We start from the raw sequence: 57,671 nt of genomic DNA on the forward strand, positions 1-57,671 counted from the left end.
TGAGGTGATGATATCACCTCTAACTAAGTGACCAAATTCACTATGCCACTACATAAACCTAACCTGTACCACAAAGCAAAAAGAGAAGCTGATAAAAGCCAGATACAACGCAGAACACGACTGTTTAACGGAGCTTTATAATCGCCGTGGCATCACCAACCTTCTAGAAACCAGCATTGCCTATCGCTCACCGTTTGAATTGATGTTTGTCGACCTTGATGGCTTCAAATTAGTTAATGACACTTATGGGCACAGTGTTGGTGACCAACTACTCAAACAGGTTGGTGAGCGTCTAAAACAGTTGGTAGATGAGAAGTGTATGATTGGACGATTTGGTGGCGACGAATTCATTGTGATTGCCCACACCTGCCGAAATCAAAATATCCCACTACTCTGCTCTCGCATCATTGATGCCTTAAACCGAAGTTTCCATATCAGAGGCATCGGCAGTTTGTCTGTCGGTTGCAGCATAGGTACCGCACATTTCCCTGATAACGCGGTTGACCAAGAAACACTGCTAAAACAAGCAGGTATAGCGATGCATCTTGCAAAATCGAATGGTCGAAACCGCTTCCAAACGTTTACCCCAGACTTAGCACAAACCCTGCATCGCAAAGTAGAGATCCGCCATCGACTGGCACGCGCCATAGAAAACGACGATCTCAACCTTCACTACCAACCGATCATGAACACCAATAGCGACAAGGTAAAAGGGTTTGAAGCCTTGCTTCGATGGTCAGACAAAGAGCTAGGTAACATCGGTCCTGATGAGTTTATTAGCTTAGCGGAGGAGACAGGGCAGATTGTACCGCTCGGCAAATGGGTTCTTAACTCTGCACTCAAACAGCTATCGATATGGCAACGTGAGTTTGATAGTGAGTTGATGATGAGTATCAATATTTCGAGTATTCAGATGCACGCGACCTTTGCCGAGCAGTTATTAGCAATGTTGAACTTCTACAATATCCAACCTCAAAGCATCGCCCTTGAGATCACCGAATCTTCCATGATCTTCAAGCACGGTGAAGTCAGACAAGCGTTAAGCGATATTTCTAAATTGGGCGTAGAGCTTCACCTTGATGACTTTGGCACAGGCTACTCGTCACTGTCGATGTTGCATGACTTACCGATTAGCACCGTGAAACTCGATAAAAGCTTTGTCCACGGTTCACACAAAGGGAGCAAAGCAATAGTCCAAGCCACCCATGCTATCTGCGACAAACTGGGGCTAAAAGTAGTTGCTGAAGGTGTCGAAACCGAAACGCAAAAAGCGTTCTTAATCGATTGTGGATACCAGTATCTTCAGGGATTTTTATTTAGTAAGCCAATTCCCTCAAATGAAGTTGAAAGTCAGTTTTTGAGTGGTCGACAATTCTACAATTAAAGACTTATTTATCAATACATTAAGTAATTTGAATATTTCCTAAACAATCGACTGCTGTCCATGTGAACGCTTACGTATGCTTACATAGCGCCTAACAGGAAGAAATCAACATTAAGCTATTGTTTATAATGAAAATCACTTAGAAAATCACCCAGTAAAATACCAAACCATTATACCCACTAACTGTAATGACTTTGGTATTTAGATTACCCTCATTCCGTCCCTTTAGCAGATCAAATCATCGGTAAATATGAACAGACAAAACGGCTTCACTCTCTTAGAGCTCATCATCTCTGTATTAATTTTAGCGATCGTTTCGGCTACAGCTATGGTCAAGTTCTTAGACGTTCAAGGAAGTGCTCGGGCGAGTAAAATACACGATGTCGCAGGTAACCTTCGCACGGGTATCGATATGATCTACGCGAAGTCAGCGATTGCTGGCGTTGAGGATGAGTGCAACTATGTTGAAAAGACGGAGATTGAGACCTACTACGTCTGCCACGGCTATCCAATCGCCTATGTTGACTCACTAAGAAGACTGCTCAATATCGACGCAACAGAGCTTCATGTCATCAACAAAGAAGTAGACTCTGGCAGCAATGCAGAAAGAGTAGCCGCCATCTCTTTCGACACCGAAAACTACACCTATTCGCCAGAAGGAGACTTTTGTCAGGTGCTTTACCAGCCAGAAAAAGAACCACAAATCGTGGTGCTTGATGGTGCATGTTAAATACTCAACGATTGCACGCTTTCATAGTTATCACAAAGCCACCGCAACAGATCTTTGAATATCATGTGGTTACGCTAACATTTGCTCAAAAATAACACTAATTGATCTAACTTGTTACTGCTTACACTTTTAGGAAGTGCTCATGGTATAACACCAACTTCATTCGTATCTTATTTTCATCACTAGCCGATGAATATTTACATGGACACATATTTGATACATATGCCAATAATAATCCCATTAAAATCCTTTAATCAACACCTCATGATAAACATCATCCTTTCCCTATTTTAAATATCCCACCTTAAAGTTTCATTGTTTAAATTCCGTAACAGAATAAATTAAAGTCAATTATTAAACAAATATAATTAATTCTATCATTGATTACTTTAATTAAATCACCAAAACAATACGCCATATAAATTATATTAACATCACATAAACTGACATAATCTAATTTTATCCTGAAAAATTCTGATAAATCTGACACACCGATAAGTTGAATGAATACCACAAGAAGCTACATTAGAAACCTCTAAATCCAGTCACTAAACGCGCCGCGTAGAAGCTGTGAAATGGATAAATACCAAAACAAATGGATAAATCCCCTTTACCCCTTGTAAATCATTGGCTTTCATTTATAAATTAAACTTTTGGGTGAACATCTCCATAACCTTTCATTAAAGCCCAAATTCTGCGATTAGTATCAACATCTTAAGAGAAAATGGTGACATTTTGGTTATATTATTTAGATCGAACTCTTGTGTTGAATGACAATCCCAGCCATCACATATCCATCACGCAAATATAATAACTATCGCTTAGGAGTTGAGCTATGCACTGTTCTTTCAATATAAATAACAATAATGAGAGCTTGCAACTGATCTACAATGAAGAAAAAATATACATAAAAAGAGACAGTAATAAGATATCAGAGGAAACTCTTAATAGTAAAGAGAGTTTTGTTTTCAAATACCTTATTGAACACTCGTCAATATCACACCCTCAATCTGCACGAGATGTTGAAGAATCTTTTAAATTACACTTTGACGAAGAGTTTAGCTTATACGCGTTAAAAAACATTATTGCTTCTATAAGAAAGAAATATCGAAGCTTATGCAAAAAAGCCAAGGTTGATAATAATAGCGAACTTATCTCTAACCTTTATAAGGTAGGTTACTTTATCGATCTCGATAAAAGCTCAACCAACCGTATCGCACCTAAGTACGACATCAACCAGTTCAAGCCCAGCCAGTTCGAGATGTTGAAACTGATGTTCAACATCTATCATCGAGAGCTGATCAAGGCTCTGATAGCCGTGTTCACCGTCTCTTCCTTTTTCCTATTCGTTGTCTACTTTTTCCAAATCCTTTATACGACGAAGATTGCGAATGAATACAGTGAGAACACCAAACACATTGCAGCAGAAGTCATGGACTACGGTTGCGATAGCCACGGGGCTGTGCACTCGCTAAGGCACTCGCTCAACCTTGATTCTGTCGTCATGACCACACCTTATGGCTCCTGCTATATCTCTAAAACACGTTCTAAGATGATAGAGCTCGATCAAGTAGACGACTTCTACGATAGTGCTGACTTTGCCTATTCACGCTTCATAGATACCGAGCATGACATTGAAATAATTGTTCGAATATCTAAACGCTCTATCGAAGCTCGATACAAGAACTCACTATTGCCTCTGTTAGTCGATTCTATCTCCATCCAGAAGAATGGTTATTACATCCTAAACCTTGGCGAAGAGAGTAAATCTATCTATCAAACATCCCTGCCAACCGGTGCGACCATCACCTTCTACAGTGACGATATAGTTGCGTTGTGGATTGCACTTTCTCTGATACTCGCCACGCTGCTTTATCGATCCTATATTCTGGGCTTTGTGATCTACCTGTTTCGTTGGAAACACATCTCCTTTGAAGAAGAACCGATCATCAACACGGAAGATAACAGCGTTCTCTACTACGAGTTGTTATCTCGTGTGCGTAACGTCGGTGTCTTAAGCTTCATCAACACCATGAGACGCACCAATTTACTCACCTTTCATACTATCTTACTCATCGAGACAGTCAGAAAAGCGAAGTTAAATAACAGCCATGAGATCTATGGTGTCAACGTTTGCCCGAGCGCTTTGGTAGGGTCGAACTTCGCAAGGCTCAGAGAGCATTTAGCCGCGATGGAAGCGAATGAGTTTGTCGTAGAGATTACTGAATATTCGAACATTGGCTATGGGTGTGAGGTTATCGATAACATTAAGAATATCAAAAAGCTTGGTATCACCATCGCTCTAGATGACTTCGGTACGGGCAATAACAACATCGAAATCATCAATGTCATCTCTCCTACCTATCTAAAACTGGATCGCTGTTTTGTTAAAGATATCGAGTCAGGAGAACACCATCAGGGTGTATTACTTAATATCTCGGAGATTGGACGCCTATCAAATATCACAATGATTTATGAAGGTGTCGAAACGCGCAGGCAGCAATATATCTTGTGTCAGCTAGGCTACAACTTACATCAAGGTTACCTATATAGCAGGCCTCAAAGTACAACCGACGCATAGCCTAGCCATCACATCCTGTGGTTCAAGCAACAGCAGGTTCTGCTGAGTCTAGTGTGTGTGGTTTAGGGCGAATGGTCGCTCTCACACAAGCTTGAGGCTCTACAGGAAAGTAGGCGTCAATCAACCCTTGGGCAGAAAGCGGCTTATCAAAGTAATAACCTTGTAGTAAATCACAATGGTATTGCTGTAGCTTCGCCATCTGTTCTGGGGTTTCAACCCCTTCAGCCACAACCTTCATCTGGCAAGATGCACCAATATCAATAATGGCTTTCACCAAGGTTTCACTGTGTTGGCTGGAATTCAGTTTGCCAATGAAAGAGCGGTCTATCTTTATCTCGGTGATCGGCAAAGTATTTAGGTAATTCAGTGATGAAAAGCCAGTGCCAAAGTCATCAAGCGAGATGCCAAATCCATATTCTCTTAACCTTTTCAATATTGGCTCGACAATATGCAGGTCTTTGATGAGGATGTTTTCGGTCAGTTCTAGCGTCACTCGGCAAGGGTCGATCCCGACTTCTTCAATGAGGCGGATGACTTTATCGTCGAACCCTTGCTCAAACACTTGTTTAGGTGACACGTTCACGGAAACACAGACGGCTTCAGGACCGTTTGGCATCAAACGTAAGGTATCTTCACACGCTTTCCTTAATACAAACTCACCAATCTCATGAATCTTGCCGATTCGCTCTGCTGCGGGAATAAAATCCAACGGAGACACAAAGCCAAGCAAGCTATTATGCCAACGACACAGCGCTTCAACGCCTTTTAGCTGCTCGGTATGGGAATCCACTTGAGGTTGGTAAAGCACACTGAACTCGCCCTTCTCTAATGCAGTTTTGAGCTGTTCTTCGACTGAAAATCCGTACTTCACTTTCTGATTGATCACATCGTCATAGAAGATCGCATCGCCTTGATTCAGCTCCTTGGCCTTGTACAACACAATATCGGCTTTGGTTAGCAGTTCCTCTACCTCTGTTCCATCATAGGGGTACATCGACACGCCAGCCGAGCACTGTGTCGAGACCGAAGCACCATGAATATTAAATAAGGGTTTGAAGACATCTTGGATTTGTTGGACTTTCTGCTCCGCTTCCACAAGGTCGTGAATACCCGGTAGGCAGAAGACAAACTCATCGCCTCCGAAACGTGAAACAATATCGTTAGCCCCTAAAATTCGCTCAAATCGCAAACCTATCTGTTTAAGGAGCTCATCTCCGCTCGCATGGCCATATTGGTCATTGATACGTTTAAAGTTATCTAAGTCAACGAACACCAACGCCACCAATTTGCCTTCCAATTTCGAATGAGCGATAGCTCGACTCACTTGCAGTTCAAGCTCAGAGCGATTAGGGAGTGCGGTCAGTGAGTCGTGTCTTGCCATATGTTGTAGACGGCGACGGCTATTTTGGATTCGATTGAAGTCGTCAGAAATCCTCTGCTCCATTTGATCAAAGCGCAGCGATATCCTTCGACTAACCAGAGCACTGATAAAAATACAGAGTAAGGTCGCCAGCACACTTAATATAAGAATCAGTCCAAACTCATTACGTGAGTCCAAGAGTAGCTGGTTTTTCCGGTGTTCAATGGAAGCATTAATATTGTTCAAGTACACGCCTGTACCCACTATCCAATCCCAATCTCCGACCTTTTTTACGTAGCTACTCTTAGGACCAATGAAACCTTGTTTATCAACGGTGATGTAGTCAACAAACCCACCCGACTCAGCTTGCGCTAAAACGTCTTGCTTGAAGTTGTTTCCAAGGTCGTCGTAAACATTAAGATCTTGCCCTGTATGAATTTGGTGTGCATGAAGTAGGCTGTCACCATTCTGTTCAAAAACGAACAAGTATCCATTATCACCGACCGTTACCTTCGACAATATCTCAAGAATTCTTTGGTAACTGACTCGTTTAACATCATCGAGAGAAATGCCAGTACCGAAATACCAATCAAAGGGTTCGAACCGACGAATGTAGCTGAGTTTTTCGAAGTGCGTATTGTCGATGTGTGGCTTTTCAAAATCTTGCCCATCAAAGCCAGGGCGAGGCACAAAATAGCGGGAATAAACCCCATTATTCTGTTTAAGAAGCGCTATTTGTTGTTTGATAACCGCCACACCACGGCTATCCGTCGTTTCAAGTTGATTGGTATTTTCTAACTCAGGAGAGCGAGGATGAACCAGCACTGTGCCCTGCATATCGTAGGCATAAATGTAGTCTTTTTTGTCCGCGTAGCTCAGCTTTCTTATTTCGTTAAGAATGAGTAACTTAAGCTCTTCTTCCGGCAGGTGTTGATTCGAGGAGTAGATATTCTGTGCGGCAGTATAGGCTCTATCCAACCGACGAGTAATATGCTTTTTCACCTCGATTTCGACAAGACGTTGAGTGTGCTTTATCTGTTGCGACACTTGCAGAACTTGCGTCTCAATAGAGTCCTTTTGGGCGGAGATGTAGTCTGTTCTGATGAGGTCTACCAATGCCTTGACCTTCTGGTCTACGCTCGTAAACATCGCCACATTCAAGACGATTGCAGAAAAGATGATGATGGTGATCGGCAAATACTTAGTAAACCAGACCAGCTTTTTATCATTAATGTGCAACATACAAACTCAACACTACAGAACAGGATTCCATATAATCTCATTATTTTACTGAACATCCAACTATAAAAGTTAACATTCAGCTAATTTATAGAAAAAGCTTGTCTATCTCAGAAAAAAGGTTAGTGTTATACACATGTATATCACTATGCAGTTTTGATTATGACCGAATGGAAAGACGACCAACCGATCTTTAGGCAGCTTGCTACCAAGATCAGTGACCAAATTCTTCAAGGTGTTTGGTTAGAGCAACAAGCATTGCCCTCTGTGCGTGCCGTTGCTGCCGATCTCAAAATCAACCACCTTACTGTCATGAAAAGCTACCAGTTACTGGTGGATGAAGGCTTGGTAGAGAAAAAACGCGGGCAAGGCATGTATGTGGCCGAAGGCGCGCTTCAAAAGTTGAAAGAGTCTGCACACCAAACTTTCATTAACACACAGATCCCAGCCATCGCTGAGACGCTAGGCATCATTGATATGAGTGTCGAAGAACTCGTGAAACAGCTAGAACAACACATCAAGGACAAGTCATGAGTACTTTACTTTCCGTGAAAAACGTAACCAAAACCTATTCAAATCAAGTGGGTGTCGAGAACATCAGCTTTGAGTTAAAGCCGGGGCAAGTACTTGGTTTACTTGGCCACAATGGTGCGGGTAAATCGACACTGATCAAATCACTACTTGGTGGACACAACTATCAAGGTGAGATTGAGGTCAATGGATACCACCCTATCCACCAGCACGCAGAGCTCATGCAGCACCTATCTTACATTTCAGATGTGAACGTGTTGCCAGAGTGGATGACCGTGAAACAACTGCTTCGCTACACAGAAGGTGTACACCCAAGCTTCAATAGGCAAAAAGCCGAACAGACGCTAAGCAGCACCAACATTAAGATATCTTCAACGATCAAGCAGCTTTCTAAAGGGATGAAGGTTCAACTTCACCTTGCGATCATCATCGCAACCGATACTCAAGTATTGATCTTAGATGAGCCAACGTTGGGTTTAGATCTGCTCTACCGCGATACTTTTTATCGCCATCTACTTGAGTGGTTCCACGACGGCGAACGCGCCATGATCATTGCAAGCCATGAGGTTTCAGAGATTGAACACCTATTAACGGATGTGCTGATTTTAAAACAAGGCCATTGTGTGCTGCAAAAGAGCATGGAAGACATCGAAAACGACTATTTCATTATCGAAGTCGCAAATAACCATTCAAGCGAGATTCAGAAGCTCAACCCACTGACCTCACAACCAGGCCTTGGCACTACTAAGTGGTTATTGGAAGGTCAATACAAAGCGCAGGTTGAATCATTGGGTAACATCTACAACGTGGGTCTCGCAGACCTATTCCTTGCAACACAGACGGAGAAGGCATAATGCACCCAAGTTTTTACATGCTAGAAAAAGAACTTATCGAGCATAAAATTAACACTCGATTGCCTCTGTTTATCGGATTGTGCGGTTTCTTGCTTTTCGTTAGCTTGTTCTTTAGTGGTCAAGCACAACACGACTTTTTCTTCCAGATGGAAGTTAACGGTGACGTAAGTAGCATGCACAGAGACTTCTCACGAGATCTCAATTCAGTGATCTACTTTGGCGCAGGCCTAATTTCACTGTTGCTGTCGACGCTTTACATCCCTAAAACACTGCGTAAAGAACGCCAAGAAGGTAGTTCGATGTTTTGGAGAAGTATGCCTGTATCGAATGCCATGACTCATGCCGTGAAGTTAGGTTTCGGCTTAATGGTAATCCCAGCTATTTGTGCGCTATTGGTTCTATTTGCTGATGTTCTGTTCTGGATTCTAAACCTATCGAGTGAACAACCATTGGCGCTGTTAGTTGAGCAGCAGTCGTTATTCTACGTACTCAGCAACTGGGTGGTGTTCTTTGGTCGCATGCTGCTGGTTGCGTTAGTTCTATTGCCATTAGCAACGATGACTCTGGCGATTTCGCAACTGGTTAACTCTCCGCTGCTTGTCATCTTTGTCTCTAGCTTTGCAATAAAATGGTTGGCTATCGCGCTATTCGGTTTCTATGGCATCAATGACTTCTTTTCGGTCATCGCTTCACTGCCGATGAAAGTGCTGACGACAAGTAACCCATTCAGTGCACTTTCAGAAGTTTCGATTCTGTCTTTAACTATTTACGTACTACTCGGCATTGGTGGTTATCTACTTAGCCTTAAGTTAAACAGAACCGACGATGTGAGCTTGAAAACGCTGTTCCAACGCTAGAGTCATCTGGCTTGAGCCTCAAGGCTCACCAAAGTACAGCGCAGCACACACAAAATCTAAATCAAAGCTTCTGAGAAATCGGGAGCTTTTTTATTGACGGCGTTTTCTTTCAAGGGCAATACGTTTCAATGGTTTGAATAGCAAAAAAGATTTAGTCGAGGATGCGAGTTGATTTTGGTTCGTAAGAATTAGGTGAGTAGAGATAACAAGAGAGGGTATTAATGAGCTGACATTAAATTGCATTGTTGTTAATGCCTGCCAGCTCTTTGGGGATGATTTCTTTAGTCGCCGACCAGATGAAGGTCCTTGAGAGTGCTATTGAAATCGGGTTGTTGCGTTTTACATACCCAGTCGAGGGTTTTGTTTGAAAGCCTTTTCGCTTTCAGCTTTGTAACTTTATAGGTTTAGATATAAAGCTTATTTCTTTGAAGCTTCTTTTGACGTGTCTTTCCAGTATTGGATACGAACGCGATGAAGCTGTGCTCTTCTCATTTTTTTCATAAGGGATATTTCCTTTTCTTTAACTGCTCTTCTTGAGCTATTTTTTATTGCCAACCATTCGAATCTAACGGTGTTTGACGGCCAGATCAATGATACAAATCACAAAACATATAGGGTTTTAAGTACCATTTACATCAAAGTATGACCTAGATATCAACTATGGCTCAATTTAATCCGATGAGCCGTTGTTCGAAATTAAGATTAGTTATCTCAGATGACAAATTCATTTCAGTACCAATACAGTTCCATGATACCTGTTTAATAGACCGGACCAACGCAGATTAAGTTCCCAATAACTTACCTTTCCTATCTATTAACTTATCACCTTCAGCAAGTAAAGTTACGGCGTAACCTAAATTTCAATTGTATTGACCATTTTTTATTCACATTAGCCTATACGACACAAACTCAAAATGGGATTATGTTTGTAACGGACGATGCTTTTAATGGAAAAATCGAGTAATGGGCAAAATTAAATGGACGTAATAATGAGTAAAGTCATTCTACAAGGGCATATTCTTGTGCCCGACACCGACCTAGAAGCGGTCACACAAGCGTTGGTTGTTCATAAAGAACTTACACTGTCAGAACCCGGCTGTATTGTGTTTCGAGTCAGTCAAAGCACACTTCAACCTAATCGCTTTGAAGTTTACGAGGAATTCACGAGCCGTGATGCGTTCGAAGCCCACCAGCAACGCGTCAAAGCTTCTGAATGGGGTAAGATCTCAAAGAACGTGACTCGTCATTATCAAGTCACCGACGTGACCACACCACAATGACAGAGACCTTTGCCGATCGCATCATCACATTGATCAAACAAGATCCCTTGCGAATGCAGGTATTAGAGTGTGTCTCTCTACTAGGTTTACCGCAATGCTATGTTGCCGCTGGTTTTGTGAGGAATCGAGTCTGGGATCACCTACATGGTTTTGACTCCCCTACACCACTCAATGACATTGATGTGATCTACTTTGATCGCAATGACACCTCTTACGAATCCGCTATTCGATACGAAGCCCAGCTTCAAGAGAGGTTACCTGAACTCAACTGGCAAGTTCGTAATCAAGCCAACATGCACATCAGAAACAACGATAAGCCTTACCAAAGCTCATTAGATGCGATGAGTTACTGGCCTGAAAAAGAGACCGCCATCGCCGTAAAACAAAACCACGATGGAAACATCGAATGTATCTCGGCTTTTGGTTTAGAGAGCTTGTTTGATTTGAAAATCACACCGAACCCCAATCGCAGCAGAGACGTGTTTGACCAACGAGTTCAATCAAAAAACTGGTTAACCCACTGGCCTAAGTTAACGGTTGGAAACAGTTAACTGGCAGTCGAATTCAAAGCTAAAACCATTGACTCAAAGTCCAATCAGATCGAACATGCTCCACTTGTTAGCTTATTAACTTAGTAACTCATCAAACGCGCACGGCCACTAACTGCTGCGCCCTCTCGTCATACAGAGTAACGACCATGAACCAACAACACATGTTGCAAGCTCTTGAAGCTTCGCGCCAAGCCCTACCTGATTGCCAACCGAACCCGCCAGTAGGCTGTGTTTTGGTGAAAGACGATAAGGTGGTGTCGGTTGGGTACACGCAAAAAGTCGGTGGGAATCATGCCGAGGTCGAAGCACTGAATAAATATGAAGACGAAACGGATGGAACAATGGAAGGCGTTACCGCTTACGTAACTTTAGAGCCCTGCTCTTTTGTTGGCAGAACACCCGCTTGCGCCAATACATTGGTCAGAGCAGGTGTAAAACACGTCGTCGTTGCCATGCTAGACCCAGATCCGCGCAATAATGGTCGTGGTGTAGCGATACTCGAATCGCACGGGGTGAAAGTCAATATAGGGCAATGCCAAGCGCAAGTGAGCGCCTTTTTAACTCCTTATCTTGGTAAGTCTTAACTCTTAAACAGCCAATGTTATTTCAATTTCACTCGGTAAAGCGGGTTGACTGGCTTATCGACAAAGTATGACCAAATATGATCGTAGACGGCATGTTGGTTAGGGAACGGCGCTAACGCTTTCGCTTCCTCTAAATCGCACCAGCGGTACTCTGTGTGTTCGTCATTCAGTTCTATCGCTTGATTGGGCGGACATACAACCGCAAACACTGGGATTAGCTCAATCACATTCACGTGCGCCTCGTAAAACTGCTCCAGAAACTGTGCGTTATACAAGGCTTCCACTTGAATTTGTGTCTCTTCTTCAAACTCACGAACAATAGCCTGCCAGCCTGTTTCACCAGCTTCAATCGAGCCTGCGACATGGCACCAAAACTCGCCTTTCACACGCTTCATTAATAGCATTTTGGTTTGTCCGTCGATCTCAGAAATTGCGACACCGGATACAATCGAAGTATTGAGTGGAATCATAATGTTACCTTAGGTTGAACAAGAGGGCGGCAAGGCTACCACCCTTCGTTTGGGAAGTTGTCTTCTATGATTAAAAACGAGAGGCCACTCATCAATTTATGACTATCAAGCGCAACTGCTGAGGTTTTGTGCCAAAGAATAAGGCTTATATGTCCAAGAGCAAGGTTTGTATATCCGATAACAACCTTTGTACCCAGTCATTGAGCGATTCTTATTTGAGGCGCATTTCGATAAAGAGTAGAATCGCCGCCTTGTACTGTGTTTAAGCTCTCAAAGCATACACCATAGATCCACAGCCATTTATCACCATGAAGTAAGACGACAATATGCACTCATCAAAACCAACGCACGACTCAGAAAACAGCCACACACCTGAGCATTGCTTCACTCGCTTTCAACAGCCGATCGAGTCATATTCGTTGCCTGAGCGTTTCACCTTCCCGTTCTATTATGAACCGCACCCACTGTGTGAAATCGCCTCGCACCAGCTTCAACAATACCTAGAAACACAAACCGATTGGCAACATGACTTCGGACTCGATTCTGACGCAGGTCGCGGCAAGATGTTTGGTGTGTTGTTAGTAAGAAGCCCAGAAGGTGAGCTGGGTTACTTCTCTGCTTTCTCTGGGAAAATCGCCGACCAAAACCTGCTGCCCCATTTTGTGCCACCGGTATTTGATATGTTGAGCAGCGACAGCTTTTTCCATCAAGACACGGCTGACATGATGGCTGTGAATGCGAAATTTAAAGCGCTGCAAGTGAACGCTGAATACCTCGAATTGTGTGAGCAGTTAGCACAACAGAAAGCACAGGCGGAACAAGAGATCGAAGCACAACGCTTGTTGATTATTGAAGGCCGAAAAACACGTAAAGAACAACGTGAACAAGGCAAAGAAAACCTTGATAAGCAAGCTTTCGAACAGCTCAATAACGAGCTAAACAAAGCCAGTGTTGCCGACAAGAATCAGCAGAAGTACCTTAAGCTCAACTGGGAACAAACTCTGAATGAGCTTCAAGGCAAAGTTGACGTGTTTACGACTCAATTAGCTGAGCTCAAAGAGCAAAGAGCACACATCTCTCATCAGCTTCAACACAAGTTGTTTTCACAATACGCTTTCCAAAATGCGGAAGGCAACGTCGAAGACCTTAACCAGATATTTGAAAACACGCCAAACAAGATTCCACCAGCAGGTTCTGGCGAATGCGCTGCGCCAAAACTTCTGCAATATGCGTATCTGAATGGTTATACGCCACTGGCACTGGCTGAATTTTGGTGGGGCCGTTCACCGAAGTCTGAAATTCGCAAACACAAAAAATACTACGCCTCTTGCCAAAGCAAATGTGTACCGATTTTAGGCCACATGATGAAAGGTCTAGAAGTCGATCCCAACCCATTGCTAGAAAACCCTGCAGAAGGCAAAGACCTCGATATCTTGTTCCAAGACGATCACATCGTTGTGGTACACAAGCCAGCCGGTTTTCTATCCGTACCGGGTAAAACCATCAAAGATTCTGCCTACACTCGCGTTCAAGAAATGCACCCTGATGTTGAAGGGCCATTTGTGATTCACCGCTTAGACATGGCGACCTCTGGCATTCTGATATTTGCCCTCACACGACGTGCGAACAAGAGCTTGCAGAAGCAGTTCATTACTCGTGAAGTCGAGAAGCGATACGTAGCGATGATTGAAGGTGTTCTAACGGAAGATGAAGGTTATGTTCGCTTGCCATTGCGTGGCGATTTGTACGATCGTCCTCGTCAGATTGTCTGCTTCGAACACGGCAAACCTGCTGAAACCAAGTGGGAAGTGATTGAGCGAAACCAAGAAACAACCAAGGTTTATCTGCACCCGAAAACTGGTCGTACGCACCAATTGCGCGTTCACTGTTCACATGAAGAAGGGCTTAACATGCCTATCGTTGGTGACGGCTTGTATGGCAACAAAGCTGACCGATTGCACCTACACGCTGAAAGGCTTGCGCTGCATCACCCAGTCACCAAAGAGTGGATGGAGTTCCAGTTCGACGCAGAGTTCTAAGGGCTCTCGTTAATACCAAGCTTTAATTAGGGAAGCCACGCCGTTTGTGGCTCCCCTTTTCACGTTTCCCATCATTCTCACTCCCTTATTTCCCCTACCTCTTTCGGATATATCTCCACGCTTATTGCACTACATCAAGGTTCACTTTGTTGTGAAGAGTAGGATGCCCCTCTTCTTCTTTCCTTGAGGCCTTTGATATGTCATCAGCTGCTTTGAATTTACAATCCAATACGCAAGCTCCTTCAATGATCGCGCCTCAAGCACTAAGCTTGAAACCACTTACCAACAAGAAGCCAGACTTAAACTCGGCGATGTTGAATCTCATCGAAGAAGTGAAAAACGAACTCCCTCTTTACGAGTCAGAGACGTTTATCTGTGGCCCAAAGGGTAACTGTTCTGGTTGCTCTAAAAAATTGCTAGAGATGGTCGACAGTGAGTTAATGTACTGGGAACACAGTGTTTCAATCGGGCAAGGGCCAAACTTCGAAGAACTGCGTCGTTTTGGTAAACTGTGCAGCAGCGTAAGACGCGGCTTAGAGCGCAATGGCTTGGTAGAAAAGCGCCCAAGAAAAAGATAACAAACTGATTCACAACGACTACAATCTATCGCTCAACATTACAATCTCGCCGATTCACTAACTGGTTGAACTCATTAGCTATAAGAGCGATAATATTTTGTAATACAATTGAGCAGTCAGACAATATCCTAGAAGCTTTCGCCACCTTCTTTAGCGAATCTATCCTTCATGTCTGACGTGCCTTACACCTTCTGAAACACATCATCACATCCATTAGAATCCTTTTCTTGGATAACGGGGAGAGACCTTGAAGAAACCACAACCAGTACTGGGCAAAACCGGTATGCTATTTTTCCTCGTCATCATCAGTGCGTTTCCTCCATTGACCATCGACCTGTATTTGCCAGCACTTCCGCAAATGGTTGAGGTGTTCAATACCGATCAATCCATGGTTAACCTAACCCTAAGCAGCTACTTCGTGACTTATGCCGTCGGCCTGTTGTTCTGGGGACCGCTGAGTGAAAAATTTGGCCGTAAGCCTATCTTATTAATTGGCTTGGCGAGCTATATGGTCGCGAGCGTGATCTGCACAATGACCAACAGCATCGAACAATTGATTGGCGCTCGCGTCTTCCAAGCGTTTGCGGGCAGTGCCATCACGGTTATTGCCACAGCCATTGTGAAAGATCTTTATGAAGGTCGAGAACGCGAAAAGATCATGGCAACTATCATGTCACTGGTGATCATCGCGCCAATGGTCGCGCCTGTCTTTGGTGCCTTCCTACTGAAAATCGCGTCTTGGAGAATGATGTTCGTCACTCTCGCGATTTTTGGTGCGTTTGCCTCAGTATTAGCGTTCTGCTATCGAGAAACACTCGAAACCAAGTACCAAGGTTCTATGTTCCGTTCATGGGGAAGAATGGGCGTGGTCATGAGAAACCGTTCGTTCGTCAAGTTACTGGTTATTTTCTCTATCACACCGATGGCGCTGATGGGCTTTCTGGCTGCCGGATCTTATATCTATATCAATGACTTCGGACTCAGCGAACAACAGTTCAGCTACGCGTTCGCATTCAACGCAATGTGCGCCTCATTCGGGCCAACCATTTATATGAAGCTATCCTATCGAATGCCTGTTCAAAAGGTCATTACAGGATGTTTTGCTCTACTGGCGACCGCCGGAATCTTCACGCTAACTGTGGGTGGCTTGTCACCTTGGTTCTTTGCTTTCATCGCCGCCCCTGCCACTTTAATGGCCATCATAATGCGAGTACCCGGCACTAACTTAATGCTGAACCAACAAGACCACGACACAGGCTCCGCGGTTGCACTGATTCAATTCTTTAGCATGATCTGTGGCTCGCTAGGCATGATCTTAGTTTCAATCCGCCCAGACTCGCTGATCGAAAACCTAGGCTTCATCCAGTTATCCGTCGGCACCCTAGGCGGCTTGATGTGGCTAATGGTTAGAAACAAAGAGTATGTGACGACGAAGCTGAATTAAGGTTGTTAAAATATCTTCAGGCAAAACACGAAGCCGCCCACTTGGGCGGTTTTCTTTTAGATTTAGCCTCGAATAAGGTCACTCACTTTCAACAATCGGCTTTCAATAGTGTGTTCTGTTCAGGCTCATTTTCGTGGGCAGACAAATTCGGAATCAAGAATGCCGCGGACACAGCAGTGAACATTCCTGTCGCTAGTATCAAAAACATCGCTGTAAACCCTGTTGTTGCTGAGTAGACAGAAGAAATAAGCCAATAAGCAATTGGGGCGGTACTGAAGCTCAAAGTATATTTCAGAGCATAGATTCGAGAGCGCCACGCTGGTGCAGAGTAGTGCCCAATCAACCAGTCATTAACGGGGATTTGTGCATAGGTGCTCAGCACCAGCCCCATAAACACGGGAATAAGCCACCAACCTTGTACTGCTGTCGCTAACAGCAAAAACACCAACTGACAGCCCGTAATCACTACCAACAGCTTTTTGACCGACATACGCTCAATCAGTTCTCCAATCGACAACTGAATGAAAGCAGCACATACAAAAATGAACGTCGTAAGAGCTCCTGAGAAGCCAATTGATGAAGTTAGTTGAGTGTTCAACACCTTAGGCAGAGATGTCGTTGTGGTTTGAAAAACAAGGCCACCGACAAAAGCTATCAATCCAATACAGACGATTAGACGAGCAAGCTTATTTGCAGCTAATCCCTGCGCTTTGTCATTCTTGTTCACCTTGTGCTGACAAGCTTTAACGTCGCAAACATAGCTGTAAACCGTACCAACCAAAATACAGACCACGCCGGGGAGGATGAATGACAACCTCCAAGAAAATGCCTGTGATAAATACGCTGTCACTACCGCTGCTAACGCTAACCCCAGGTTGCCATACAAGCCATTAACGGCAATCGCTCTACCCGTTTTTTCGGAAGAACCAAAAACAAGTGCAGTGCCAACGGGATGGTAGATAGAGGCAAACAAACCGATAACACACAGGCCAACGCTAATTTGAAAAGCATCTTGGGCAAACCCAGTCGCAATAGCTGCTGTACCTGTCCCAAAAAAGAATGCCTTCATTAATCCTGTGCGGCTCCAATAGTCGGCAAGCCAGCCTATGGGTAAAGACATCACACCATAAACAATCATTGCAGCACTGCCAACGTTCAACAACTCGGCATAGCCCATCCCCCACTCTAAATGCAGAGTAAGCGCTTCATGATAGAACCTTATTAATCGGTGACATCAGAAGTTTAACTGTCTATGATTTGTCTCATAGACCACAATAAGACAACCTTTTACTCAAATGAGCCAAACACCCAAAGCCATCGGTTCAACGTCAAATGCCATTACCTTGGACATTCATCTGAGACCTGCTGTCGTGGTTCCCAAATCATATTCGAATAGGTTTGTTATCGATTGGCACTTCCACCGTTATCATCAATTAGTATGCGCACGCAGTGGTGTCATGGCGGTAGAAACAGAAAATGACTTGTGGTTGATTCCACCACAACGTGCGGTTTGGGTTCCCGCTTATCAAAAACATAAGGTTTACATGTATGGCGATGCCGAGATGAAGAACCTCTACCTGCATCAAGACATAGACCTCGACTTACCCAGTGAAAGTTGTGTACTCAACATATCAGCCATGCTGAAGGAGATCATCAATCACCTTTCTGAGTATGCCGAACAGGAAGATCAAGATCTCTTCAGCCAGCCTTATCGAAACTTGGTACAAGTGGTATTAGATCAACTGAAAGTCGCACCGCAAGCCTCTGTGAATATTCCGATCCCTTCCGATAAACGGTTAGTGCCGATCTGCGAGGCGATCTTAGAAGATCCGGCAAGCAATCAATCATTGAAGGAGTGGGCTGAGCGAGCCAACGTCAGCAGTCGAACACTGAGTCGTATGTTTAGAAGTGATTTAGGGATGTCATTTATCGATTATCGACAGCAAGCTAGATTGTTTAGCGCGTTGAAATTACTGGCAAATAATCAACCCGTTACGACCGTTGCTTTAAGCTGTGGTTTTTCCAGTTTAAGTGCGTTCAATCAGCTATTTAAACTCAACTTCGGGGTCACTCCGGGTAAGTTTTTCAGTGACCCTTTGTAGAGTACATAGTAATAACAGACACAAAAAAGACGCCGATTACGGCGCCTTCTTATAGATACGAGGTCTCGTTATGCAGTTGCAGTTTGACGAGCTGGATGTTTGATAAACACAGCAACCACAGCCACAATAGCCAGTGCAAAACAGTAGTACGAGTTAGAAACAATCTCTAGTGGCGATAGGTTGAATACCGAACCTAATAGCAACACCTGCGCACCGTAAGGCAACACACCTTGAATCACACAAGAGAAGATATCCAACAAGCTTGCTGAGCGACGCGGAGACACGTTGTTCTCTTCCGCTAGTTGGCGAGCCACACTACCAGATACAATGATCGCTACCGTGTTGTTTGCAGTACACATGTTAACCATAGACACCAAGCCAGCAATACCTAGCTCACTCGCACGACCATTCGCTTGCTTAGAGTGTGAAGAACCAAACGCACGAATCACACCGCTTACCAGGTTAGTCAGGAACGCAAGTCCGCCTTGGCGACGCATCAGCTCACTCAAACCACCAATCAGCATCGACAGTAGGAAGATTTCCTGCATATTTCCGAAGCCTGCATAGATATCTTGAGCGTAATCCGTCAAACCATAGTTCTCAACAGAACCTAGGCTCACACCACCCGCTAGCAGGATACCGATTGTTAGCACAACGAACACATTCATGCCCGAAACTGCAAGAATCAAAATAGTGATGTATGGCAGAACTTTCAGCCACTCAATTGGACCGGTTTCAGGAACCTGCGTTGCTGTGCTGTTGAAAGCAAAGATAACAATCGCAATCAATGCCGCAGGAAGTGCAATACGGATGTTCTCTTTAAATTTATCTCTCATCTCACAGCCTTGCGAACGTGTCGCGGCAATCGTGGTATCAGAGATGATAGAAAGGTTGTCACCAAACATCGCACCACTTAAAACAACACCGGCTGTTAGTGGAATGCTCATGCCTGCTGAATCTGCAATGCCTAATGCAACTGGCGCTACCGCGGCGATAGTACCCATAGAAGTACCCATTGCTGTCGCGATGAAAGCTGAAATCAGAAAGATACCCGGTAGAATCATGCTTGTCGGAATCGCAGATAGACCAAGATTTACTGTCGCATCAACGCCGCCAGAGGCTTTAGCCACGGCCGCAAAAGCACCCGCCAATAGGTAGATCATACACATTGCGATAATGTCTTTGTGACCGACTCCACCCAAGAATTGTTCGATAGCACGGTTCAATTTATCTTTGCTTAGCAACAACGCCAGCATCACAGCAGGCAAAGCCGCAATCGGAGCTGGAAGCTGATAGAACGCAAAATCGACACCTTGCAGTGACAAGTACGTACCTACGCCAATAAACAGCGCAAGGAACACGATCAGAGGGATAAGCGCCACTGCCGAAGGGGCAATTACCGCATTAGAATTTTTCGAATTGGACATGGAACGACAACACAATAGAACAGGAAGGTGAGCAGACTAATGTCACACTTAAGGCTTGTCAACGTCTAGACGTCTAAACGCCCAATTTAATGCAAAGTAATAAGCACACCATTGAACATCACATTATAGAAAAGGCTATTTACTCACCAGTAAATAGCCTTTTGAGAACAGATTGCTTCTCGAGAACCGATAGCTTTCCGAGAACAGATAGCGTTTATGCAGAAGCTAGCTTTGCTTGCTTAGTGCTTTTGCTAATTTAGCTTTTTTCTTGCTTAGTTTTTTTGTTGGAACGTCACTTGGTATTCACCAATGCCTTCGTAGTGGAAGGTCGTTGGCTTATCGAAGCCCATTTCCACGATACCGCAGTATGAACCCGTGATGATTGCTTCACCCGCTTGGAAATCAACGCCACGACGAGTCATGTAGTTGATCAGCCAGTAGATAGGGCTTGGTGGTAATGTATTTGGGTGCTTACCTGCGAATGCTTGAACTTGTTCGCCTTGGGTCACTTCGATATTGATCTCAGCAGAAGTGAACGCTTTTTCACGGTCAATCTCTGGGCCAATGAACAAACCTTGGTTTACTAGGCCGTCAGCAAGCTTTTCGTAGAACTCTGCACCGCTGTCATCAGCAAAACGAGACTGCATCAACTCAAGTGCCATGTGGCAAGAACCGATAGCATCGTTGATTTGCTCTTCGCTGTAACCTTCTTGGTTTGCAGGCAGGCTCTTAGCAAGTGTAAATGCAATTTCAGGCTCAACACGAACTACGTCGTTGTCAGCAAACAGTTCGCAAACTTCACCTTGTTGAACGCTACCTGAAAAGATAGGTGCAACAACAAACTTGTCTTCAGCCAGAGGAAGTAAACACTTCCAACCACCGACTTTGTCGCTCTTGAGATCGATCATTGATGATTGGATCTTTAGCGCATCTTCCAAGTTGTTCGGACGGTATTGTTCGTTCAATCTTGGTGCTTTGGTTCCCGCAACGCGGCGACTCAGCAGTTCTTCAGCCGCTTGCTTAAATACATTTGTCATATAATACCACCTTTAGTTTTATGACCCGTATAATATCGGATTTATTAAAGCTTGAATAGACAATTCAACAACGATGAAGCACCGAAAATTCAGACATCAATTTTCGCATATTCTAGAAGCAAACAACTGAAACTATTTTGATTTATACCAATCACAGTAAGTAAGTGTTCAGAAATAGCGCCGGAAAAAGGTTTGAGAACAAGGCATCATTTTTTGATAAGTAGTTATTCTACAATCAAAAATTATAACGCAGTTATCGAGCGTTTTAACCAGCTAGGCTGACCAGTTATTTACTACGATTGGTATTAGATATAAAAAAAGCCAGTAAGTTCGTTACTGGCTTTTCGATGTATCACTGATGTTCAGGCTTTACTGCCCTTTCAACGTCTTCTTCAAATTCTGCATGAAGTTTCTGAAATGAGGCATGAAATCAACAAACAGAGGGTGTTTTCTATCTTGCATCATCAATGGACCTAGCAAGCGAATACTCACCCCTAGTCGTGCTGCTGATTGCTCGTCTAAGCCGCTGTCTTGTTTGATCTTCTCAACAATCGCGAACATATTTTCTCTGTCTTCAATTTCAAACTGCATGGTTTGAAGTTCACGATCTTCTTTGATGTTCACTTCTTCGATAGTGATACGGTAGTTATTGTGTTTGCCTGTGAATGCTTTCATGTGGATCTCCTAAAATGCTTAAAAAGTGTTTTGGTTAGCTCTTCATGAATCGTTCGAGCTTAGGTTTAACCGTCATCGACATCACGACCATGATCGCAAGGCCAATGGGAAGTGCGGCAATAAATCCATTAAACCATCCACTGGTAAACGCCGATGTATCCGAAAATCCGATGTTATTTGCCGCTGTTACAAACGCCATGATCGACTCCATGATAAAAGCCATAATCAATCCCACGATTAGGTTGCGAGCTTTCTCGCCGTAATTAGGTAATACCTTGGCGACCAACTTAGTCACCAAAGTCATCATTACCATGCCAATTGGCATCATAATCACGACAACTAGAGCTAACGAAGAGAGCCAGTTGCCGATGAATGCCTCACCAAATCCGACATTCATGTAGGTCATCACGGCCGTTAAGCTGCCGCCGATGGTTAGCATTAAGCTCATCATGACCATAATTTTGTATAAAACGGGTGTGCCTTTTTGCTCAGGAAGAGTTGGCGTTAGTGCTGCTTGAATCGTCATATCTATTTCCTGCCTTGAATTTACGAACAATTAAGTTGATAATGTCAACTATAAATATAGTAGTTGATGTTGTCAACTACTTTTCTGAGGATCGTTTATGTCTGATAACACATCGCTAGAATCCATCTTTCGCTTAGTGCACTCTTTGAAACGTCAAATGAGCGAACAGATTGAGAGCTTGGATTCTGAGATCGCCCCCATGAACATTCGTGTCATGAAGATCATCACTAAGAAGTCTCCATGTACGGCTATCGATATCGCGCACTTCTTAAATCGCGATAAAGCGCAGGTCACGAGATTAGTTAACGCATTGATCAATCAAGAGCTTGTGAAGAAGTCTCCAAATCCAGAAGACAAGCGTAGCCAGCTTTTGGTTCTGACCGATAAGGGTGAAGAGATCATGGGCAAAGTCTCGAATATTGATCGAGAGATGCTGCAAAGAATGACCAAAGGCATGGCCGAAGATGAACTAGAACAGTTCCGAAAAGTCGCCAACAAAATGGCTAAGAATCTGGAAAGTTGCTCTAAGTAGAAGAATCCCTTTCGAACAAGCCACTCGTTTAAAAAAGCAAAAACGCCACCGAATCCTACGATCAGTGGCGTTTTGTATATAAGCAGGTTTGATACAGATTAGCAGTATGGCGGCATCAGATTAGATAGCAGTTCGAATTAGGTAACAGCTCTAATTCGATGCCAGTTTCCACCAGGCTTGAACAGGTACTGGTTCTGAAATAACGAGTCTCTCACCCATCACAGGGCTTACCATCTGTACATCTCGTTTTTTACTTATCGCTAAAGCTTGTTCCATTGGGTCTTGCCAGTCGTGCATAGAAAGATCGAACGTACTGTTGTGGATTGGCATCATCACCTTGCCTTGAAGGTCGATGTGCGCTTGAACGCTCTGCTCTGGGAACATATGAATATCTGCCCAAAGCGAGTTGTACGCGCCCGTTTCTACCATGGTTAAATCAAACGGCCCGAAACGCTCACCAATCTCTTTAAAGCCATTGAAGTAACCAGAGTCACCACTAAAGAATACTTTCTTATCTGAAGCGTTAATCACCCAGCTACCCCATAGGGTTTGGTCACGGTCAAGTAAGCCACGGCCAGAGAAGTGCTGTGTCGGCGTCAAAGTAAACTCGATATCTGAGGCTGTTGCTGATTCCCACCAGTTCAACTCAATGATCTTTTCTTTATCCACGCCCCACTTTTCAAGTAGTGATCCAACTCTGAGTGGTACCAAGAATGTCCCCACTTTGTCGGCTAATACTTTAACCGCACCCTTATCTAAATGGTCGTAATGGTCATGACTAATCACCACCACATCAATATCAGGTAATTCTTGTAGTGAGATTGGCGTTGGGTGGAAGCGCTTTGGCCCCATCCATTGCACTGGCGATGCGCGATCACTGAACACAGGGTCGGTCATCACTAGCTTGCCATCCAGCTTCATCATAACGCTTGAGTGACCTAAGCGGTACGCAACGTCTTCTGTCTCTTCGATCAATTGCTCCGCTGTCATCGGCATTAAAGGCAATGCAGCACGTGGCACTGGCTCATTTCTTTCCACAGTTACATACGCTTTCAAGATTGAAAAAATATCAGACATGCCCGATTTGTACTCTAACTCACTGTTAGCAAACTTCTTTGGAAGCTTATCTAGATTGTCATTTGATTGTGAACCTGTGCTTACGATAGCGACCACGGCAAGTACTCCTAAAATCGGTAATAGATATTTTTTCATTGGTATCTCTTCAACCGTTGGGAAAGACCCAACCCAAAAACTACACTGACTAGTTTACATACCAAAAAACAAAAGTAAACCAGAGAGTGTAATTTTTTTATTCATCGAATTCAGAAGTGAAACGCTCCGTATTCCGAACACAGGTCAATGTGACCACCTCAAATCTGCACAAATATCACACAGCACTCATTTCTAAGATTCATTTATTGACCAAAAAGTCAGGTTTTAATTAACATTGTATTTACAAATGAAATTGAATGTTTTTAGAAGGGAATCTAAATTGCAATTGACTATACGAACCAAAGCGATACTGGCGACGATCGTCGCTGCTCTTGCCATTATTAGCGTGATGGGAGTGTATTCATTTCAATCGAGCCGGGCTATTTTGATTGATAGAACCTTCGAGAGAGAACTACCAGCTTCACTCGGCGAGGTGAGTAATGAAGTCAACCTCAAGTTGGAAACTCCTATTCTTGCCTCAAAGATGATGACGCTTTCGCCTTTAATGCAGCAAACCAGACTTTCGGAAGAAGAGCTTCGAACCTATCTCCAATCTGTTAAAAGCGAATTCAACGCAATCAGTGCCTATTACGTTTCCAATGAAGCGAGCACTTACTTTACCCATAATGGCGTACTAAAAACGATCTCTACCAATGAACAAAGCGACCAATGGTTCTACCGATTCATCGAATCCAATCAGCCATTTGAGCTCTCTTTGGATATTGATGCAGCCACCGGAATACCAGCACTGTTTGTTAACTATGTGGTCACACGCAATGGTGAACGTATTGGCGTGACAGGTATTGGCTTAACTCTGGAAAGTATTACCCAACTGATCAGCAACTACAGCGTCGGTGAAAGCGGTATTGTTTTTCTTGTCGATCAACAAGGAATCATCAAGGTTCACCCAGATAAAAACCTAATTGGTCAGTCACTGGACACAGTAGGAATAAAAGCTAGCCAATTAATCGGCAGCAAACAAACCGTCGTTCATGAGGCTATCGTCGAAGGCCAGCCGCAGATCCTTGGCTCAAAAGCGATGCCGGGAATTGGTTGGACTCTGATTACTCAGATTCCCAAACAAGATGTACTAAGTGAATTAAATGGCTTCAGCCAAACCATCATCTTTATGGCCCTACTCATTGCTGCCATCTATACGCCAATCGCAGCATGGGCGACTAATAAGCTATTACTGCCGTTTGTAGAAGTGGCCGAACGACTGCAACAGATAGGAAAAGGTGGTGGTGACCTCACCTTTCGCTTAGATGATTCTCGACATGACGAAATTGGACAAATCGCGAAAGGCTACAATCAATTCGTGCAATATCTAAGTGACTTACTCAAAGATGTCTCAAACACAGGAGTCCAAATCTCTGAATCTATCCAAGGTGTCGATCATATGGCGCAGTCGATGGAGCAAGACATCAAACAGCAAACCAGCCAGATAGAGCAAGTTGCAACAGCCATTCATGAAATGGGTGCCAGTTCTGACGAAATCGCACAAAATGCCAATGGTGCCGCCGACAGTGCACAACATGCAGCGAGTGCGATTAGCATTGGTCAAAAGTCCGTTTCTGTCACTTCAGAAAGCATCGAGCATATGAACAAGCAGCTTGATGACACTACGGAAATTATCAATCAACTCGCTCAAGATGCGAACTCCATCGATACCGTGTTAGATGTCATCAACAGTGTTTCTGAACAAACCAACTTATTAGCTCTTAATGCGGCGATAGAGGCAGCTCGAGCAGGCGAACAAGGCAGAGGTTTTGCGGTGGTAGCAGATGAAGTAAGAACCCTCGCCTCGCGGAGCCAAGCGTCGACCGAAGAGATTCGAGGTATTATTGAAAAGCTTCAGCAACGCACTCAACAAGCCGTGACAGCCATCGAGACCAGCACCACTCTTGGCAGTAATTGTCAGATCGAAGCCTCAAACTCAGAGCAACAACTTTCAAGTATTTCTAATAGTGTCGACGAGATGAATGCCATGAACATGCAGATCGCCTCTGCGACAGGGCAACAATCCAATGTCATCAACGAGATCTCACCGCACATCTCTGGAATTTCTGAAATAGCCAGAGAGAGCGATAACATGATTGAGAAAACGGCTCAGGAGTGCCAACACTTACGCGCCAAAGCAATGCATTTGACGAGTTTGGTTTCTCAATTCAAATGCTAGCTTCAATGAAACACGAAATACGCTGACCACTCCCATTCAAGGTTAGTCAGCCGACCATACATTCTTGAAGTCGGGCCATCCCCAGTTGGTGATGGCGACGTTTTTCAAAATACCTTGGAAACGCACGGTTTGTAGGTGGTGAAACATCGGGACTAACCAATAATCAGAGATCAATGTCGATGCGATAGGCTCTAACTCGGCTAGGTAATTGGGCAGTTCTACCGACGCTTTGTGATGGTCTAAACGCTGCTTGAGCCAGTCGCTGTTCATGCCTCCCAATGCAGAGTGCAAAACAGGATCGTTCATCAACCACGAGAACAGTGAAGATGGCGCATTGTCGTCTAGGTTTAAGTTACACAGCACCAAGTCTTCTTTTAAATCGCCACTCTGCGAGAGCTGCGCCAGCTCGCGAAAGCTGTAGGTATTCACCTCAACTTCCACCCCATATCGTTTAAGGATGTCTGATACACAGATGGCACAACGATAGAGCGCGTAGTAGTTATAAACGGCAATGCTCATCTTCTTGGGCAGTTGCGCCTCTTTCGAAGGGGTTCGATACAATTTCTGCCAACTTGGCAGTATGTTCTGAGCCAGAGACACACTGAACAAGCCTTGATTTTGTTCCAATTGAGACAAGATAGCTTGTGGATTGGCAAGCCCAGAAACGTACTTACGTTGCTCGTCGCTTAACGGGTTCGCCGCTGAGTTTTGATTGAACAAGATAAACAAACAACCATCTTCAACTCGGCTACGAAGACCATCGGTTTCCGCAGACACAAGTTCTACGTCACTTTTCCCTAACTGGTGAAAACAAGACGAGTCTTCATAAGGTGACACCTGCATTTGGCTGTCGTCGAAGCGAGCACTGCCCGTCATAGACTCTTCAAACTGCCAAATAGTCACTTCATCGGTTAGAGAGCGACAACCATAATAGTGTTCAAATGCGGCAAGCTTGATGCGTTCATTATTGGTTTCGACCACTTTGAAGGGGCCAGTCCCCACCACCGCATGAGACACAGAGCTTAATGGTGATGGCTCACGGGTCACTTGCGCTGCAGGTTGAATCGAATACTTAACGCCAGCCAACAAGCCTGCGAAGCCGGTGTCAGCTTTGGTGAGTTGGAAGCTGATCCTTAACGGCTGCTCACTGTAGACCGAAGCAACATGAGCTAACTCTGTTTGATAGAAAGGTAAGGTTTGCAACGCAGAAAACATCGAAACTAATTGCTTAGCATCCACAGGCTGTCCGTCATGGAAAGTAAGTCCTGGGCGTAGATAGAAAGTCCAAACGAGCTTTTCAGCATCATATTGCCAATGATGCGCCAGTTCAGGCTTCAACTCGCCTTTGCCATTACAAGTCACTAAACAACTGAACACTTGCCTGATCAAAAATCGCTCACTACTACGATGAATATGATGCGGGAACAGGTCTTCGAACTTACGTTTGTAGGTTAATTGGACGTGCAGTAACCCTTCGCGCATCGTCGCACCGGATGTTTCTTGGAGAAGAGAGCCAAACACCGCACGGTCATTATCCAAAATAGAGAGCGCTTTTTCGTACTTACCCTGCTCTATCAGCTTGCTGGCAACATGTTGAGTCAGTTGTTGATTGCTAAAGCGCAATGTCAGGTTAGAACGTTGATTCCTGCCAACTTTTGGCTCCCACACCACCCATTCAGCCTGATGCATCTTGCCGAGTAAGGTTCGTGCATGGCGCAAACTGGTAAACAGCTTGTCTGCTACCTCAGTCAAAGTCACCGAATGTGAGATGTTAGGCTCAAACGAATCCAGCCTAGTGTAGTAACGCATCATGTTTAGATCAGACAAATAATGAACCTTTTAGAAACAACCCTTCCTCATAAAGCCGATTATAAAACACATTTGTCTTAAAGTGACGATAAAAGACAAAAACAGGAACAACCCACTAAAAATTCATCTGTTTATTACTTCCTATTAAATAACCATAATTAATGGGTCAGCAAGGAACTTTGAGTTCCCACCAAAGCCTAATACAAGAGAAGTAATCATCATGAGAAAATACTATCTTAATAAGCTAAAAAGCACCTGTAGCAAGCTCGAAAGAGAAGCACTACGAACACTTATAGAGCTATGTAACTGGCGTTATTAGTACACTTTTAAGCACCGAGTTAACGCGAGTTGAGTACATCCTAATATGCTCCTACCCCCAATATGAGTTAGGTCTCAACTCGCTTTTCCATTCCAAATCCCCTCTCAACCCAGTTGTACCAATCGCTCGCGTATTCGATAAATTTCTGTTGTCGACTCGACAAATTTAATTCGTTTTCTTAGTTAAACGAAAAGCCTTAAGGTTCGCCCCGAAGCAAGCAAGGAGCCTCAGAAAAACTGAAAGCTCAGCTAACAACTCATTTATTTGCAGTTACCAATCAGGTATTAACTAAGGAAACGCCATGCGTATCGCAATTCTTTCTCGCAACGAAAACCTATACTCTACTTCTCGCTTAAAAGCGGCTGGAGAAGCACGTGGTCACCAGGTCGATGTTATCGACACGCTGCACTGTGATATAGATATCGCGAGTAACAATCCGAAGATTCGCTACATGGGTGAAGAGCTACCTCAATACGATGCTGTTATTCCACGTATTGGCGCTTCCATTACCTTTTACGGAACTGCGGTTGTTCGCCAATTCGAAATGATGGGCACTTTTTGTATCAATGAGTCAGTAGCAATCAGTCGTTCTCGCGACAAACTGCGCTCACTACAATTGTTGTCTCGTAAAGGTATTGGCTTACCAAAAACAGGTTTCGCTAGTCGCCCAGACAAAATTCAAGACTTGATCAAAAACGTAGGTGGTGCGCCACTGGTTATCAAGCTTCTCGAAGGTACTCAAGGTATCGGTGTGGTTCTGGCTGAAACAAACAAAGCAGCTGAAAGCGTTATCGAAGCATTCATGGGCCTAAAAGCGAACATCTTGGTTCAAGAGTTCATTGAAGAAGCTAATGGCGCAGACATCCGTTGTTTTGTTGTGGGTAACAAGGTTATTGCAGCAATGAAGCGCCAAGCTGGTGAGGGTGAATTCCGCTCTAACCTGCACCGTGGCGGTACAGCTCAACTGGTTAAACTAACCAAAGAAGAGCGCGCTACAGCAATCAATGCTGCGAAAATCATGGGTTTAAACCTATGTGGTGTTGATATTCTACAATCTAAGAATGGCCCTGTTGTAATGGAAGTGAACTCTTCTCCTGGCCTAGAAGGCATCGAGAAAGCGACGGGTAAAGATGTAGCAGACATGATTTTCGAATTCATCGAAAAAAATGCAAAACCAAACGCTAACCGTACTCGTGGCAAAGGCTGATTTAACGCCGTTAACTCATGATTGGAAATGACATGAACAATAAAATGATCATAGGGAATACAGAAGCACTTTGCTTACCAGAGTTAGGGATAACTGGACTACATACACGTGTTGATACAGGGGCTAAAACCTCTTCTCTACACGTAGACAATCTACTATGTGTAAAAACAGACGGTGAGAACTTCGTGGAATTCGATCTTCACCCAGATGTGTACCACCTAGAAGAGACTGTGCGCTGCAAGGCGAAGCTGAAAACAAGCAAGAAAATCAAATCATCTAACGGCGAAGTTGAACACCGTTGTGTGATTGAAACCATGCTAAAAATCGGCGGTCAGGAATGGCCTATCGATATCACGCTAAGCAACCGTCAAGATATGACTTATATGATGTTGCTTGGTCGTCAAGGCATGAGTGACAAAGTGATTGTTGATCCAGCAGGTGAGTTTCTAATTTCTCACTAATTGAACTGCTCCACAGCTCAAATAGTGAGTCAACAACACACACTAATAAAGGCCAGTCTTTGAGACTGGCCTTTATTATTTATGCCTGTTTTTTTTATCTTTAAAACCAAATCGCCAAACAGATTTAACCAAACCTTTGAGTTTGATTTTAGTCACTCGCCAATGTGTCACTGGCCTTCTTGGTGCACTCATCAACAGATGTTCAAACGCTTGCTCATTCAAATTCACTTGTCCCCCATGGGCCACCAGCAAGGTATCGAGCTTCATGTCATAAATGCGCGATACTGACGCTCGATACTTATTAGGGTGAAAGATAGGAAACGGCGGAATCAGCTTCTTCTTAACCTCGACCATTAGGTCTGCCACATAGGCAACGCTGTGAGATGGGCAATAAACCGAAAGATCTCTGTCGGTATGGCCTGGCGTTTCTAGAACTAGCCAGTCATCAAACCCCGGAATGCTATCCCCATCAGACAGCTTATAGTCCGGCTTCAACTTTCTTGAATACCATAGGTTTGCTTTGGGCTTACCCAATCGGTTTGCCATCCACAGTGCCAATGCCAGATCGGTCAAATGCATCAATATGCCATCGATGCCGTGGTACCAATCTTTATCTCGATTTGCTGCAACCAAATTACAATTCGTGAGTTTTCTGAGCTTATGTGCTGCCCCCGCGTGGTCTGGATGCATGTGCGTAACCACAACCGTATGTAGATCAGCAAAATCACGCATAAGCTCTGTTTCGATGAAAGCCTTCAAATGCGGGATGTCAGCTCGACATGCACCATCAAGCAGCAGCAACCTGTCAGGGTACTCTACGAGATACATGTCTTGGATATAACCTTTAATGGTATGCAGTTGCAAACCCACTCCTTGTGATAAAACAACTGGTCAGACCTACACCATAGCAAACTCACCATCAATTGTGATCATTTTGTTAAAAATAACCTAAACCGAATAGAAAGCTCGAATCAAGATTTCCATTGGTATCCACTAAATTACTTAAATCCAACTCAACTCAGTGCAACGGGAAAAAATTCCAAAGATGATCATCAATTTAATCCGATCATGTGAGCATTATCGAATGCTCACATGATCGAAAACCTTGCTTAATAAGCCTTACACTTTAAGCGCTTAGCACCATTTATCGTAACGACAAAATACGTGATTTGTTGACCTGAGTTATTCGGACTATATATGCGCCTCTAATTTATTGTCTGAGTGCTATACATGAACCAACTAATCGATGCTCTTTCTACCCAAGGCTATTTCGTTTGGGATGACTTCTTAACTCGCGAAGAAGTAGTGGCATTGAGGGATTGCATTCCAGAGAACTGGAAAAAGGCTAGGATCGGCCGTAACGATGACGTAGCACGAGAAGCAACGATTCGTAGTGACAAAATTCAGTGGGTACGCCGTGATATGGGCGAACCAGCATCTCTGTTCCTCGACAAAATGGAACAAATTCGTTTAGAAGCAAACCAAGCATTCTTTTTAGGTCTGTTCGAGTACGAAGCGCACTTTGCTAAATACGAAAAAGGCGACTTCTACCAGAAGCACTTAGACTGTTTCAAAGGTAATGAGAACCGCCGCCTGACTACAGTGTTCTACATGAACGACGAGTGGACAGAGGAAGACGCAGGTGAGCTTGTGGTTTACGATCTAAAAGACAACCACATCGCGACCATTCCACCAAAGTCAGGCCGCTTATTTGTGTTCTTGTCTGAACAGTTCCCACACGAGGTACTGCCGACAAACACAGAGCGATTCAGTATTGCTGGTTGGTTCCGTATTAACGGCGTGAAAGACAACCAACTCGATATCGCACACTAGAACTGAGCCTATTTATACAAGATCTATCTTATTCAGAGCCTCTCTTTTGAGAGGCTTTTTTATTGAACAAATATTGAGCGAGCATTGAACAACAAACCTCTTAAAAACTGCACACAATAAATATCAAAACCATCAATAACTTTTCTCTTAAATAAAATCGAAACGAATCTTTCATATCACTGAAATGGTTTAGCCACGTAAGTGAAATACAGCCTGTTCAAGATAGCTTCAAACGACACCCCACCGTCTCGTTAATACTCAAATTCAATACCTCTACATCGATTTCATCCAAAAGGAAAAGAAGATGAATAAGCTAATTTTGGCAGGCGTTCTTTCGGCAACAGCAGCAATGCCAGCGCTCGCAACGACTCAAGTCACTTGGTGGCACGCAATGGGCGGTCAGCTTGGAGAAACAGTCAATAAAATTGCGACGGACTTTAACGCATCACAAGACGATTACGAGATCACGCCAATCTATAAAGGTTCATACACTGAAACCTTAACCGCAGGTATTGCGGCATATAGAGCCGGAGAGGCGCCAAATATTTTACAAGTCTTCGATGCTGGGGCAGCAACCATCATGAACGCCAATAACGTTGCAAAACCAGTACAAGACATTCTCGTAGAGTCGGGTTACAACTTTGACTCGAACGATTATCTTGCGGGCGTTCGTAACTTCTATGCAGACAATCAAGGCAAGATGGTTGGTATGCCTTTCAACAGTTCGACACCAGTTCTCTACTACAACAAAGATCTTCTCGCGGAAGTAGGTGCCGACGCGCCCAAGACTTATGAAGAGTTAGAAGTTGTCGCTAAGAAGCTGAAAGCGGAAGGACACATTGCGTTTTCTCAATCTCTAACGCCATGGATCATGTTCGAGAATTTTAAGTCTCGTCATAACCTACCGCTCTCTGACCAGAACAACGGTTACGACGGTTTACCGACTAAGATCATGTTCAACACCAAAGACATGATGATGCACGTTAGTAAGATGAAAGAGTGGTCAGATCTAGGTTACTACAAGTATTACGGCAGCGCCTGGGATGCAAACCAAACGCCTTTCGAGCGCCAAGAAGTAGCAATGTGGATGGGATCTTCAGGCTCATTCGGTGGCTTACGTAACCGCGTACCTTTCGAACTCGGCACTACATACCTACCATATTGGAAATCCGTCAACCCTGATGCAGGATTAACCTTCATTGGTGGTGCAGCTCTGTTTGCACTTAATGGTCATGACAAACAACAAGACAAGGGTGTCGCCGCTTTCTTCGATTACCTGACAAAGCCTGAAACTCAGGTTTACTGGCACAAAACGACAGGCTACGTACCAGTAACAACAGCCGCTTATGATTTAGCGAAAGAATCAGGCTACTACAAAGAACAACCGGATGCGGAAGTTGGCGTTAAGCAGCTAAGCCTAAAATCGGGCGAATGGACTAAGGGCTACCGCTTAGGTTACTACCCTCAAATTCGTGAAGTGATGCATCGTGAGTTCGACAATATCTTCGCTGACCGCTCTAGCGTTGAGAACAGCCTAGACAAAGTCGAAGATGAAAGCAGCAAGCTACTAAAACGCTTCGCTCGCACAATGAATTAGGTCGGCTCGTTAGCTAAAGCTGCTTTATTAACTCAGAAGTTTCTGTTTAGAAGCTTAACTAACCAAAGCAGTAAATTACTCCTCACGTCTTGTCAGTACCCTCGAACAAATAGAGTCATGACGAGGCGCGAGGAGATTATTCACTAGCGCCATTTCTTGCTCCCAAAACGACAACTCAACCGGATGCACGCCTTGATATTGCACTAGTGATAACTGTCACTAGCTAGTGGTCAACTTTTAATAACTTTTTGGGATTACCCTGTGGAACGACGTCAACAATTCTTTCACTCTCCGCTGCCTTACCTATTTTTGGCACCTCAGATACTCATCATTGCGGTTTTCTTTATCTATCCAGCGGCAAAGGCAGTTTATCTCTCCTTTATGCTGGAAGACCCTTGGGGCACCTCTTCGCTCTTCGTGTGGTTCGAAAACTATCAAATGCTATTCGAATCGAGCGAGTATCTAAGCTCGATTGGTTTCACCTTAATGTTCGCAATCGTGGTCTCTTTTTTATCGCTTGCCTTAGCGCTGCTGCTCGCCGTAAAAGCCGACAACATCATTCATGGACAAGGGGCTTACAAAGTCACCCTCACTTGGGTATATGCCGTTGCTCCCGCGATTGCAGGCGTTATCGGAGCTTTCCTGTTTAACCCGCACATTGGCGTGTTCACGGAGATATTTGCAGTGGTGGGTTGGGATTTCAGCTTCCAGACCGATCCTGTGGATGCCACGTTGGCTCTGATATTGGTGTCGGTGTGGAAACAAGTTTCGGTGAATTTCATCTACTTTCTGGCTGGGCTTCAATCGATCTCTTACGCCGTAAAAGAAGCGGCGACGCTGGATTGCGTCAGCGACTCAAAACGTTTCTGGACCATTACTTTCCCGCTACTCGCGCCAACTGGATTTTTCCTACTGGTCATCAACCTCACCTACTCGTTCTTTGAAACCTTTGGCGTAATCGACACCATGACCAATGGCGGCCCGGGTGGCGGCACTACGTCGTTAGTGTACAAGGTGTATCGAGATGGATTTGTTGGCGCAGATTTGGGCGGCAGCTCTGCGCAATCAGTTGTGTTGTTGCTACTGGTGCTCACTCTTACATTTATCCAGTTTCGCGTTGTAGAAAAGCGTGTTCATTACTAGCCGACTACAGCTAGGTTTTAACGCGACAGGAGTTATTTATGAAAAGTAATAAGGTCTCTGACCACCTAATTTTAATTGCTGGGATGCTGTTTATGTTGGTCCCTATCTGGCTAATCTTCGCCAGCTCAACGCATAACCCGAACACCATTGTCAGCGAAGGCCTGCAATGGCTTCCAGGCGATAACTTTACGGCCATTTATAGCGAAGCTTGGAACAAAAGCATGGGCTTCAGTGGCGAAGTCACCGCCAGCAAAATGATCGCCAACTCAATGATCATGGGGCTAGGTTTTGCGATCGGTAAGATCATCATTTCGATGATGGCGGCGTATGCTTTGGTCTATTTTAGACTGCCTTATGCGACAGCTTGGTTCTGGTTGATCTTCGTAACCCTGCTGCTGCCATTAGAAGTGCGCATTATCCCCTCCTATGAAGTTGTCGCAGGGCTTGGGCTGCTTAATAGCTATACAGGGTTGATTCTACCTCTGATCGCATCCGCCACCGCGACGTTCTTTTTTAGGCAGTTCTTCAAAACCATTCCCGATGAATTGTTAGAAGCCGCACAATTAGACAACGCAGGCCCGTTTCGATTCTTTGTCGACATCTTACTGCCACTGTCTAAAACCATGATCGCCGCTATCTTCATCATCATGTTTGTAGTGGGTTGGAACCAATATCTTTGGCCAATCATGATGACCACGGACGAAGGCTACAACACCATCGTGATGGGCATCAAACAAGTACTCAACAACATCAATGAAACCAGTTTACCGCGCTACGACTATGTTTTTGCCATGGTGATTTTAGCCATGTTGCCACCCGTTTTAGTGGTGGTTGTATTTCAGCGTTGGTTTGTAAAAGGGCTAGTAGAAAGTGAAAAATAATAACGACACAAATCAAATGAACGATACCGCATTCAATCACTCGATGAGTACAAGATGTCTCACCCAGCTTCTCCGCAAAAATCAGAGGACACCCCGATGCCAAAGTTAAAACAAACGTTAGGGCACACCCAAGCCACTCACAACCATACGCACAAAGCAGCTACCATGTTAGGCATCAAAAACTTGGTAAAGACTTATGAGAACGGTCATCGTGCAGTGAAAGATGTCTCGCTTGATATCAAAAAAGGTGAGTTCCTTGTATTGGTTGGTCCTTCGGGCTGCGGCAAGTCTTCAATTCTGCGTTCTATCGCAGGCTTGGAAAGTATCTCTGGCGGTGAGATTCACTTGGGTGGTCGTCGTGTTGATAACGAAAAACCGGCACTGCGTGATATCGCCATGGTCTTTCAGAATTACGCGCTCTACCCTCACATGACGGTGTATAAAAACTTGGCTTATGGTTTAAAAAACCGAGGTGTCAGCCAACATGTGATTGAAGAGAAGATTGAGAAAGTCGCCAAGACACTCAAAATCGAAGAGTACCTAGACCGCAAACCAGCAAAACTTTCTGGCGGCCAACGCCAGCGTGTTGCCATGGGACGTGCGATCGTACGCGACCCTCAACTGTTCCTGTTTGATGAGCCTTTATCTAACCTCGATGCCTCGCTGCGCGCTCACATGAGATTAGAAATCAAAAAGCTACAACGCGAGCTAGGCGTGACCAGTGTTTACGTGACTCACGACCAAGTCGAAGCCATGACACTAGCCGATCGAATCGTGGTTCTCAACAAAGGTCAGATAGAACAAGTTGGCACACCAAGAGAAGTCTACCACCAGCCTGCCAGTACCTTTGTGGCAAGCTTCATTGGCAGCCCCGCGATGAACTTCTTAACTGCCACGCTCGATGATGGCTATCTTGAAATCGGCGATCAACAAATGTATCTGCCAGAGTACGCTCACGTTAAAGATGCGACTATCACGCTTGGCATTCGCCCTGAACACTCTGAGGTTTATTCCGAATTGAAGATGAACACCTTGCCTCTCGAACTGCGTATCAGTGTGGTTGAGCCGTTGGGGCCGAATCAATTAGTTCATGGCGTTGTTAACGACCAACCCTTTATCGCCGTCACGCCAGAAACGACACTATGCCAAGTACTGCCGCTCGGATTAAGCATCGATAAATCCAACCTGCATATTTTTGACAGTCGTGGGAAGCGTATTCAGCCGAATAACGTGACTTCACAAGAGTCACGCGAAGAGACGACAAGCTTAACGACGGCTCTCGCTTAATCGAGTACACTGATATTTAATGCGTTTTTACGGTGCGTCTTTAAGAAGGATTAATTATGTCGTCTATCATCGTAGGTCATCGGGGTGTAGCAGGTACTCACCCAGAAAATACCAAAGCAAGCATTGAACAAGCCGCTAAACTTGGCTTGAAATGGATCGAAGTAGATATTCAGCCAACTCAGGATGATCAACTTGTGGTTTGTCACGACCACACCCTTGAGCGCTGCAGCGATGGCAAAGGACGTGTCGACGAACACACCCTTGCAGAACTGCGTCAACTTGATTTTGGCAGTTGGAAATCTCAGCAGTTCGCTGGTGAAAGAATATTGACGTTGGAAGAGTTACTCGCGCTTGTTGAGCAGCATGATCTCAGCGTGAACTTAGAGGTCAAAGTCGACAGTCGACATCAAGCGCCTCATGTCGTTGATTTGCTGCATACCGAGTTGATTCGTTCAAATCTAGACACCGACAGAGTGCTGCTTTCAAGTTTCAGCCACCAAGTGGTTTCTGAAATGGCTCGTCATCTGCAGAGATACCGCGTAGGTGTGATCACAGAGCAACTGACTCAAGCTGACTTGATGTTGATTGACGAGGTTAAAGCGTTCAGCTGTCACATGAACTACGAGCATGTAAATCAGAGCGATCTTGATACACTCGGTGAAGCAAACATTCAAACATGGTGCTACACCGTAAACGATCCCTCTCACTTCAAATTCATCTCAAAAGTAGATGCCATATTCACTGATTTTCCGAATCAATTCACCCTTATAAATTGACCAGGAAAATACTGCAAAAACAACCCCGAGAAACTTTAAAATTAACTCTCGGGAAACCTTAAAATTAGGTAGCAAACACAAGTGAGTAGGAGTACATTCCGCTACTCACTTGGTTTCATTAGCTCGCTCTATTTAGACAGCTTCATTGGTTACTTAATTTATGGATCTCATTTTTAGTCCAACCTTCCCAATTTTGGGTGCAATCTTCATTTTCGCCGCTATTGTTCGTGGCTTCTCAGGTTTCGGTTTCACCTTAGTGGCATTGCCATTAAGCGCGCTATTCGAGCCTGTTATCGAACTGGTTCCTGTCTTCATGTTGATCGATCTCCTTGGCAATGTTCAATTACTGCCTAAAGTTCGAAAACACGTTAACTGGCGCTGGGTTTTAAAGGTATTTATCCCTTGTTTTGCCTTCACACCAGTCGGCTTACTTCTGCTTAAATCCGTTAGCCAAGACACGATCATCTTGATCATCAGTGCCTTCATTTTTTCGTCCGCACTAATGATATACAAAGGCTTTCAATACAAAAGTGAACCTAAATTTGCTCCCTATATTCTAGGTAGCTTTGCGGGAGTAATGAACGGCGCGGCATCAATGTCTGGGCCTCCAATTGGCACTCATGCATTAGCAAGCCCAGTCGCTCCGCACATCGCCAGAGCAGGCCTGATTGCATTTTTTGTATTGGCGGATTCCACTGCGTTTGTTTCCGCATCCATCGCAGGATTGGTCGACCGTGATGTAGTGTGGTTGACTCTAATACTCTTACCAAGCAGCATGTTTGGCGGCTACGTCGGTTCTAAACTATTCGAAAAGTTTGGCGGAGAGAAATTCAAGCCGGTGACCATTGGTTTGCTTATAGTGATTGCCATATTCAGTGCAGGGCGAGTCTTACTGTAACGAGCTTGAGAAGGTTTGAAGTCACTCTATAAAAAGAGTTCTAGAAATGGGTGCCAATATCTACCATTCGATATGGATAGGGGTACCCATTTTTACGAGTTGAATAAACTCATCCATGTCTTGATTAGTTAGTGCAATACAGCCATCTGTCCAATCAAAGCTTTGAATGAAGCTCGGTGAACGATGCTCACCATTCTTAATACCGTGGATTTTGATATTCCCTCCAGGATCTACATCATTTTGCTCTGCCCACTGCCTATCCGAAGGTTGCGGATAGCTAATATGTACTGAGCGATAAAAGTCCGACTCTTCCATCACATAATCGAGTTGGTATTCACCTTCAGGCGTTCGGTTGTCCCCTTCAAAGCGTTTATGCCCTTTCGGTTGTTTGCCTAGCGCAATACGAAACTCCTCAACCACCTCTTCACCTTTTAGCAGATACATTCTACGTTTCGATTTATCGACTTTGACTAAAGTGACTACTTGCGACAGCGAATCTATCTCAGAAGCGCTATCCGGTACGTTGTAAAACTGTCTAGAGGAGCTTTGAGGTGGACGTTTCAATGACCCTTGAGAAAGCTGAGCAACCTTTTCATCAGACCCACTTTCCAGAACATCATCCACAATAATCACATTCTTAGAGTTTGAGCTCCTGGAAGAGGTTGAGTTAGAAGAAGACGTTGAGACACGTTGAGAATAAGCCGGTGCCGACTCAAATATGATGGTTTCAATCGCGGTCTCGTCAGAGATTATTTTCTCGACCACGACCTGCTCAGCATTCGCGTTTGAAGCCATAAACAGTAAACACAGTGATAAAGGCAAAAACAGATGCACCTTTAGATCTCCTCAAAACGCATGGACATAGTTCGCGACTGAGTTTCCATTCCTAACGACTCATAAAAACCTTGAGCTTGTTGGTTAAACTCCATCACCTCTAACCTAAGTTCTATCGCCCCTCTCGCCTGAGCCCATTGATTAAACGACTTCATTAACGCTCGACCAGCACCTTTGCTCTGAACCTGATCGTTCACCACAATCGTATTCACCCTTGCCACTTTGTGCGGCTGAATAAAACTGACACCTTTGTTCTGCGTTACCTTACCCGCTAAAAAGCCAACCACTTGCCCCTCATCCACCGAAACAAAGAAAGCGCCAGTCGGGTCAATCATTAAGCCTAGCCAATACTCTTCACTGTCGGCCAAACCTTGTGACGCTGGCGCAAATACCATAGGAGCACCAAGATGATGTTGACGGTTTATCTGCTCAGAGAGCGCTAAGATCGCGTTAATATCAGTTACCTTGGCCGTCCGGATTTGCATATCATCACCTTATTTGAATTCAATAACACCTTAGCAAAAATGGCTTAGTTGTGCACCGTAACACTGGTCAACCCAGACGTTCTGTGAAGGCTGATGATTAATATTAGGCACTAAGTTTAGGGAGATTGTTCCGTAAATCTCGGACACATTGCCAACCGTTGAGTGCTACTATCTCTGCAGAATCAGTACACTAACGACGAATAACGACTGGATACCTATATGATTAAATTCGCTGTAATTGGAACCAATTGGATTACACAAAAGTTTGTTCAAGCTGCTCACGAATCTCAATCGATGCAACTTGCTGCGGTTTATTCTCGAAATCTAGATAGCGCGGCACAGTTCGCCCAAGAATTTGACGTTGAAACGACGTATGACTCACTCGACGCATTGGCCAATGACAACACTGTTGAAGCCGTGTACATCGCTTCACCGAACTCACTACATTGCGAGCAATCTATCTTGATGATGGAACACGGCAAGCATGTCATTTGTGAAAAGCCTGTCGCGTCAAATATTGATGAAGCCACTCGAATGTTTGAAGTCGCAGATCAAAACGGCGTGGTGTTGTTTGAAGCGTACAAATCTCAGTTTCTACCGAACTTTAAGCAAGTTCAACTTGGGTTAGAAAAGATTGGCAAAGTACATAAGGCACACATCAACTATTGCCAGTATTCATCGCGCTACCAAAAATACCTAAACGGCGAGAACCCAAACACCTTCAACCCAGCTTTTTCTAACGGCTCATTGGTCGATATTGGCTTCTACTGTGTTGCCGCGACAGTCGCGCTATTTGGCAAACCTGAAAATGTCCAAGCTTCAGCAAAGCTGCTCGATTCAGGTGTGGATGCGCATGGCTGTGCGATCTTCCAGTACCCTGAGTTTGACGTAACGCTTGCTCACTCCAAAGTCAGTGACTCTTATGCGCCAAGCGAGATCCAAGGTGAGTTAGGGGCGATCATCATCGATCACATCGCTGAATGTACTGACGTTCAGATTCGCTTTCGTGATGGCACGGTAGAAAACCTCACTCAAGCACAAAGCGAAAACTCCATGAGTTACGAAGCGCAGGCCTTTGCTAGTTGCATTGCTGGCGACAACACAACAAAAGCGCAAGCCCAACAGCGCGCTTTAACGGTTGCCAAGTTAATTACAGAGATGCGCCAACAAGTTGGTGTCGTTTATCCAGCGGATAAATAACGTCACAGCATAAGTTAACAACCTGATTTTTAAGACATACTGATTTATACATAACTAATTTTAATCTTTACGACAAATAACCGGATTAGTTGATTGGGGTGCCATCTGTTTAAATCCGCGTTCGATATCTATCGTATTAATTTAATTTATTGAAGGTGTGTAAAGTGTTTTCAGTTGATGATCGCGTTGTAGCAACAAAAGGTGTTGAACTAGGTGAAATGGTAGTAACTGGCCTAAGTGCTGGTGGCGGCTACGTTCACGTTACAACGGTAGAAGGCGCAATGACGCTTACTTACCCAGCACAAGATCTTAAAAAAGCATAGTTTAACCACTCTGCCCTTTTAGTAGTCACTCTACTAAAGGTAACAAAATTGAGGCTTTGGCTGACTTCACTCTTCTGCATTAGAGTGAGCAGCCAGAGCCTTTTTTATGCTTGCGATTTCTGAATAGCCTTCCCATTGGTTTACTCGTTGAAGTAAAACCGAATCCAACAGACAATAGAACGAATCAAAGAGTATTTACACCAGGTACTTATTGCCCGTTGATGCCTACGGTTGATAGATGCTTAATGTTTATTGGTGCTAGTATTCGCAAGACTTTCTGATACATTAGCATTATCTTATACTAATAATGACCATGAATGAGGGAAGCTATGAAGCTTTACATTTACGACCACTGCCCTTTTTGCGCAAGAGTAGCCTACATTGCTCAATCTCTAGGCTTGGACATAGAGCTTGTCTCTGTCGATTATGATGACGCCCAAACGCTTATCGATCTTATCGGTAAAAAGATGGTGCCTGTTTTACAAAAAGACGACGGTTCTACCATGGCTGAGAGCCTAGATATCATCGCATACTTCATGGACTTAAAATCAAGTGACGAACAACGTGTACCATCAGAGCAAGTCACTGTGTTCCAAACTCGCGCATTCCCGCTAAGCCAGCGCATCGGTTTACCACGTTGGTGGAAACTGGACCTTGCTGAATACCAATCACCAGCAAGCAAAGAAGCGTGGCGTGCAGCCAAAGAAACCGAAGAACTCAACTTCGATAAGCTGATTGAGCAAACACCGCAGTTTGTTGAGCAGATAAACCCATTACTGAAAGATGCCGAACTCTTACTGGATCTAGAGAGTGGTGAGTCATCGCTGCCTCTAATCGATCAAGCGGTGTATTTCTCTATGTTGCGCGGTTTCTGTGTAGAGCCAAGCATCATATGGCCACCAGCGCTAGAACGTTGGTTAGAGAAGCAAAGTGAAACCCTAAAACTGTCTCTGCTTCGCTAATTCGCTAATTCGCTAATTCGCTAATTCGCTAAAAATAGCATGTAACAAATAAAAACGAGAATCTCACCGAATGAGATTCTCGTTTCTTTATACACTCAATTCTCTTTATCAGAGCAAGCGTCTTCTCAAGCCTGTTCGCTCCAAGATTCGTGTCGAGATCTCTTCAACCGACAATGAAGACGTGTTGATGTAAGGTATCGCTTCTCGGCGGAACATCGCCTCTACTGTTTGTAGCTCATACAAACATTGCGAATCACTCGCGTATTCACTGCCCGCTAAACGGTTCTCACGGATCTCTGTCAGCCTTTCTGCATCAATAGTTAAACCAAACAGCTTGTGTCGGTAGATCTCAAACTCAGGCAGCAGCTTCAAGCGTGCTAAATCATCATGGATGAATGGGTAGTTCGCTACGCGTAAGCCAAATTGCATTGCCATATACAAGCTTGTTGGCGTCTTACCGCTTCGAGATACACCTAACAAGATTATGTCGGCTTCTTCCAGCCCTTTGAGCGTGATGCCATCATCGTGCGCGAGTGTGTATTCAATCGCAGCAATACGGTCGAAATACTTAACCGAATCTTTGTTCACACTGCGTGAGCGTTGCAGTTTAGGTACAGGTGCCATCTGAATATCATCCTGAACCTTCTGAACGATACTTTCCAACACGTCATAGCAGTGCGCTGGTGCTTCAAGCAGCTTAGCCTTGATATCTGGAATCACGATTGAAAAGAACACCAATGGTTCGACTCCATTATCACGATACGAAATTTCGATCTCTTTTAATAAATCAGAAAGTTTGTCCTCACTTTCCACAAACGGAAAGGTTTTTTCATTGGCTTTGAAAGGGAATTGACCTAGAACAACATGCCCTAAAGTCTCACATGTTATGGCCGTTCCATCAGAAACATAGAATACATCACGACTTTGAATATCAATTTCCATTTTTTATTTAATGTTTAAAATTATTTTGAGTAGGATGGGAACCATAATATATATAACAAAACCCTGCTGACTATTACGTCCCCCGCAGTTTAAAAAAATAATTTACATTTTTTTAAACTGATACGTAATCGTTTGCCTTTAAATCCCTACAATGCTTGCTATGTTTCTGGAGAAATAAATGCAAAATAATACCCTATGGTTCAATGGCCTATCCATGGAAGATGTCGACAAAGTCGGCGGTAAGAACGCCTCACTGGGCGAGATGGTTTCTAACCTATCCAATGCTGGTGTTTCTGTACCTAATGGTTTTGCTACCACTTCGTATGCGTTTAACGACTTTCTTGACTATAAAGGTCTTGATGAGCGCATCCACCAACTACTTGATGAACTTGATGTTGAAGACGTTGACGCACTGCGTAAGACAGGTGCAACGATTCGACAGTGGGTTCTAGACGCCCCCTTCCCAGAATCACTAGAGCAAGACATCCGTGATAACTACCGTGAGCTAATCGAAGACAACGAAGAATTGTCTGTAGCTGTGCGTTCATCTGCAACTGCAGAAGACCTTCCAGATGCTTCTTTCGCAGGCCAGCAAGAGACCTTCCTTAACGTGAAAGGCATCGACGCTGTACTAGAAGCAACCAAGCACGTTTACGCTTCTCTGTTTAACGACCGCGCTATCTCTTACCGTGTACACCAAGGCTTTGACCACCGCGGCATTTCATTGTCTGCGGGTATTCAACGCATGGTTCGTTCAGACAAAGCCTCTTCAGGTGTGATGTTCACGCTTGATACGGAATCAGGCTTCGACCAAGTGGTGTTCATCACTTCTTCTTGGGGTCTAGGCGAAATGGTTGTACAGGGCGCTGTGAACCCAGATGAGTTCTACGTTCACAAGCCAATGCTAGAAGCGGGTCACTACCCAATCGTTAAGAAGACGTTTGGTTCTAAGCTGATCAAGATGATCTACTCAACCAACCAAGAGATTGGCAAGCAAGTTGATATCATCGACACCGATACGCAAGAGCGTAACGAGTTCTCACTGAACGATGAAGAGATCAAAGAACTAGCAAAACAAGCGATGATCATCGAGAAGCACTACCAACGTCCGATGGATATTGAGTGGGCTAAAGATGGTATCGACGGCAAACTATACATTGTTCAAGCTCGCCCAGAGACAGTATGTTCTCAAAGCGACCAAAACGTTATCGAGCGTTACGAGCTAAACAACAAGGCCGATGTCTTGGTTGAAGGCCGTGCTATCGGTCAACGTATCGGCTCTGGCCCAGTTCGTCTGGTTGATTCTCTAGACCAAATGTCACTGGTTCAAGAAGGCGACGTATTGGTAACAGACATGACAGACCCAGACTGGGAACCTGTGATGAAGAAAGCCTCTGCGATTGTCACTAACCGTGGCGGCCGTACTTGTCACGCAGCAATCATCGCTCGTGAACTAGGCATTCCTGCAATCGTTGGCTGTGGTATAGCGACAAGCAACCTGAATGACGGTGACACCGTGACAGTGTCATGTTCTGAAGGTGAAACTGGCTACGTTTACCAAGGCGAACTCGACTTCGAGATCAAACGTTCTGAGGTTGATGAGTTACCAATGCTACCAACCAAAGTGATGATGAACGTGGGTAACCCAGATCGCGCATTCGACTTCGCACAGATTCCAAACGAAGGTGTTGGCCTTGCTCGTTTAGAGTTCATCATCAACAAGATGATCGGTATTCACCCGAAAGCCCTATTGAACTTCGATGCACAAACTGACGAGCTAAAAGCAGAAATCAGCGAACGCATTCGTGGCTACAAAGATCCAATCGATTTCTACGTAAGCAAGCTGACAGAAGGCATCGCGACTATCGCATCTGCATTCTGGCCTAAGCGTGTAATCGTACGTATGTCTGACTTTAAGTCGAACGAATACAGCAACCTAGTCGGTGGAAAAACGTTTGAACCGCATGAAGAGAACCCAATGCTGGGCTTTCGTGGCGCATCTCGTTACATCTCACCAGTATTCGAAGACTGTTTCGAGCTAGAGACTCAAGCGATCAAGCGTGTTCGCAACAAAATGGGTCTTAAGAACGTTGAAATCATGATCCCATTCGTTCGTACTCCAAGCGAAGCAGCATCGGTTATCGACATTCTGGCAAAATTCGACCTTCGCCGTGGCGACCAAGGTCTGAAAGTCATCATGATGTGTGAACTACCATCGAATGCAATTTTGGCTGAAGAGTTCTTGAAGTACTTCGATGGCTTCTCTATCGGTTCGAACGACATGACACAGCTGACACTTGGCCTAGACCGAGATTCAGGTGACGTGGCACACCTATTCGATGAGCGTAACCCTGCTGTGAAAGCGATGCTGAAAATGGCTATCGATGCGGCAACCAAAGCGGGTAAATACGTAGGCATTTGTGGTCAAGGCCCATCTGACCACGATGACTTAGCGGAATGGCTAATGGAACAAGGCATCAGCTCTGTATCCCTAAACCCAGATACGGTTATCGATACATGGTTGAAGTTAGGCAACGTTGCTAGTAAGTAACCTTATCTAATCGAGATGCGAACAAAGCCAGTCATTGCGACTGGCTTTTTTATTTACTGTATTTCAATACAAGATATTGAGCACTTTAGAAGTAGTATCTAACGCCTACCCAAGCTTCCGTCTGCCACTCACTTGCCATAGACACACCGTTCACATCGATATCGCCTTTGGTGATGTCATAACGAGTATTCAACCACCAAGTACGAGCACTGTTCATTGGTACATTCAGTGACGTTTTCAACGAGAAGTTTTGCATGTTGATATCGCTGCCCGATAGGTCTTGCCACTCTGGCACCAAAGAAACATAAGCACCAGAATCACCTAAGTGCTTCGCCGTGATCAGTCCAAGTGAATAACCCGTTAAGTCATCTTTAGACGAGTTCATAGCGGGAATTTCCATGCTGCCCGTCATCAAACCAGCTCTTGGAAAAACCAAGAAACCACCGGTATAAGCCGGATTGATCGCCACAACACCGCCGACCGACAACAAGTCATTTTTAATGCTTGTGCGTGTATTAATGTAGTCTAACGACAGACCCACTTTAGGCGCGGCTTTAGTTCCAGTCTCGAAAACATGGAAATACTGGATTCGCGAGTTGCTGTATTCCGAACCAAAGTCGTTCGGATCGCGTTGTGATTCGTTATTATCATCAACAAAGGTCGCTTCTGCGAGTAACGCAAACTGCTGACCGTTGTCCATACCACCAGAAACCTGTCCCTGAAATTGAATATCAGAACTACCGCTCACCATCAGCGCAGTCTGTGTATAAACCTTAGTCACGTCTGCAGGGTCGATAACTCGCTCTGATTCGGCATAGACCGGAATCGATAAACCTAAGCTCAATGGAATAATAAGGGCAAACTTTTTCATTATATCTCTCGAAAGTCGTTTGCTTCTTCCTTGAAGCTTGAAAGTCCTTCTCTCTCAAATGGGTTGTTATTTATCAGCAAGTAGTTTTGCAGCGGAGCGCATCAACGCAGGGCCTTTGTTCTCACCAAAGCCAGAGTGGTAAGGGTTGTTCGAGAACATCACGCCAACAAAATCACGCTCTGGGTCGATGTAAATGAACTGACCAAGGTTGCCACTTTTCGACATTGCACCGTCATTGAAGATGAAGTCGAATTGGTAAGCGTTGTAGTCCGCTTTTTCGTTGTAGGCATGCAGTGAGCTGCTCTCTTTGCTGGTACCGACAAAGGCTTTTGGATCGCCGCCGTTGCGAATACGATCAATCACCGCTTGCGAGATAACCGGCTCGTCCGCTACCGCTGTCCAGCTTGGTGTAAACAGAGTGCCCCAGCGCGCCATGTCTTCGACTGTGGTCGACACCAAACCAACGGCGATCGCCATGCCATCAGGCGTTAGGTTAAATTCCATCGATTGGCGAGCATGTACTTTCGACCAAACACGATCTTCGAACACTTGAGTCCATGTTTTGTTTTCGATGTTCTCCACCATTTTGGTCAGTACCATGGTGTTGATAGAGGCATAACGGAAATGGTCGCCCGCTTTCTCGCCTTCGATCTTCTGAGCGCCTTTAGCCACATTCATCCATGTTTCCACTTCACCTGTTTTGGCTCTTGGCGAGTTGAATGAAGCAGCAAAGAAACGTACAACGTCAGAATCTGGGTTTAAGATCGATTCAAGCGTCTCTTCGTTATCAAGCGCGGTAGACATATTGAGCACCTGATGTACCGTGATATCTTCCCAGTTCGTGCCTTTCAGTTCTGGAACATAGTGAGTGATGCTTTTCTCTGGGTCGACTTTGCCCTCTTCCACCAGCATCGCGACGACCGTACCAACCGTAGTTTTAGCCGTTGAAGCCCAAACGTGACTGTCTGTCGGACTCATACCCGGATACGCTTCGTAAACAATCTCACCTTTGTGAATTAGCATGAAACCTTGGGTTCTGAACTGTTCGTCAGCAAGGTATTCCGCCATTGTCAGCTCACCTTTGGTGTCTGTTTCAACCTTTAGCTTGGCAAGGCGTGGATCAATGTTTTTAACCAGTGGCTTGTAATTCTCGCTCGGTGCAGCAAACGCCGTTGGCATGAACTCACTCATGTGCAAGTTGTAGTAAACACTGTGGTCACCACCCATTTGCCAATGGAAGTTATTGAAGTTTTCTCGTGCTGAAGCAACAAAAGCGGGGGTAAAAGATTGTTGAGCATCTTTCACCGTAAGGGTCACCGCAGCGCCTTCGACTTTCAGTGCTGCTTCAACTGGGTTCTCTGCAAAAGCCATGTCTGCAAAGGCAAGTGATGACACAGCAAGCGATGAAATCGTCAGCGACGAGATAATTAGGGCAAGGGGCTTAAGTTTCATATTCTTCTCCTCATTTGGGTTGGAAGAAGTATATGGAGTTGCGCTATACTTAATTAGGTCATTTGGTGACATTTAGAGGCAAACTCAGAAAGCTATGAAAACTAAGAAAGCATCATCGAACACCACCAACATTTTGCTGAGCTCTACCAGTAACATCGCGCCCTATATTCAATACTGTGAAAAACGGTCACTAGACTGGAGCTCGGTTGCTATCGAATGTGGACTGCCCATTGAGCTAACACACTCCAACCAGTGGCTACCGACTCAAGACTTGATTCGCTTTATTCATGGCTTGGAGAGTAAGTTTGGTTATTCGATTGGGATTGAGGTTGGTCGTAAAGCGTCTCTAGAACAATTGTCGCCAGAGTTAAGCCGAAAGATTGACCAATGCACATCACTTGAGCAGGCAATACGTTGTTTGATTACTGAGATCTCTACCTTGAGTAATCACGTCACCATGTGGACAGAGAAACGAGATGGGATGTGGTGGCTATGTCATCGCAGTTGCTATCACCCTTCTACCGCGGGTTTTGAACAATCTGAATGGTTTCGCACGCTAACTGTAATTAGCTTGTGTCGTAAATTCATCGAGAGCATATGGCAGCCATCACACGCGAAGCTCATCTCGACAAACAACCGTGAGCGCAAGTTACCCAAACATTTCTTTAATTCGGATATTCAGTTTGAACAGCAATATGGCGCGATCACCATTCCCTTACCCGATGGGTATCGTGCTATCTCTGAGCAAGACACGAGTCAAGATTGGCATCAAGCCGTCCAAGCCTTGATTAACACGTATGCGACCTTGCCGTGGTTCAACATTGAGTGGTTTGCGACCATGCTCGGTATGACCAAGCGGACACTGCAACGCAACCTTAAGAGTAAGAACATCTTGTTTAAAGATGCTAAAGAACAAGTGCGGGAGATTAAAGCGAAGCAACTTCTAGAAGAAACCGATCTCTCTGTACAAGAGATAAGCTGGCAGCTGGGTTACAGTGATTTGAGTAACTTTAACCGCGCCTTTAAAGGCTGGACTGGCATCACGGCACCAAGTTACCGGAGTCGAAATAAAAAAGTCCGGTCAAATAACCGGACTTAATCGCAGATCTCAATATCGCTTCATCACTCTAATAGAGCTCTCGCGTTATCGCCCTGCTCGTAGATATAGAGGCTGACGCGAGACAGTATGGTTATCTCTTCCATGCTGACTTGAAGTGAGTTCTGCCCTCTTCCTAGATTCGCTCTTAGGCGGTTAACGAGTTGTTGAACTGCCTGCAAATCATCTCTCGCTTTTGGCACGCGAGTATTCATAAAGGTGAACCACTTTTCACTCATGTTACGACTTATCTTGGCGAGCACTTCGCTGTTAGTAATGGTAAATGCTTTATCAAGGTTGCCTCCGTCGCGAAGGATGTCATAGATGATGTGGCCGTTCTTCTTCGCCACCATCATGTTCTTGGTATTGAGTTGCAGCTCGCCAATGTGTCCATTGGCCATCTTTAAGAAGAACTTAATGTCTTTGTAGCCAGCGTCAGTTGCACCACAGTTAAATTTAGCGTTGTCGCCTTGGCTAGTACCATAACGATCTTTCATCGCAGATTGGTGATGTTTCAGTTCAACAAACTCTTTGGTCAGAATGATCATCGCTTTGGCAATGATCATATCTTCCATCGTCTCAAATACGATAGTCATACGGGCTGCATCTTTCAGATCACCAATATCGTAATGACGTTTACGATTGGTTATCTTGTCTAGCGCACCATGGAAGTCTTTTACACCTAAATAAGCACCGGGTGGTTGTTTGAGTGTTCCGTTACACACCGAAGCCACCTTAACAGCAAACTCTCTGAGCGCCTCTTGCGCTTCAACCGTTTCCATAAACATCATGAAGAGCTGCTTCTTCTTGAGCGTGGCGTTGGCGACCTGATTTCGAGAGCCAAAATCGAGATTCCCGTTTGCTAGCTTCTGACTCGATGTTTCATCCAGATAGTTATGGATCTTCTCTTTCTGAGTCATTATGTCGAGAATCACCTGATCTTGCTTTTTATTGGCGTCATTCAGGTAATCGAAGTTTTCGACCTTCTGTTTTAGAGCTTGTAACTTCTGTTGGTAATCTTTGACGTTAACTAAGCGAAAGCCCTGCGACATGATGCCTGCTGGTTTATTTTAGCGAGTACCTTCGCTTTGTTCTTCCTAACTTGCTCTTGGCTGATCTGAATTTCTTCTGTTGTCGGCATATTTAGGTTCCCTCTCTAATATGCAGTTAAATTTGTGCTTGCTGACTCGCAATTCTTTTCCCTACAACGATATTAGTTTATGGATTTGATAATTACATTAAGCAACAACGATAACCCTATAAAATAAATAAGGTTTGAGAGGTAGTTCCATAAAGTCAAAGCAAAGAATGCTCTAACTCAACTGAACTCTGAGTTAAGGAATATACCGAGATCCGGTAACAATTATTGGTATCGAGCTGACCTTACGTTATCCTTTACGCAATTCTTCACAGACAGGCTTTCCCTACAGTGAACCTATCTTCAAGACCAATAAGACAGATATGAATTCTACTACTGCAACTCCCTCGCCTTCCCTTGGCCGACAACTCTATACCATGACATGGCCAATGCTGTTTGGGGTGCTTTCCCTGATGAGCTTCCAACTTGTAGACAGTGCCTTCATTGGTCAGCTCGGCGTTCTGCCGCTTGCTGTTCAAGGTTTCACGCTTCCAATACAGATGATCATCATTGGTATTCAGGTTGGGTTAGGCATTGCAACCACGGCTGTCATTGCGAGAGCCATTGGTGCCAATGAGAAACGTTACGCTAAACAACTGGGCGGGTTAGTGATTGCGATGGGCAGTGTGAGTGTCGCGCTTTTCTCGGTCATCATCTATCTGCTTCGTGGACCTATTTTACAGCTGCTCGATGCGCCGCCGACTGTATTGCCGATAATTGATTCTTACTGGATCTATTGGCTAGTCAGCTCTTGGACGGGTGCTCTGCTCTACTTCTTTTACAGCGTGTGTCGTGCCAACGGTAATACCATGCTACCCGGTTCAATGATGATCGCGACTAGCATCATCAACTTGATATTGGACCCAATCTTCATCTTTACGCTCGACATGGGTATCAACGGCGCAGCGATTGCGACTATCTTGGCGTTCGGTGCAGGCATCTTTATCGTGGCTCCCAAAGTGACCAAGAAGCATTGGATGACATTCGATTGGAACGACCTTGATATTGGCAAGAGCATTCGCTCTATCGGCAATATCATGGGCCCAGCGATGATCAGTCAACTTCTGCCGCCAGTCTCTTCTATGTTAGCGACTAAGCTGCTTGCGAGTTATGGCACTGCAGCCGTTGCAGCTTGGGCTTTAGGGTCTCGTTTTGAATTCTTCTCCATTGTGGCTGTGCTAGCGCTAACGATGTCGATGCCACCTATGATTGGTCGCATGTTGGGTGAAAAGAATCTTGGAAACATACGCAGTCTTGTGAAGATTGCCGTTACCTTCGTGTTAGGTTTCCAACTGGTCATCGCATTAGTGACTTGGTCATTCTCTGGCGGGTTAGCGAATCTCATGACCAGTGACAACGAAGTATCAACGATTCTGAACTATCACCTACTGATCGTACCAATCAGCTTAGGGCCTTTGGGTATCTGTATGCTGATGGTTTCGATTTCTAACGCTTTGGGCAAGTCTTACACCGCATTAACGATCTCTGCACTGCGCCTGTTCGCTTTCTTCTTGCCTTGCTTGTGGGTTGGCTCTCAACTTGCAGGAATTGAAGGCCTGTTCTGGGGTGCGATGGTAGGTAATGTACTTGCCGGTACCTGTGCATGGTTTATGTACCGACGCGCGCTTGGACAAGTAGAGGCTAAGCTAGCCAGCTAATCCGTTATTAAATTAGAAAGAACAAAAAAGCAGCCACTTAGGCTGCTTTTTTAGTTATCTAAGTTCTGATTTACGATCCTTCCGCTGACTATCCTCTGTTAATGAAGTCCCTTCGATTAAGCCTTCCTTACCACCAAAAAAAGAATACCGACTGGTCATCATTTTAGTCTCAGAATTGCTAGCTAGATTTCCTTACATAAGAAACATCAATTGAGCCGATTTTTATGCCTTCTTAGAACTTGTCCTAGATCATTAAAGTATTCGAAAACGTAGCCTGTGGTTTTAAATATGTAAACTTTGATGGAGTTTAAGAAATTAAACCATATCGAAGATGGTTTGGTGATCCTGTTCAAATTACGCTCTTAATTTAAGTTAAATTTTCGTTATTTGTTGATGTTTTGAACGTTATTTACGGTTTACAGAAGTTTACTGCATCTTGTTCAAATACCACCAAAGGAGTAGATTTCAGTCATTGAGTTCAAAAATGTAAACCGAAATCATGAATGTAAAACAAGTTCGATTCACCGATGAAGACAGAGAATGTTTAAGCAATTACTTTCGCTTAGCGGACACAATTGCTGACTTGATTGGCCCTTACTGTGAGGTGGTCATTCACTCCTTTGAAAGCTTAGAAAACTCTGTCGTGAAGATCGTCAATGGCCATCATACCGGTCGTGAAATCGGCTCACCTATCACCGATTTAGGTTTACGCATGTGGAGTACATTCGAGAAAACTGGCGAAGTTTCTCCAAAGAGCTATTTCACCAACGCAGCAGACGGTTCCCTACTGAAATCGACCACCTGCGTGCTGGCAGGTCCACAACAAAAGCCGATTGGCATGCTGTGTATCAACATGAACTTATCTTTCCCATTCCCAGAAATCGTCAAGACGCTGATGCCGCAGTGCAATGTACCTCAAACCATTGTCAGCGAGACCTTCAGCAACAATGCGAATGACGTCATTCAGCAAGCATTGAGTTCAGCCATTAAAGAAGTTGACCAAGACGAGACGATTTCTTCTAAAGGTCGCAATAAAGCCATCATCCGTTGCTTATTTGATAACGGAGTATTTGAGCTAAAAGAGACGACTACACAAGTATCAGAGCAGCTTGGGATCAGCCGTCAGGCGGTTTACAAGTTTATCCGTGAATTTAAATCAGAATAAAACCAATAATTTAGGAGTTACATCGTGAAACAGATCATTGCCACTGAACAAGCACCTGCAGCTATCGGCCCTTACTCACAAGGTACGTCTTACGGCGACATGGTTTATACATCAGGCCAATTACCTCTCGTTCCAGAAACCATGCAGTTTGTTGATGGCGGCATCAAAGAGCAGGCACGTCAGTCTCTAGAAAACTTAAAAGCTGTATTAGAAGCGAGTAATGCGGGACTGGACACAGTGCTTAAGACAACCTGCTTCCTATCAGACATGGAGAACTTCGTAGCCTTTAACGAAGTGTACACAGAAGTGTTTGGTACAGAGAACGCACCTGCTCGTTCTTGTGTTGAAGCAGCAAGATTACCAAAAGACGCATTGGTTGAAGTTGAAGCCATCGCATACAAAAAATAACCGACTTAGTTATTAATGGGTATCACAGGAGATTCTCATGAGCGTTTCATTTATTGGATTAAGCATACTGTTCTTTGGGTTCTACGCACTGCTGTCGAACTTCAAAAAGCAAAAGAAAAGTTTTAACTTCCGCGTACTGAGTGCGCTTGCTGCTGGCTTACTGTTCGGTGGCGCGATTCAACTTGTTTTCGGTGTCGGTAACGTTGCAACATCTGGCTTCGCTGAACTGATTTCAGTGTTCGGTAAAGGCTACATCAAACTTCTACAAATGATCGTTATCCCGCTCGTATTCGTGGCGATGATCTCTTCGATCATGAACGTTGAAGGCGGCGGCGCGTTATCTCGTATCGCACCAAAAATCATCGGTATTCTACTTTTCACTTGTGCAATCTCGGCGGCCGTTGGTATCGCAAGTATTTACCTATTTGGTATCGATGCGAACGCTCTAGTAAGCACAATCGGCACAAACAGTGCAATTGAAGCTCGCGGTGATTCACTGGTAGCAACACAAGATGCAATGGCGAGCAGCGGTCTATCTGGTATGGCTCTGTCTATCATTCCAACCAATATCTTTGACATGCTAACGGGCTCTCAACGTACTTCTACGCTATCAACTGTACTGTTCGGTATGTTCCTTGGTTACTGTATCCTTCAAGTGAAGAATCGTAAGCCTGAGAAAGTGCAAAACTTCGTTGATTTCATCAACTCTGCAAAAGAAGTTGTGCTGTCAATGGTTCGTGAAATCCTGAAGCTAACGCCTTACGGTGTATTCGCTCTGATGACCACGTTCATGATGACGAACGACCTGTTCGCACTGGCAGAAATGGGCCGCTTCCTTCTAGCAAGCTACGTAGCAATTGGCGTGATGTTCGGCATCCACTTCGTGATGGTGTCAATGTTCGGCCTGTCTCCTGCTAAGTTCATGAAGAAAATCTGGCCAGTATTGGTATTCGGTTTCGGTTCTCGCTCAAGCATGGCGGCTATCCCACTAAACGTTGAAACACAAACTCAACGCCTAGGTGTCGACGAAGAAACAGCAAACATGTCAGCGACATTCGGTACCAGTATCGGTCAGAACGGTTGTGCGGGTATCTACCCTGCAATGCTAGCAATCATGGCGGCACAAGTGATGGGCATGCCAGTTGACCTAGGCTTCATCCTACAACTGATTGCAGTTATCGCGATTGCTTCATTCGGTATCGCTGGTGTGGGTGGCGGTGCAACGTTCGCAGCAGTAGCAGTACTGACCATCATGGGCCTAGACATCACAGTAGTAGCGATTCTGGTGTCTATCGAAGCTCTGATTGACATGGCTCGTACAGCGCTAAACATTTCAGGCTCTATGTTGTCTGGTGTTCTAACCGCTAAGAAAAACGGCTCGCTAAACACAGAACAATACGACGCTGACGTTACAGCGACAGTATCAAAAGAAGCAGCAGTATAATTCTCAAACTTAATTAAGAGCACTCCACGTGGGTGCTCTTCTGTTTTTCCTGAGTTCAGGTTATTTAGGTAGTAAATATGAAAGTTGTTGTTATAGGCGGTAGTGCCGCGGGTATGAGTTTCGCAGCAAAATACAAACGTAATCAGCCATCAGACGAAGTCATCGTTCTAGATAAGCGTAGTTACATCTCTTTTGGAGCATGTGGTTTACCCTATTTCGCAGGTGGCATGTTTGATGACACAGAACGAATGATCTCTCGAACACCAGATCAAGCGATTAAGTCAGGCTTAGATGTACGTGTAGAAACCGAAATGGTGTCGTTCGACCGCAATGAAAAGCAAATTACGGTACGTCACCAAAATGAAGAAAGCGTCATCGATTACGATATGTTGGTCATTGCAACAGGTGCGCGACCAATCGTTCCATCATTCGGTGAATTCAATCCAGAACACGTATACACACTAACCACCATGGAAGAAGGCTTGGCGGTTAAAGAAGCGCTAAAGGATAGTAACAAGAAGCGTGTGTGTGTTATTGGGGCAGGCTTTATCGGTCTGGAAGTCTTCGACGCTGCACACGGCTTAGACAAACACGTGACGATCATCGAACGTGAACAGCACATCATGAGCCGTCAGTTCAGCCCAGAGATCATTGAAGTCGTTGAAGGTGCGATTCGAGAATCCGGTGCTGAGCTAAAAACAGGCTGTAGTGTATCTGCGATTCGCGATGCCGAGCAAGGTGGTTACATTGTAGCAACCGATAACGGCAACGTAGAAGCCGATGTCGTGATCCTGTCACTCGGTTTCAAACCAAATACAGAAGCATTCGAACTGCCAAAAACTGCAAACGGCTCTTTGCTGGTAAATGAACATGGTGCTACTGAAGACGCTTACATCCACGCAGTCGGTGACTGTGCCGTTGTCCATCATATGGCACTAGGTAAGCCTGTTTATGTTCCTCTAGCAACCACAGCCAACAAACAGGCGCGTATGATGGCGGACAAGCTAGCAGGTAAAGATACCTACATGTCAGGCTTCTTAGGTTCATCTTGTTTGAAAGTGCTCGACTACGAACTAGCCTGCACTGGCGTGAATGAACTACTGGCGAAAGAACACAACTTAGATGTGAAAGTATCAACGATTTCCGATAAGAACCAAACGGATTACTACCCTGGCCAAGAAGACATCAAGGTTAAACTGGTTTATCACCCAGAGACTAACGTTCTTCTAGGTGGTGAAATCGTAGGCAAGAAAGGAGCAGTTGGTCGAATCAACGCACTAGCTGTTGCCATCACCGCGAAAATGACAACTCAACAACTTGGTTATATGGACTTCTGCTATGCGCCACCATTTTCCCGCACATGGGATGCACTGAACGTGGCAGGTAACGTCGCCAAATAGGCTTTACTAGTCGCAAAGACATAAAGCTAAAACATCAAAGCAGAGCCTGAGCGCTCTGCTTTTTTAATGTCTAGACTCTATGAAACCCATAACTCAATAAGATAACGAATTACTAGTGTTTTTGAGCTTTCTTTTACCAAATTCAAGACAAAAAACCGCTGATTTATCAGCGGGCTTTCCAATGACTGATGTTCTAAATTGACATCCCCCAGCGAAAAAGCGCAACGAAGACGGTACGACTACGCTTACCTTACGCCAAAACCTTGCCGAACATAACTTGAAAAGTTGCACACCAGCCATTACAAGCTACCCTTCCTACAGTAGGTCGGATCACATAGGACGAGCCTCTGCGCATGGCTTGTTATTGGAACATGGAATATGAGTTAATACTTTCAACGAAGAGTTAACAGAAAATTTCCCAAAATTGACCAACCTTAGGTAAATGAAAATGAATAATCTCACCATACTAAGCGCACTGATTGGCAGCTGTCTTTCATTTGGTGCACTAGCTGATTCTGTACTGATCACTAATGTCGATGTCTTTGACGGCGTCAATGAAGAACTGACTGAAGACGCAAATGTGTTGATCGTAGACAATCTAATTAAAACAATCTCAACAGATGACATCATTCATGAAGGTGTTAAGGTCATTGATGGCAACGGTAGAACGATGATACCGGGTCTGTCTGATGCTCATACTCATATAATGTGGACCGATGATATCGAAACTCTCATCTATGGCGCACCCGAAGGTTGGTCAGGGACCCTTGCAGGTGTCAACGCAGGCGAAATGCTGCAACGTGGTTTCACTACCATTCGTGACAATGGTGGTCCAGCTTTCGGCTTGAAGAAAGCTATCGACGAACACATCGTTCCTGGGCCTAGAATTTTACCCGCTGGAGCGTTTATTTCGCAAACATCAGGTCATGGCGATTATGATCAGCGCATGTTTTACATGTCACCTCACTTTACGGGCCAAATCGACAAAGCCTACATTAGGGGTTGGACAATAATTGCTGATGGCGTACCTGAAGTACAAAAAGCATCACGAGATGTGTTTCGCTCAGGCGCTACTCATTTAAAAATCTTTGGCAGTGGCAGCATCACAGGCGCTCATGACCCATTGGATGTGACTGAGTATACTTATGAAGAACTCAAAGCTATTGTGACCGAAGCCGACAAATGGGGTACTTACGCTGCTATTCATGCCTACAGTGATGAGGGCATACAAAATGCTATCAAAGCCGGTGTGAAAAGTATCGAGCACGGTTTATTTGCATCTGAAGAAACCATGAAATTGATGAAAAAAAATGATGTCTGGTTCTCAACTCAATTTTTAGCTTTTAGCCTGCCTCCAGA

General features: G+C 44.5%; 50 protein-coding genes and 1 pseudogene (1 of these 51 running past the window's edge). 35 read left to right on the plus strand and 16 right to left on the minus strand.

What is annotated here, in order from left to right:
• Nucleotides 1–52: 52 nt before the first annotated feature.
• The 3 genes and pseudogenes from OQJ75_RS18685 to OQJ75_RS18695 all read left to right on the plus strand — a co-directional run.
• Nucleotides 53–1,384: pseudogene (locus OQJ75_RS18685) on the plus strand (putative bifunctional diguanylate cyclase/phosphodiesterase); the annotation flags it as partial.
• A 250-nt stretch (nt 1,385–1,634) separates the two neighbouring features.
• Nucleotides 1,635–2,114, plus strand: coding sequence for a type II secretion system protein (locus OQJ75_RS18690; protein ID WP_017060589.1), 480 nt, complete (start codon nt 1,635–1,637; stop codon nt 2,112–2,114).
• Between the two features lie 835 nt (nt 2,115–2,949).
• Nucleotides 2,950–4,695: an EAL domain-containing protein gene (locus tag OQJ75_RS18695; protein WP_265974482.1), complete on the plus strand. Its 1,746-nt coding sequence runs from the start codon at nt 2,950–2,952 to the stop codon at nt 4,693–4,695.
• A gap of 22 nt (nt 4,696–4,717) precedes the next feature.
• On the opposite strand, the gene OQJ75_RS18700 is transcribed toward OQJ75_RS18695, so the two are convergent.
• On the minus strand, nt 4,718–7,297 hold the full coding sequence (locus tag OQJ75_RS18700) for an EAL domain-containing protein (RefSeq protein ID WP_265974481.1): 2,580 nt from the start codon (nt 7,295–7,297) through the stop codon (nt 4,718–4,720).
• Nucleotides 7,298–7,456: 159 nt separating this feature from the next.
• Here OQJ75_RS18700 and OQJ75_RS18705 point away from each other — a divergent pair, with 159 nt between their 5' ends.
• The 6 genes from OQJ75_RS18705 (at nt 7,457) to OQJ75_RS18730 (ending at nt 11,951) form a co-directional block, all read left to right on the plus strand.
• Nucleotides 7,457–7,828, plus strand: coding sequence for a GntR family transcriptional regulator (locus OQJ75_RS18705; RefSeq protein WP_265974480.1), 372 nt, complete (start codon nt 7,457–7,459; stop codon nt 7,826–7,828).
• The gene (locus tag OQJ75_RS18710; RefSeq protein ID WP_265974479.1) at nt 7,825–8,679 is read left to right on the plus strand and encodes an ABC transporter ATP-binding protein; all 855 of its coding nucleotides are present in this window, start codon (nt 7,825–7,827) and stop codon (nt 8,677–8,679) included. Before OQJ75_RS18705 ends, OQJ75_RS18710 begins: the two co-directional genes overlap by 4 nt.
• Nucleotides 8,679–9,536, plus strand: coding sequence for a hypothetical protein (locus tag OQJ75_RS18715; RefSeq protein ID WP_265974478.1), 858 nt, complete (start codon nt 8,679–8,681; stop codon nt 9,534–9,536). Before OQJ75_RS18710 ends, OQJ75_RS18715 begins: the two co-directional genes overlap by 1 nt.
• 989 nt (nt 9,537–10,525) lie before the next feature.
• A complete protein-coding gene (locus OQJ75_RS18720; protein WP_176680006.1) occupies nt 10,526–10,816 on the plus strand; it encodes a putative quinol monooxygenase in 291 nt (96 codons plus the stop codon).
• Complete coding sequence (locus OQJ75_RS18725; RefSeq protein ID WP_265974477.1) at nt 10,813–11,367, plus strand: nucleotidyltransferase family protein; 555 nt, start codon at nt 10,813–10,815, stop codon at nt 11,365–11,367. Before OQJ75_RS18720 ends, OQJ75_RS18725 begins: the two co-directional genes overlap by 4 nt.
• Before the next feature lie 146 nt (nt 11,368–11,513).
• A complete protein-coding gene (locus OQJ75_RS18730) occupies nt 11,514–11,951 on the plus strand; it encodes a bifunctional diaminohydroxyphosphoribosylaminopyrimidine deaminase/5-amino-6-(5-phosphoribosylamino)uracil reductase RibD (protein ID WP_265974476.1) in 438 nt (145 codons plus the stop codon).
• A 17-nt stretch (nt 11,952–11,968) separates the two neighbouring features.
• Here the strand turns inward: OQJ75_RS18730 and OQJ75_RS18735 are convergent, their stop codons facing one another.
• Nucleotides 11,969–12,421: an NUDIX hydrolase gene (locus OQJ75_RS18735; RefSeq protein ID WP_265974475.1), complete on the minus strand. Its 453-nt coding sequence runs from the start codon at nt 12,419–12,421 to the stop codon at nt 11,969–11,971.
• A gap of 326 nt (nt 12,422–12,747) precedes the next feature.
• On the opposite strand from OQJ75_RS18735, the gene OQJ75_RS18740 reads away from it, so the two are divergent.
• The 3 genes from OQJ75_RS18740 to OQJ75_RS18750 all read left to right on the plus strand — a co-directional run bounded on the left by OQJ75_RS18740 (nt 12,748) and on the right by OQJ75_RS18750 (nt 16,482).
• A complete protein-coding gene (locus OQJ75_RS18740; protein ID WP_265974474.1) occupies nt 12,748–14,460 on the plus strand; it encodes an RluA family pseudouridine synthase in 1,713 nt (570 codons plus the stop codon).
• A gap of 197 nt (nt 14,461–14,657) precedes the next feature.
• On the plus strand, nt 14,658–15,038 hold the full coding sequence (locus OQJ75_RS18745) for a hypothetical protein (protein WP_265974473.1): 381 nt from the start codon (nt 14,658–14,660) through the stop codon (nt 15,036–15,038).
• A gap of 283 nt (nt 15,039–15,321) precedes the next feature.
• Nucleotides 15,322–16,482, plus strand: a complete 1,161-nt coding sequence (locus OQJ75_RS18750; RefSeq protein ID WP_265974485.1) for a multidrug effflux MFS transporter — start codon at nt 15,322–15,324, stop codon at nt 16,480–16,482.
• A gap of 88 nt (nt 16,483–16,570) precedes the next feature.
• On the opposite strand, the gene OQJ75_RS18755 is transcribed toward OQJ75_RS18750, so the two are convergent.
• On the minus strand, nt 16,571–17,659 hold the full coding sequence (locus tag OQJ75_RS18755; RefSeq protein WP_265974472.1) for an MFS transporter: 1,089 nt from the start codon (nt 17,657–17,659) through the stop codon (nt 16,571–16,573).
• Between the two features lie 118 nt (nt 17,660–17,777).
• Here OQJ75_RS18755 and OQJ75_RS18760 point away from each other — a divergent pair, with 118 nt between their 5' ends.
• A complete protein-coding gene (locus OQJ75_RS18760; protein WP_265974471.1) occupies nt 17,778–18,584 on the plus strand; it encodes an AraC family transcriptional regulator in 807 nt (268 codons plus the stop codon).
• A 68-nt stretch (nt 18,585–18,652) separates the two neighbouring features.
• Here OQJ75_RS18760 and OQJ75_RS18765 read toward each other — a convergent pair whose 3' ends face one another.
• The 4 genes from OQJ75_RS18765 to OQJ75_RS18780 all read right to left on the minus strand — a co-directional run bounded on the left by OQJ75_RS18765 (nt 18,653) and on the right by OQJ75_RS18780 (nt 22,249).
• Nucleotides 18,653–20,011 carry a Na+/H+ antiporter NhaC family protein gene (locus tag OQJ75_RS18765; RefSeq protein WP_239831152.1) on the minus strand — a complete coding sequence of 453 codons (1,359 nt, stop codon included), beginning with the start codon at nt 20,009–20,011 and terminating at the stop codon, nt 18,653–18,655.
• Between the two features lie 272 nt (nt 20,012–20,283).
• A complete protein-coding gene (locus OQJ75_RS18770) occupies nt 20,284–21,048 on the minus strand; it encodes a hydratase (protein WP_123306084.1) in 765 nt (254 codons plus the stop codon).
• A gap of 369 nt (nt 21,049–21,417) precedes the next feature.
• On the minus strand, nt 21,418–21,723 hold the full coding sequence (locus tag OQJ75_RS18775) for a DUF3861 domain-containing protein (protein WP_065584990.1): 306 nt from the start codon (nt 21,721–21,723) through the stop codon (nt 21,418–21,420).
• A gap of 34 nt (nt 21,724–21,757) precedes the next feature.
• Nucleotides 21,758–22,249 carry a DUF2798 domain-containing protein gene (locus tag OQJ75_RS18780; protein ID WP_265974468.1) on the minus strand — a complete coding sequence of 164 codons (492 nt, stop codon included), beginning with the start codon at nt 22,247–22,249 and terminating at the stop codon, nt 21,758–21,760.
• Between the two features lie 97 nt (nt 22,250–22,346).
• On the opposite strand from OQJ75_RS18780, the gene OQJ75_RS18785 reads away from it, so the two are divergent.
• Nucleotides 22,347–22,781, plus strand: coding sequence for a MarR family winged helix-turn-helix transcriptional regulator (locus tag OQJ75_RS18785; RefSeq protein WP_102541557.1), 435 nt, complete (start codon nt 22,347–22,349; stop codon nt 22,779–22,781).
• Between the two features lie 150 nt (nt 22,782–22,931).
• On the opposite strand, the gene OQJ75_RS18790 is transcribed toward OQJ75_RS18785, so the two are convergent.
• The gene (locus OQJ75_RS18790) at nt 22,932–23,993 is read right to left on the minus strand and encodes an MBL fold metallo-hydrolase (RefSeq protein ID WP_265974467.1); all 1,062 of its coding nucleotides are present in this window, start codon (nt 23,991–23,993) and stop codon (nt 22,932–22,934) included.
• Between the two features lie 280 nt (nt 23,994–24,273).
• On the opposite strand from OQJ75_RS18790, the gene OQJ75_RS18795 reads away from it, so the two are divergent.
• Nucleotides 24,274–26,172, plus strand: coding sequence for a methyl-accepting chemotaxis protein (locus OQJ75_RS18795; RefSeq protein ID WP_265974466.1), 1,899 nt, complete (start codon nt 24,274–24,276; stop codon nt 26,170–26,172).
• Nucleotides 26,173–26,214: 42 nt separating this feature from the next.
• On the opposite strand, the gene OQJ75_RS18800 is transcribed toward OQJ75_RS18795, so the two are convergent.
• Nucleotides 26,215–27,999 carry an SgrR family transcriptional regulator gene (locus OQJ75_RS18800; protein WP_265974465.1) on the minus strand — a complete coding sequence of 595 codons (1,785 nt, stop codon included), beginning with the start codon at nt 27,997–27,999 and terminating at the stop codon, nt 26,215–26,217.
• 602 nt (nt 28,000–28,601) lie between these two features.
• Between OQJ75_RS18800 and rimK the strand changes: the two genes are divergently transcribed.
• Both rimK and OQJ75_RS18810 read left to right on the plus strand, forming a co-directional pair.
• A complete protein-coding gene (rimK, locus tag OQJ75_RS18805; protein WP_019824669.1) occupies nt 28,602–29,507 on the plus strand; it encodes a 30S ribosomal protein S6--L-glutamate ligase in 906 nt (301 codons plus the stop codon).
• A gap of 32 nt (nt 29,508–29,539) precedes the next feature.
• On the plus strand, nt 29,540–29,968 hold the full coding sequence (locus OQJ75_RS18810) for an ATP-dependent zinc protease (protein WP_016797058.1): 429 nt from the start codon (nt 29,540–29,542) through the stop codon (nt 29,966–29,968).
• Nucleotides 29,969–30,043: 75 nt separating this feature from the next.
• Here OQJ75_RS18810 and OQJ75_RS18815 read toward each other — a convergent pair whose 3' ends face one another.
• Nucleotides 30,044–30,832 (minus strand): MBL fold metallo-hydrolase, encoded by a 789-nt coding sequence (locus OQJ75_RS18815; protein WP_265974464.1) that lies wholly within the window; start codon nt 30,830–30,832, stop codon nt 30,044–30,046.
• 366 nt (nt 30,833–31,198) lie between these two features.
• On the opposite strand from OQJ75_RS18815, the gene OQJ75_RS18820 reads away from it, so the two are divergent.
• From OQJ75_RS18820 to OQJ75_RS18850, 7 genes are all read left to right on the plus strand, one after another.
• Nucleotides 31,199–31,801: a 2OG-Fe(II) oxygenase gene (locus OQJ75_RS18820; RefSeq protein WP_265974463.1), complete on the plus strand. Its 603-nt coding sequence runs from the start codon at nt 31,199–31,201 to the stop codon at nt 31,799–31,801.
• Nucleotides 31,802–32,105: 304 nt separating this feature from the next.
• Entirely contained in the window at nt 32,106–33,398 is a 1,293-nt protein-coding gene (locus OQJ75_RS18825; protein ID WP_265974462.1) for an extracellular solute-binding protein, read from the plus strand.
• A 261-nt stretch (nt 33,399–33,659) separates the two neighbouring features.
• Nucleotides 33,660–34,541 carry an ABC transporter permease subunit gene (locus tag OQJ75_RS18830; RefSeq protein ID WP_265974461.1) on the plus strand — a complete coding sequence of 294 codons (882 nt, stop codon included), beginning with the start codon at nt 33,660–33,662 and terminating at the stop codon, nt 34,539–34,541.
• A 38-nt stretch (nt 34,542–34,579) separates the two neighbouring features.
• Complete coding sequence (gene ugpE / locus OQJ75_RS18835) at nt 34,580–35,422, plus strand: sn-glycerol-3-phosphate ABC transporter permease UgpE (RefSeq protein WP_017060566.1); 843 nt, start codon at nt 34,580–34,582, stop codon at nt 35,420–35,422.
• 96 nt (nt 35,423–35,518) lie between these two features.
• A complete protein-coding gene (ugpC, locus tag OQJ75_RS18840) occupies nt 35,519–36,709 on the plus strand; it encodes a sn-glycerol-3-phosphate ABC transporter ATP-binding protein UgpC (protein WP_416340681.1) in 1,191 nt (396 codons plus the stop codon).
• Between the two features lie 56 nt (nt 36,710–36,765).
• Complete coding sequence (locus OQJ75_RS18845; protein WP_265974460.1) at nt 36,766–37,485, plus strand: glycerophosphodiester phosphodiesterase family protein; 720 nt, start codon at nt 36,766–36,768, stop codon at nt 37,483–37,485.
• A 160-nt stretch (nt 37,486–37,645) separates the two neighbouring features.
• A complete protein-coding gene (locus OQJ75_RS18850) occupies nt 37,646–38,383 on the plus strand; it encodes a sulfite exporter TauE/SafE family protein (protein ID WP_265974459.1) in 738 nt (245 codons plus the stop codon).
• Between the two features lie 60 nt (nt 38,384–38,443).
• Here OQJ75_RS18850 and OQJ75_RS18855 read toward each other — a convergent pair whose 3' ends face one another.
• Both OQJ75_RS18855 and OQJ75_RS18860 read right to left on the minus strand, forming a co-directional pair.
• The gene (locus tag OQJ75_RS18855) at nt 38,444–39,217 is read right to left on the minus strand and encodes a L,D-transpeptidase family protein (RefSeq protein ID WP_265974458.1); all 774 of its coding nucleotides are present in this window, start codon (nt 39,215–39,217) and stop codon (nt 38,444–38,446) included.
• Nucleotides 39,218–39,219: 2 nt separating this feature from the next.
• On the minus strand, nt 39,220–39,702 hold the full coding sequence (locus OQJ75_RS18860) for a GNAT family N-acetyltransferase (protein ID WP_260811433.1): 483 nt from the start codon (nt 39,700–39,702) through the stop codon (nt 39,220–39,222).
• Nucleotides 39,703–39,921: 219 nt separating this feature from the next.
• Between OQJ75_RS18860 and OQJ75_RS18865 the strand changes: the two genes are divergently transcribed.
• The 3 genes from OQJ75_RS18865 to grxB all read left to right on the plus strand — a co-directional run bounded on the left by OQJ75_RS18865 (nt 39,922) and on the right by grxB (nt 42,187).
• A complete protein-coding gene (locus OQJ75_RS18865) occupies nt 39,922–40,902 on the plus strand; it encodes a Gfo/Idh/MocA family protein (RefSeq protein WP_265974457.1) in 981 nt (326 codons plus the stop codon).
• A gap of 164 nt (nt 40,903–41,066) precedes the next feature.
• Nucleotides 41,067–41,225: a hypothetical protein gene (locus OQJ75_RS18870; protein ID WP_004733064.1), complete on the plus strand. Its 159-nt coding sequence runs from the start codon at nt 41,067–41,069 to the stop codon at nt 41,223–41,225.
• Nucleotides 41,226–41,554: 329 nt separating this feature from the next.
• On the plus strand, nt 41,555–42,187 hold the full coding sequence (grxB, locus tag OQJ75_RS18875) for a glutaredoxin 2 (protein WP_265974456.1): 633 nt from the start codon (nt 41,555–41,557) through the stop codon (nt 42,185–42,187).
• 108 nt (nt 42,188–42,295) lie between these two features.
• On the opposite strand, the gene OQJ75_RS18880 is transcribed toward grxB, so the two are convergent.
• On the minus strand, nt 42,296–43,129 hold the full coding sequence (locus OQJ75_RS18880) for a pyruvate, water dikinase regulatory protein (RefSeq protein ID WP_265974455.1): 834 nt from the start codon (nt 43,127–43,129) through the stop codon (nt 42,296–42,298).
• A gap of 178 nt (nt 43,130–43,307) precedes the next feature.
• Between OQJ75_RS18880 and ppsA the strand changes: the two genes are divergently transcribed.
• On the plus strand, nt 43,308–45,680 hold the full coding sequence (gene ppsA, locus OQJ75_RS18885; protein WP_265974454.1) for a phosphoenolpyruvate synthase: 2,373 nt from the start codon (nt 43,308–43,310) through the stop codon (nt 45,678–45,680).
• An 85-nt stretch (nt 45,681–45,765) separates the two neighbouring features.
• On the opposite strand, the gene OQJ75_RS18890 is transcribed toward ppsA, so the two are convergent.
• A complete protein-coding gene (locus OQJ75_RS18890; protein WP_265974453.1) occupies nt 45,766–46,551 on the minus strand; it encodes a hypothetical protein in 786 nt (261 codons plus the stop codon).
• Nucleotides 46,552–46,617: 66 nt separating this feature from the next.
• Entirely contained in the window at nt 46,618–48,003 is a 1,386-nt protein-coding gene (locus tag OQJ75_RS18895) for a serine hydrolase domain-containing protein (RefSeq protein WP_265974452.1), read from the minus strand.
• 94 nt (nt 48,004–48,097) lie between these two features.
• Here OQJ75_RS18895 and OQJ75_RS18900 point away from each other — a divergent pair, with 94 nt between their 5' ends.
• Nucleotides 48,098–49,102, plus strand: coding sequence for a helix-turn-helix domain-containing protein (locus tag OQJ75_RS18900; RefSeq protein WP_265974451.1), 1,005 nt, complete (start codon nt 48,098–48,100; stop codon nt 49,100–49,102).
• A gap of 23 nt (nt 49,103–49,125) precedes the next feature.
• Here the strand turns inward: OQJ75_RS18900 and OQJ75_RS18905 are convergent, their stop codons facing one another.
• Nucleotides 49,126–50,151: a hypothetical protein gene (locus tag OQJ75_RS18905; RefSeq protein WP_265974450.1), complete on the minus strand. Its 1,026-nt coding sequence runs from the start codon at nt 50,149–50,151 to the stop codon at nt 49,126–49,128.
• Nucleotides 50,152–50,560: 409 nt separating this feature from the next.
• On the opposite strand from OQJ75_RS18905, the gene OQJ75_RS18910 reads away from it, so the two are divergent.
• From OQJ75_RS18910 to OQJ75_RS18935, 6 genes are all read left to right on the plus strand, one after another.
• A complete protein-coding gene (locus OQJ75_RS18910; RefSeq protein ID WP_265974449.1) occupies nt 50,561–51,895 on the plus strand; it encodes an MATE family efflux transporter in 1,335 nt (444 codons plus the stop codon).
• 499 nt (nt 51,896–52,394) lie between these two features.
• The gene (locus OQJ75_RS18915; protein WP_176680040.1) at nt 52,395–53,060 is read left to right on the plus strand and encodes a helix-turn-helix transcriptional regulator; all 666 of its coding nucleotides are present in this window, start codon (nt 52,395–52,397) and stop codon (nt 53,058–53,060) included.
• Nucleotides 53,061–53,084: 24 nt separating this feature from the next.
• Nucleotides 53,085–53,468, plus strand: coding sequence for a RidA family protein (locus OQJ75_RS18920; protein WP_265974448.1), 384 nt, complete (start codon nt 53,085–53,087; stop codon nt 53,466–53,468).
• Between the two features lie 37 nt (nt 53,469–53,505).
• Complete coding sequence (locus tag OQJ75_RS18925) at nt 53,506–54,912, plus strand: cation:dicarboxylate symporter family transporter (RefSeq protein WP_017111551.1); 1,407 nt, start codon at nt 53,506–53,508, stop codon at nt 54,910–54,912.
• Between the two features lie 77 nt (nt 54,913–54,989).
• A complete protein-coding gene (locus OQJ75_RS18930; RefSeq protein ID WP_265974447.1) occupies nt 54,990–56,312 on the plus strand; it encodes a CoA-disulfide reductase in 1,323 nt (440 codons plus the stop codon).
• Between the two features lie 448 nt (nt 56,313–56,760).
• Nucleotides 56,761–57,671: the 5' portion of a metal-dependent hydrolase family protein gene (locus OQJ75_RS18935; RefSeq protein ID WP_265974446.1), read on the plus strand. The gene runs 421 nt beyond the window's last position; only the first 911 of its 1,332 coding nucleotides appear in the window; its start codon is at nt 56,761–56,763; its stop codon lies off the right edge, out of view.

The sequence above is a fragment of the Vibrio sp. 14G-20 genome (genome assembly GCF_026241515.1).
Lineage (GTDB): Bacteria > Pseudomonadota > Gammaproteobacteria > Enterobacterales > Vibrionaceae > Vibrio.

Coding starts and splice junctions, on each gene's coding strand:
- OQJ75_RS18690 (WP_017060589.1), top strand. CDS start 1,635: ATGAACAGACAAAACGGCTTCACTCTCTTAGAGCTCATCATCTCTGTA.
- OQJ75_RS18695 (WP_265974482.1), top strand. CDS start 2,950: ATGCACTGTTCTTTCAATATAAATAACAATAATGAGAGCTTGCAACTG.
- OQJ75_RS18700 (WP_265974481.1), bottom strand. CDS start 7,297: ATGTTGCACATTAATGATAAAAAGCTGGTCTGGTTTACTAAGTATTTG.
- OQJ75_RS18705 (WP_265974480.1), top strand. CDS start 7,457: ATGACCGAATGGAAAGACGACCAACCGATCTTTAGGCAGCTTGCTACC.
- OQJ75_RS18710 (WP_265974479.1), top strand. CDS start 7,825: ATGAGTACTTTACTTTCCGTGAAAAACGTAACCAAAACCTATTCAAAT.
- OQJ75_RS18715 (WP_265974478.1), top strand. CDS start 8,679: ATGCACCCAAGTTTTTACATGCTAGAAAAAGAACTTATCGAGCATAAA.
- OQJ75_RS18720 (WP_176680006.1), top strand. CDS start 10,526: ATGAGTAAAGTCATTCTACAAGGGCATATTCTTGTGCCCGACACCGAC.
- OQJ75_RS18725 (WP_265974477.1), top strand. CDS start 10,813: ATGACAGAGACCTTTGCCGATCGCATCATCACATTGATCAAACAAGAT.
- OQJ75_RS18730 (WP_265974476.1), top strand. CDS start 11,514: ATGAACCAACAACACATGTTGCAAGCTCTTGAAGCTTCGCGCCAAGCC.
- OQJ75_RS18735 (WP_265974475.1), bottom strand. CDS start 12,421: ATGATTCCACTCAATACTTCGATTGTATCCGGTGTCGCAATTTCTGAG.
- OQJ75_RS18740 (WP_265974474.1), top strand. CDS start 12,748: ATGCACTCATCAAAACCAACGCACGACTCAGAAAACAGCCACACACCT.
- OQJ75_RS18745 (WP_265974473.1), top strand. CDS start 14,658: ATGTCATCAGCTGCTTTGAATTTACAATCCAATACGCAAGCTCCTTCA.
- OQJ75_RS18750 (WP_265974485.1), top strand. CDS start 15,322: ATGCTATTTTTCCTCGTCATCATCAGTGCGTTTCCTCCATTGACCATC.
- OQJ75_RS18755 (WP_265974472.1), bottom strand. CDS start 17,659: ATGGGCTATGCCGAGTTGTTGAACGTTGGCAGTGCTGCAATGATTGTT.
- OQJ75_RS18760 (WP_265974471.1), top strand. CDS start 17,778: ATGAGCCAAACACCCAAAGCCATCGGTTCAACGTCAAATGCCATTACC.
- OQJ75_RS18765 (WP_239831152.1), bottom strand. CDS start 20,011: ATGTCCAATTCGAAAAATTCTAATGCGGTAATTGCCCCTTCGGCAGTG.
- OQJ75_RS18770 (WP_123306084.1), bottom strand. CDS start 21,048: ATGACAAATGTATTTAAGCAAGCGGCTGAAGAACTGCTGAGTCGCCGC.
- OQJ75_RS18775 (WP_065584990.1), bottom strand. CDS start 21,723: ATGAAAGCATTCACAGGCAAACACAATAACTACCGTATCACTATCGAA.
- OQJ75_RS18780 (WP_265974468.1), bottom strand. CDS start 22,249: ATGACGATTCAAGCAGCACTAACGCCAACTCTTCCTGAGCAAAAAGGC.
- OQJ75_RS18785 (WP_102541557.1), top strand. CDS start 22,347: ATGTCTGATAACACATCGCTAGAATCCATCTTTCGCTTAGTGCACTCT.
- OQJ75_RS18790 (WP_265974467.1), bottom strand. CDS start 23,993: ATGAAAAAATATCTATTACCGATTTTAGGAGTACTTGCCGTGGTCGCT.
- rimK (WP_019824669.1), top strand. CDS start 28,602: ATGCGTATCGCAATTCTTTCTCGCAACGAAAACCTATACTCTACTTCT.
- OQJ75_RS18810 (WP_016797058.1), top strand. CDS start 29,540: ATGAACAATAAAATGATCATAGGGAATACAGAAGCACTTTGCTTACCA.
- OQJ75_RS18820 (WP_265974463.1), top strand. CDS start 31,199: ATGAACCAACTAATCGATGCTCTTTCTACCCAAGGCTATTTCGTTTGG.
- OQJ75_RS18825 (WP_265974462.1), top strand. CDS start 32,106: ATGAATAAGCTAATTTTGGCAGGCGTTCTTTCGGCAACAGCAGCAATG.
- ugpE (WP_017060566.1), top strand. CDS start 34,580: ATGAAAAGTAATAAGGTCTCTGACCACCTAATTTTAATTGCTGGGATG.
- ugpC (WP_416340681.1), top strand. CDS start 35,519: ATGCCAAAGTTAAAACAAACGTTAGGGCACACCCAAGCCACTCACAAC.
- OQJ75_RS18845 (WP_265974460.1), top strand. CDS start 36,766: ATGTCGTCTATCATCGTAGGTCATCGGGGTGTAGCAGGTACTCACCCA.
- OQJ75_RS18850 (WP_265974459.1), top strand. CDS start 37,646: ATGGATCTCATTTTTAGTCCAACCTTCCCAATTTTGGGTGCAATCTTC.
- OQJ75_RS18860 (WP_260811433.1), bottom strand. CDS start 39,702: ATGCAAATCCGGACGGCCAAGGTAACTGATATTAACGCGATCTTAGCG.
- OQJ75_RS18865 (WP_265974457.1), top strand. CDS start 39,922: ATGATTAAATTCGCTGTAATTGGAACCAATTGGATTACACAAAAGTTT.
- grxB (WP_265974456.1), top strand. CDS start 41,555: ATGAAGCTTTACATTTACGACCACTGCCCTTTTTGCGCAAGAGTAGCC.
- OQJ75_RS18880 (WP_265974455.1), bottom strand. CDS start 43,129: ATGGAAATTGATATTCAAAGTCGTGATGTATTCTATGTTTCTGATGGA.
- ppsA (WP_265974454.1), top strand. CDS start 43,308: ATGCAAAATAATACCCTATGGTTCAATGGCCTATCCATGGAAGATGTC.
- OQJ75_RS18890 (WP_265974453.1), bottom strand. CDS start 46,551: ATGAAAAAGTTTGCCCTTATTATTCCATTGAGCTTAGGTTTATCGATT.
- OQJ75_RS18895 (WP_265974452.1), bottom strand. CDS start 48,003: ATGAAACTTAAGCCCCTTGCCCTAATTATCTCGTCGCTGACGATTTCA.
- OQJ75_RS18900 (WP_265974451.1), top strand. CDS start 48,098: ATGAAAACTAAGAAAGCATCATCGAACACCACCAACATTTTGCTGAGC.
- OQJ75_RS18905 (WP_265974450.1), bottom strand. CDS start 50,151: ATGTCGCAGGGCTTTCGCTTAGTTAACGTCAAAGATTACCAACAGAAG.
- OQJ75_RS18910 (WP_265974449.1), top strand. CDS start 50,561: ATGAATTCTACTACTGCAACTCCCTCGCCTTCCCTTGGCCGACAACTC.
- OQJ75_RS18915 (WP_176680040.1), top strand. CDS start 52,395: ATGAATGTAAAACAAGTTCGATTCACCGATGAAGACAGAGAATGTTTA.
- OQJ75_RS18925 (WP_017111551.1), top strand. CDS start 53,506: ATGAGCGTTTCATTTATTGGATTAAGCATACTGTTCTTTGGGTTCTAC.
- OQJ75_RS18930 (WP_265974447.1), top strand. CDS start 54,990: ATGAAAGTTGTTGTTATAGGCGGTAGTGCCGCGGGTATGAGTTTCGCA.